Raw genomic sequence first — 57,671 nt, forward strand, 5'->3', positions numbered from 1 at the left:
TGGGGATGCGATCGCCAATCTTCCACCCGTAGGTGTTCGCCGTCTTGCGGCCGACGATGATGCCCTGGCGATCGGCGAGCGCGGCCTTCAGCTGATCGGGCGGAACTTTGAACTCCGGATACAGCTTGAAGTACTGGTCGAGGTCGGTCGCGAACACCGCGAACTGATTCGGCTTGTCCTGATAGCTGCCGCCAAACCACGTGCAGGCCACCGCGTTGGTGACGCCCGGCGTCGCGAGCACGTCCTGGACGTATGAGATCGGCATGAATTGAATGATGCTGATCTTGTTCGTGATCCAGAGTCGGTTCGCGCCGGCGAATTCGACGCCCAGGCCGAAGGCCGTCCGCACCACCATGAGCACGCCGAACAGCGCGAAGCTCACGAAGATCGCGCCGAGCGTCATCAGCGTCCGGATCTTCCGGCGCATCAAGTTGCGCCACACGAGGACGAGGTATCTCATGCCACCACTCCTTCTTCGATGAGCAAGCCCTTCTCGAGGTGGAGCGTGCGGCGGGCGCGCTCGGCGGCGCGCGGGTCGTGCGTGACCATCACGATGGTCTTGCCGTGTTCGCGATTGAGCTGGCGCAGCAGGCCCAGCACCTCTTCCGCCGATTGACGATCCAGGTCGCCGGTAGGCTCGTCGCACACCAGCAAGGCCGGGTCGGAAACAATGGCACGCGCGATCGCCACGCGTTGTTGCTGACCACCGGAAAGCTCGCTCGGCTTGTGCGAAGCACGCTCGGCCAGCCCCACCAGTTGCAACGCGATGGCGGCATTCTTGCGCCGCTGCGCCGCCGACAACTTGGTCAACAGCAACGGCAATTCGACGTTCTTCTGCGCGCTCAACATCGGCATCAAGTTATAGAACTGGAACACGAAGCCGACGTTCGATGCACGCCAACGCGCAAGTGCGCCGGCACCTAACTGGTCGATGCGATGGCCCGCCACGCTGATGCTGCCGCCGGTCGGCGTATCCAGGCCGCCAACCAGATTGAGCAACGTGGTCTTGCCCGAGCCGGACGGCCCCATCAAGGCCAGAAAATCACCCTCGGCGATGTTGAGGTTGATGTGATGCAACACCTCGACCTTCTGCCGGCCGCGTTCGTAGACCTTGGAAAGATCGCGAATCTCGATCAACGTACCCATTGCTACATCCTCCCGAGTGGAACTGTGTTGGTCGCGCATAGGGCGCTCCGTGAGTCCAGTTGCTGGTTATTGGGTTTGTACGCTTACGTTGGCGCCGTCGTGCAGATCGTCGGGCGGTGAGAGCACCACGCTGTCGCCCGCATTCACCGATGCCGGAATCAGACGCACGTCGCCCGACGGTTGCGCGGCAGGTTGCACGGTCTGCCGATGCGCCTTGCCATCCGCCACCACGAACACGCTCTCGCTACCGTCGCGCTGCACGATCGCCTTGGCCGGCACCAGCACGCCTTTCGGTGCCTGCGTGGCGACGGCCGGTTTCGCTTCCAGGAAGGACACGCGCACGCCCATGTCCGGCACGATGCGCGCATCTTTCTGCTCCATCGCCACGCGCACTTTCACCGTGGCCTTGCCGCGATCGGCCGCCGGCACGATGGCGATGACGTGCGCGGGAATACGCCAATCCGGATACGCATCCAGCACGGCTTCGGCCGACATGTTCGGCGTGACGCGGCCGATATAGGCCTCGTTGACGTCCACGTCCACTTCCAGCGAATCCATGTCGACGATGGTGCCGATGCCGGTGCGTGTGAAGCCGCCGCCCGCGGAAAACGGCGACACCACTTCGCCAACCTGTGCATCCTTGGTGGTGATCACGCCGTTGAATGGCGCGCGAATCAGGCAGTAACCGTAGTTGACCTGCGCCTCCACCACTTGCGCATCGCCAGCGGCTGCATTTCTCTGTTGCGACATCAGTTGCGCGCGCGTGCTGCTGGCCAGCGTGCGTGCTTGCTCGGCCGCTTGCTTGGATACCAAACCTTGCTTGGCGAGTGACTCGTCACGGTCCGCATCGCGCAGGTTCTGGGTCAGCTGCGCTTGATACTGGTTGACCAGCGCATGCGCCGCCTTGGCTTGTGCGACGGCCGTATCGAGCGCGGCCTTGTATTGGCTGTCATCGAGCTTGGCCAGGATCTGGCCTTCCTTCACGTGATCGCCTTCCTCGATCAACACAGCGGTCAAGGTGCCGGTGATTTGCGCGGACACCGTGGCCTGCCGGCGCGCCGTCACATAGCCGGTGGCCTGCAGCACAGCACCCGCGGAGGGGTCGCTGCTCGCTGCCACCGCTTGTGCAACGTGCACGGGTATCGGTCGATGAGAGAACCACCACCAGCCACCGCCACCGAGTGCCAGCAGCACGAGCACGGTGCCGCCGATGATCCATGGCCACGGCCCTGGCCCGCCGCCACTTCGATGTTCCTCGCGCTGGTGGCGCTCGATCTTCAATTCCTTCAGCAGATCGGTATTGCTCACGCTTTTGTCCTTGTTGTCCCCGATTCGTACACGATAGTGGCCGTGCCATGCACCTTTCCACGTGCGCTCATCAACCCTTGCCAATGACAGCTGTCATGTCTATGACGTACGGGCGGGCGCCAATTCGACAATGGCGCTGCCCGCAAAAGCTCAAGAGGGTGGCCATTTTTGCTTGCGTGCCGCTGACTTCATACCGCCTGCGGCCGGGACTGCTGACGAAACGCCGATACCTGCCATGGCCATCTTCTTGCCAGATGCATGAAGCTGCTACCCTTTTTGCCATGCGCTACGTCATCGATCCTCCTGCCATTCCCAGCCTCCCGGTCATTGGCCGCGAGGAACGTTTCCCCATCCGCCGCGTGTTCTGCATCGGCCGCAACTATGCGGAGCACGCGCGTGAAATGGGTGCCACAGTCGACACGTCCACGCCGATGTTCTTCTGCAAACCGGCCGACGCCGTGGTGACGGATGGTGCAGACGTGCCCTATCCCTCCGCCACCAGCGATCTGCACCACGAAGTGGAAATGGTGGTGGCCCTGCAGTCCGGCGGCCAGAACCTGGATGCCGCGCAGGCGCTAAAGGCGATCTTTGGCTATGGCGTAGGGCTCGACCTTACGCGCCGCGATCTGCAGGCGATCGCGAAGGCCAAGAGCCATCCATGGGACGTGGCCAAGGCGTTCGATCATTCCGCGCCGGTATCTGCCTTGCGTGTGGCAAGCGACGCCGCGCCGCATGCGCAGACGCGCATCAGTCTTACGGTAAATGGCCAACTGCGCCAGCAAGGGCAACTCGGCGAAATGGTGCATGGCGTGGCAGACATCATCGTGGCGCTGTCGACGCTGTTTGAGCTGAAACCAGGCGATCTGATTTTTACCGGCACGCCCGCCGGCGTCGCGGCATTGCAGCGGGGCGATCGGTTCCGTGCGGAATTGCAGGACATCGCGGTGCTGGAAGGCAGGATCGCTTGAACGATTCTTGCCTCACGCGCAGCACTCTCATGCATTACAGTCCACAACGCCATCCGGCGCACAACCTAGGGAGACGGCAATGAGCATGCTGCAAGAATTCAAAGAATTTGCCATGCGCGGCAACGTGCTCGACATGGCGGTAGGTGTGGTCATCGGTGCAGCGTTCGGCAAGATCGTTACCTCGCTGGTGAACGACGTGATCATGCCGCCGCTGGGCTGGGTGACTGGCGGCATCGATTTTTCCGCGATGAAAGTAGTGATCCGGCCCGCGGACAACAGCAATCCTGCGCACAAGATTCCGGAAATCGCCATTGCCTATGGCAGCTTCATCAACGCCATCCTGGCCTTCGTGATCGTGGCATTTGCGATCTTTCTGCTGATCAAGATCGTCAACAAGTTCTATACCAAGGCCGCTGCAGCGACACCGCCGGAAGTAGTGCTGTTGACGGAAATCCGCGATCTATTGAAAAACAAGCAATAGCCAATTGCCGCGTAGGCTGGGATGAAATCCCAGCATCAACGGCTGCCAGAGCTGGGATTTCATCTCAGCCTACGCGTGTTGTCTGCTCTTCTCGCCAATACATGACTTCCGGCCTAAGCGCGCGCTGATACGAGCCCCATAATGCGGGGCTCGTCACCAGGAGCCGCCCATGCAACGCCCCTCCCTCACCGTGCTCGCCGCCAGCCTGATGCTGGCCACCGGACTTGTTTGCGCCAAGGATGCGCCCACCACGATTCCCGCTGCCGCCGTGCAGACGGCCGAGCAATTGCGCGATAAAGCCATGCACGACAACACCGCCTACAAAGTGGTGGAAGGCTTGACCACGGAAGTCGGCGCACGACTGGCTGGTGGCGATAACGATCAACGTGCACGTGATTGGATGGTGGCGAAGTTCAAGGCACTGGGCTTCGACAAGGTCTACACCGAGCCGGTGACCTTTCCGCTGTGGGTGCGCCGTAGCGAGCACGGCGCCATCGTGGCGCCCTTTCCGCAACCGTTGACACTCATGGCACTCGGTTATTCGCCCGCGACGCCCAAGGGCGGGCTTACCGCGGAAGTGGTGCAGTTCCCCACGCTGGATGCCTTGAAGGCAGCTGATCCGGCCAGTGTGAAAGGCAAGATCGTCTACATCGGCGAACGCATGCAGCGGCATAAGGATGGATTGGATTACGGCCGCATCGGCTCACCGATCCGCGTGCAAGGTCCGGTAATCGCGCAGACAAAAGGCGCTGCCGGCTTTTTGTTGCGCTCTGCCGGCACCGATGCCGACAGCCGCACGCCGCATACGGGCGTAACCGGTTTTACCGATCCTACCAAGGCGATTCCTGCGGCCGCGCTATCCAATCCGGATGCCGATCAGCTTGAGCGCGTACTGGCGTATGGCAAGCCGGTCACGGTGAAGCTGGACCTCGATTGCGGCATCGAAGGCCAGTACACCGGCGCGAACGTGATCGGCGAGATCACCGGCAGCAAGTATCCCGACCAGGTCGTCGCCATCGGCGGCCATCTGGATTCGTGGGACCCGGGTACCGGCGCGATCGATGACGGCGCGGGTGTCGCCATCGCCGTCGGCGCGGCCAAGCTGATCCACGATCTGCCGCAACGTCCCGATCGCACCATTCGCGTGATTGCCTTCGCCAACGAGGAAATGGGCTTGTGGGGCGGCCGCGCGTATGCCGACAAGCATGCGTCGGAAGTGGGCAAGTTCCAGCTCGGCACCGAATCGGATTTCGGAGCCGGCCCGGTATGGCGGATGAGCGCCAGCGTGAAACCGGAAGCCCGCGGCGCGATCGCGCAGATCGCCAAGGTGTTGGCGCCGATCGGCGTGAACTATGACGTCAAGAAGCCCGGCGGCGGTGGCTCGGATCTCTCGCAGATGCATGGCAAGGGCATGGCGGCGTTGACCCTTACCCAGGACGGCACCTACTACTTCGATTGGCACCATACGGCCAACGACACGCTGGACAAGATCGATCCCAAGCAACTGGCACAGAACGTGGCGGTGTATGCCGTGTTCTCATACATGGCGGCGCAGGCGAATGGCGACTTCGGCTCGGCGTCGGGCGCGTTTGCGCATGATGGGGCGGAGGATTGAGCTGCCGGAGACGGCCTCAATTCACGTAGGCTGGGATGACAATCCCAGCTTTTATCGGCAGCGTGGTGCTGGGATTTCATCCCAGCCTGCCGTGCTCGCTGGCAAACCCAAACGTCAGCTTTCTTCATCGAGGGACGATGCCAGCTCGGCATCTCCCTCACGCTCGGCCGGTGCTTCAGCCGCGTCGAGTGCCTGCAGGTTTTCCTTCAAACGCGTCAGCACATCCATCGCCTGCGTCATTTCCTCGTAGCTGACGCCTTTGGTGCATTCGCGCCGCAGTTCGCGGGCGATGTGCTCCATGTCATCGATCACGCCGCTGGCCTGCGCGGTGGTATACAGACGCCAGGCGCGGCGATCCTTGGGATCCGGCCGCCGTTCCACGAAACCCGCCGCTTGCAGGCGGTCGATCACGCGGCCCACGGCGATCGGCTCCATTTCGAGGAAGTCGGCCAGCTCGGTCTGCCGCAGGCCCTCGCGGTGATGCAGCATCTTGGTGGCACGCCACTGGGCGCGCGTCAAACCGAATTTCACCGCACGGCGGTCAAAATGCTTGCGGAACAGCAAGGTGATGTCGTTCAGCAAGTAACCGAAGGAAATATCTTCCGTCTTTGGCATGATGCAGACGCCTAGCAAAGCAACACGTGCCCAAGCATAAGCCCAAACATGGCCCTCAGCGTTGTCACCTCCGATCTGACCCGGCTCGCTCTGGACGCCATCGTGAACGCGGCCAACCCTGCCTTGCTGGGCGGCGGGGGTGTGGATGGCGCCATTCACCGCGCAGCCGGCCCTGCCTTGCTTGAAGCTTGCAGAGCGTTGCCGCAAGTGGCGCCCGGCGTGCGTTGTCCGATCGGCGAGGCGCATATCACGCCGGCCTTCCTGCTGCCGGCGCGCTATGTGATCCACACGGTGGGACCGGTGTGGAAGGGCGGCCATCACGGCGAAGCTGAATTACTGGCGCAGTGCTATCGCTCGTCCATCGCCTTGGCGGCCCGATATGCGGTGCGCACGATTGCCTTTCCTGCGATCAGCTGCGGTGTCTATGGCTATCCGCCAGAGAAAGCGGCGCGCGTGGCAATTGCCAGCCTGCGCGAGGTGCTGCCGGACCATCCCGCCATGGAGGTGCAGCTTTGCTGCTTTGATGAGCGCATGGCGGCCATCTGGCAGGAAGCGCTGTAACGTCCGCGCGGGGATTCAATCAAGCTTGAACGGATAGAGCGGCGGCAACGGCGATTCGGTGCCGGCCTGGTTGTCCTGTTGCCAGGCAAATCCCTTGGCAAATGTCGCGGCGAGATCCATGCGCGTTTCCGCTGACACGCCGGCATATTGCTCACGCTGCAACGTTACTATCGCGGCACGCTGCTCATCCGACGCCAGCGCATCGGCGACCTGTCCCAGGTTGCGCAACCCTGGCCGCTCGGCGCGCGCCCAGGCAAGCAGGCGGCGTCCCTGGATAGCGCGATCATCACCGCGCGCGGACTCCAAAAAGGCCTGACGTAGCGTGCGTGTCGAATCGGTAGGCTCGATACGTGGCTTCGTCACCGATGCCTGCGCACGTTTGCGTTTGCTGTAGAGCCACGCGAACACCGCCGTACTCAACAACCACAACGCGATGCTGCCGAGTGCGATCCAGCGCCAAGGCGTAGGTGATGACGCAGCCGGTGCAACCTGTGCAATCGCCGGCGTGGCAGCGCTGCTTGCTACAGCGGGGGAAGTCGCCACGGCAGATGGCGATGTTGTCGCAGCGGGCGCGGGCGCGCCATTGGCCGCCAGCACGGTCAAGGTGTGCGATGGAATGCTGGCGATTTTCTTCTGCCCGCTCTGCACGTCAAACCAGGTAAGCGTGATTTCCGGAATGGTCAACGTGCCTGCGCGTTGCGGAATGATCGCGAAGCCGCGCTCGCTATGGCCGGTAAGCCATTCGCCGTCGTCGTGCGTGCTGGTCTTCGGTTGATCGGGGTAGACCGTCGCGCCATCGATGGTTGGCAGACTCAATGCTGGCAGCGCATCGCCTGACACACCTTGTGCGTCCACGCTCAGGCGCAGGTTGAGTGGCTGGCCTGCGGTGAGTTTGTTATCGCCCGGCAGACCTTGCAGGCTGAGCGTGAGCGAGCGCGCAGGCAGCCAGGTGGTCTGGCCCCAACTCGCAGGGGGCGCTTGCACGTCGATCTTTACTTCCGGCGAATCGGCCGTGACCGGCGTGGTGTTGCCGAACAAACCACCCGGATTGAAAAAGCCGCCTGGATCGTTGGGGTTGCCGCGATCCAGCATCTCGCCCTGGAATTCGATGGACGGCACGACCAGCGAGCCGGCATGGTGCGGCGTCAAGGCATAGCGGCGTTCGACGACGTGATAGCGGTGGCCGTCGCGCACGGCTTCGTAATTGATGTCATTGCCCAGCTGCTTCAACTCGGCGCCGTTGACGTCCGGATTAGGCAGGCTGCCGCCGTCGAGATCGCCCGCATAAAACAGGCGCACGGTATACAGAATCTGCTGGCCCAGGTAGACGTGATCGGCGCTTGCTTGCGCTTCCACGAAAACATCCTGGCCGGTGTGTGTACTCGCCGAGGTATCCGGCGCCTCCACGTGCAAGGTGAGCGGGTTGGTTTGGCTGCCTCCGACCGTCAGCGATGGAATCTGCAAATCGCCTTGATGCTTGGGGCGCAATGCAACGCCAATGATCAGCTCCGCGCTTTGCTTGCCGTTGATGACGCTGAGTGAACTGCTGGTGGACGTGCCAAGCACTTCGAAATCGTGATCGAGCGCGCTGAGATCTGGCGTGCTTGCCGTCATGGCATCGCTGATGCGCAAATTGAGGGTGACGGTTTCACCCAGGTGCACGTCGTTGCGATCCAGCGTGGCTTGCACGGTGGATGCCATCGCGGTCCACGGCAGCAACAAACAAAACCACAGCAGCCAACGGTGTTTCATGGCTGATCTCCTTCCACCGGTTGCGCGCCCATGCGCTCGCGGTATTCCAGTTCAAATTTTCGTCGCAGCAAGGCGCCGGGATCATCGGGCACGCGTTGCAAGTCGCGCCGCACATCGTTGGGTAGTTTCGATAGCGGATCGTCACTTTCGACAGCGCCGAGTTCATGCGCGGGCGTGGTGCCGCTTTTCTTTTGTGCGCTAGCCAAGGCTTGATTCATTTGCGCTTGCAAGCGTTGCTGCGCTTTGTCGGCTTGCGCCCGTTCGCTGCTGGACGCAGGCGCGGGAGCTGGCTTGGGGGCGTCTTGCGCTGGGGAGCTGCTCGTGTCCTGTTGCGCATCATGTTGTTGCTGGCCATCGTTGGGTGACGATTGGTTTTGGCCGTTGCTTCCCTGCTGTGCGTCCGCCTGTTGGTGCTGGCCGTTCTGGCCTTGATCCTTCTGTTGCTGTTCGCCACCTTGCTGACCAGACTGTCCGCTCTGCTGCCTCTGGCCTTGCTGCGATTGACCGGACGATTGCCCGTTCTGGCCTTGCTGGTTGTTCTGGCCGCCCTGCCCGCCCGAGTGCTGTTGTTGCGGCGAGGTTGACGATGCTTGCTGCTGCTTGCGCATCGCCTCTTCCACCAGCTTGCGGTTGGCCTGTGCATCTTGATTGTGCGGATCGAGCTGCAGTGCGCGATCGTAAGCCTTGATGGCATCCTGATAGTGACCCAGCTTGGCCAGCGCGTTGCCCAGGTTATATGGCGCATCGGCGCCTTTCGCCTGCTGCAGTGCCTGTGCGGCGGCGGCGTAGTCGCCGGCGCGATAGGCGGCCGCACCGCGCCAGGCCGGATCCTGCGCAAGCTGCTGCGCTTTGGCGGCATTGCCCTGACGCAAGGCGCTTGCGGCTTGTTGATCCGGTCGCTGCCACCAGTCACGCCAGCCGGATGCGTTGGCAGTCGTCGGCAACATCGGTAACAGGATCAACGGCAGCATCAAGACCCAGCCGCGACGGAAAGCCATGGCGGCAACCAGCAGCAGCGGCAACAGCAACCAGGGACCGCGGTCCTGCCACACGTCAGCTTCCTGCCCTTCCGCCACCGATGCGTGTTGTGGTGGACTCAGTGCCGCATGCAAGGCAGCGACATCCTGCGCGTTATCGCTCATGGACACATAGCGACCGCCGCCTGCTTCGGCAAGCGCGTGCAGGTTGGCATCGTTGCGGCGAGCGATGGCGATATTGCCCTGGTCATCGTGCACGAAGCCGCCCTCGGCACTCGAGACCGGCGCACCTTGCGTTGTGCCGACGCCCAATACAGAAACATGCACGCCAGATGACAACGCAGCACGTGCCGCGGCTTGTGCGGCCGCATCGGCATCATCCGTCACCAGTACGATCGAGCCACTGGCAAGCTTGGCGTTGTGAATCAGCTTCACGCCCTGCTGGATGGCTTGTGCAGCATCGTTGCCATCGACCGGCATCACGTCGGGCGACATTGCTTCCAACAGTGATTCCAGGCTGTGCGCATCGCTGGTCAGCGGCGCCACCACGAAGGCCTGGCCGGCATAACCGATGAGTGCGTTCAAGCCATCCTGGTTTGCCATCAATAGATCACGCACCTTGTAACGCGCGCGTTCAAGCCGGCTTGGTTGCACGTCACGCGCGAGCATGTGCTGCGACAGCGAAAGCGCCACCACCTGCGCGGCGCGATCGTTGAACAGCGGTGCGGTTACCTTGCTCCAGGTTGGTCCCGCCAGCGCCAGTACACCCAAGGTCCACCCCAGCGCGAGCAGGCCCGAAGGGGCACGCGCATGACGCATCTCGCCACCGATCAGGTGCGGCAGCAATGCCGGATCAGCCAGCCTGCTGAGCGCGCGCTGCGAGGCATTGCCGCGCGCGCCGAACCAGATCAGCAACGGCAATGCCAGCAATCCCAACAACCATAGTGGTTGCAGGAAATGGAATGGATGCAGGGCTGCGCTCATGCACCCGCTCCTTTCCAGCGCGGCCACAACAGACCCAGCAACAGGCAAATGCCAGCCAGCGCGAGGGGCACGCGAAACAGCTCATGATGCAAGCGGAATTCGCGGCCTTTTTGCGGCATGGGTTCCAGCGCATCGATGGCACGGTAGGCGTCGGCAAGCTGGTTGCCGTCCGTGGCGCGATAGAACTGGCCACCGGTTTCATGCGCGATGTAAGTGAGCATATCGGCATCAAGGTCAGCCGACGGATTGACCACGCTGTTGCCGAACAAGCCTGGCACCACCATGCGCGTGGCGCCGATACCGATGGTGTAGATGCGCACACCTGCCGCCTTGGCGGCACGCGCTGCGTCCTGCGGTGAGATGCTGCCGGAATTGTTGACGCCATCCGTCAGCAGAATCAGCACACGCGCTTGTTCCGGCAATGCCGCGAGGCGCTTCACCGCCACGGCGATCGCATCGCCGATCGCCGTTTCCGTTCCCGGTAAGCCAACCGTGGCGCTCTGCAATTGCGCGCGTACGGCATTTAAATCATACGTAAGCGGTGTGACCAGAAACGCGTGCGTGCCAAACAGCACCAAGCCAAGCTCGTCGCCACTGCGGCGGGAAATGAAATCGCCCGCAATGGCTTCCACCGCACCGAAACGGCTCAACTGCTGGCCACCCAGCACCATATCCGGTGTTTCCATGCTGCCGGAAAGGTCGACGGCAAGCATCATCGCGCGGCCACTGTGCGTTTGCGCTTGCGGCGGCCCAATGATCTGCGGCCTTGCCGCCGCGGTGAGCAGAGCAAGCCAACCCAACACCAGCAACCAGGACGCCGCGCTGCGCGTTGCCAGATGACCGCTTACGCTCCACGACAGCGATGCATGCGGCAAGCGCAGCGCCTGACCTGGCGATGCGGGTTTCACCGCGCGCCAGATCAGCCATGGCAGCGGCAACAAGACGAAGACCCAGGGCCACGCAAATTCAGGCATGGCTGCGCTCCTGCGGCTTCATACGCCGCCACGCCGCATGCAGCCAACGATGGGCCGCTTCTTCCACAGCGGATCGATTGAACTCGGCATGTGGCTGATACATCCGCGCTTCGAGCGTCATCAACGTATCGAGGGTTGCATCGTCAACCGGCACCTGTGCCAAGGCATGCCGCCATGGCTCGCCTTGCAGATGACGTGCTTCGGCGCTGTAACGCCATACGGCCCGGCGCAGAAGTTGATGCAAGGCGGTGGCGTAAGCGATGTCGTCATGTGCGTGGCGATCTGCCAATTGCCGGATCTCGAGCAGGACGCGTGCGCGCCAGATGCGTGCGCGACGTGCGCGGCGGTAAAGCAGATATCCAGTAATCAGCAACACTATTGCGACGGCCAGCACGATCCACCAACCCGGCGCAGGTGGCCACCACGAGGGATTGGGTGGCAGGTGGATATCGCGCAGAGGCAGCGGATCTTGTGGCAGCCGTGCGCTCATCGCCGTCCCCCGCCATTGCGCAGCAACGTGCTGACCGCATCCAGCGGATCGGCAGCCGTATCGATGATGCGACGGGGAATGCCGAGTGAAGCCGTCATCGCGGCGAGTCTTGCTTGTCCTTCGCCTAGGCTCTGCTGAAAGGCTTCGCGCTGATGTTCGGTTTGCAGAATCAACCGCCGACGTTCGCCATGGTGTTCCACGGGATAGCTGCCCGCCGGAGCCGACTGCAGTTCCAGTGCGTCGGCGACGATCAGCGTACGCACGGCGGTATGTCGCATCATCTCCAGCAGGCGATCGCGCGCGGCTTGATCGCTGCTTTGACCATCGCTGATCAGCAGTACCCGATTGGCGCCATGCTGAAGCTTGATCACATGCTGCAATGCCTGCGACAGCGGCTGACCTTGTCCTGACGTGACGGCATCGCATTGTGCCAACGCGCCGCATACATCCAGGGCACCACGCACACCGCCACGCGGACGTTGCAGATGGCTGCTTTCACCAAACACCATCAAGCCCACGCGCTCACCGGCCTTGGCCGCATGCCATGCAGCCAGCGCTGCGGCACGTGCAGCCTGCACCGATTTGAAGCGCACACGCGTGCCGAAACGCATGCTGGGATGTTGATCAAGCAGAATCAGCAGCTGACCTTCGCGTTCTTCCTGGAACAATTTGGTGTGCAGGCGGCCACTGCGCGCGGTCAATCGCCAATCCATGCGGCGCACATCGTCGCCTGGCTGATACGCGCGCGATTCGGCGTAATCCATGCCGCGGCCGTAGAGGCGACTGGTTTGCGTGCCCACGCGCGTGGCTCGGCTATCCTGCGGCGGCATGCGCAAACGCGTGACGCGACCGCGCAAGGCGATCAGCTCCGCCAATGAAACGCGGACGCGCCCATCGCCATCCGTCTGATTCGATACGACTGCATTCACGGCAAGGGAACGAGATCCAGCAACCGGTTGATGACCTTATCGCTGCGGATGCCTTCGGCTTCCGCTTCGTAACTGAGCAAGACGCGATGGCGCAGCACTTCATGCGCGATGGCATGCACGTCTTCCGGCAACGCGAAGTCGCGTCCACTCAGCCAGGCATGGGCGCGGGCGCAGCGATCCAACGCGATGGTGGCACGTGGGCTGGCGCCCCAGGCGATCCAGCGTTTGAGTTCCGGGCCGTATTGGCCTGCATCGCGCGTGGCGAGTACCAGCTGCGCGAGGTATTGCTCCAGTGCTGGCGCGACATGAACATCCAATACCGCTTTGCGCGCAGCAAACACATCGTCTTGCGAGACCATCGCTGTGGCCGGAACGGCTTCGCGCACTGGCCGGCTCGCCTGTTCTCTGGCTAGCCGGAGAATAGCCAACTCGGCGGCAGCATCCGGATAGCCGATGGTCACGTGCATGACGAAGCGATCGAGCTGGGCTTCGGGCAGCGCAAACGTACCCTCCTGCTCGATCGGGTTCTGCGTGGCCATCACCATGAACAACTCTGGCAGATGCCAAGTGTTGCGTCCCACGGTGATCTGCCGCTCGGCCATCGACTCCAGCAAGGCCGACTGCACTTTTGCCGGCGCACGATTGATTTCGTCGGCCAGCACGATGTTGTGGAACAGCGGGCCGCGTTCGAATTCGAAAGTACCCGACTGCGGCCGGAACACGTCCGTGCCGGTGAGGTCGGCGGGGAGCAAGTCCGGCGTGAACTGCACGCGATGGAAATCGGCCGCGATGCGATTGGCCAACGCCTTTACCGCCGTGGTCTTGGCCAGACCTGGCGCACCTTCGACCAGCAGATGGCCGTCGGCCAGCAAGGCGATCAACAAGCAATCGATAAGCCGCGGCTGGCCGATGATCTGTAGCCGCAGGTCATCGCGAAGGCGGGAAAACGCTTGTTGCAGATGCCCGGGCGTGGGGATTGGGGGCATGTCCATCCGAGAATCCTGTACTGCTTGGTGGGGCTTAAGACCACAGCGTGGTAGGAAAGTTTGGTCGCTTGTCCGTCGTAAAGCAAAAGGGGCGGCACAGCGGCCGCCCCTTCGATTTGTCTTGCAAGTCCGCGCTTATTGCAGGCTGTCGCTGAGGATGCGCGGGGTGACGAAGATCAGCAGTTCGTCCTTGTCATTCACACGCTGCGTACTGCGGAACAGGAAGCCGACCCCGGGGATATCACCCAACCACGGCACCTTGTTGATGTTGTCGGTCTTGCTGATTTCGTAGATGCCACCCAGGACCACCGTCTGGCCGTTATCCACCAACACCGAGGTGTTGAGCGAACGGGTATCGATCACCGGCACCTGACCGCTGCCTGGCACGGTGATGTAGTTGTGCAGTGAATCCTTGTTCACGTTGATCGCCAGGAACACGCGGTTGTCGGCCGTGATGGTCGGCGTGACCTTGAGCTCCAGCACCGCATCCTTGAACGCCACCGTCGCCGTTCCACTGGCGCCACCACCACCTGTGCTGTTCTGGTAGGTGACGTAGCCGATTTCCTGACCCTGGCGGATATCCGCTTCCTGCTGGTTGGCGGTGATCACGCGCGGGCTGGATACCAGCTGGCTGCGACCTTCCGCTTGCGATGCGGACAGCTCCAGATCCAGGGCGTAATTCTTGCCGAGGATGGCAGCGGCAATGGTCGACGCCGTGCCCGTGGACGGCGTGGCCGGCAAATTAACTTGCTGGTAGTTCTGCAGACCGTTGTACGTGGTGGTCGTGGTACCGCTCGTTGTCGCCGGCAGAAGACCGCTACCAAGCGACAGTGTCTGGCCGCTCGGATTGACCTGCCTACCGTTTATGCCCCACTGAACACCCAGGTCGCGCTCGAAATCATCGGTTGCGATCACAATGCGCGACTCGATCAATACCTGCTGCACCGGGCGATCCAGCTCCGAAACGATGGCGCGTATCTCAGCAGTCTTTTCCGACGTATCGTTGAGCAGCAGAGTGTTCGTACGCTGATCGAAGGTGACGCTGCCGCGCGGCGAGAGGAATCCGCGGTGTTCGTTAGCTGCGCCACTGCCACCACCACCGCCGCCCGTGCTCTGCTGAGCACCCGTCGTCAGCAACTTGGCAATATCCTGCGCCTTGCCATAGCTGATCGGAATGTACGTGGTAACCAGCGGCGCCGTATCCTGCGCCTTGAAGCGCGCATCCGCCACGCTCTGCTCGTAATCAGCCAGCTCCTTCTGCGGCGCAATCCAGATCACGTTGCCATCGCGGCGCTTGTCCAGGTCCTTGGAGCGAAGGATCACGTCCAGCGCCTGATCCCACGGCACGTTCACCAGACGCAACGTGACGCTGCCGCCCACGGTGTCGGAAGCCACCAGGTTCAGGCCCGACACATCCGCCAGCAATTGCAGCGCGGAGCGCACCGGAATGTCCTGGAAGTTGAAGGTGACGCGGCTGCCCGTGTAAACCGGTTGTGCTTCGGAAGCAGGATTGGTGTTCTTCGAATCTTGCTTCTTCGGTGTCACCTCCACCACGTACTGATTGCCAGTCTGATAGGAGGACACATCCGCGTCGCCGCTGTACGCAATGTCGATGCGCGCGCCATTCGGCGTGGACTTGGGCGAAATCGACTGCACCGGTGTCGCAAAATCCAGCACGTTCAAGCGCTGCGACTGGCTGGCCGGGAGCTGCGCATTGGTCACGTCCACGGCAATATTGCCGTTTTCGCGATGCATGTTCGCGTTGGCACCGGCGCCGGCAAAGTTGATCAGCACGCGGCCGGAACCGTTCGGACCACGCTGGAAGTCGATGTTGCTGACCGCCGGACCGTTAAGTGCCGATGGCAATGCCTTCGAGGGATCGATGGTCGCTGCGGTCGTCACCGGCTGCGATTGCGTGCCGTTGTTGACTACCAGCACGAGGCTGTTGCCTTCCACGCTCGACTTGTAGGTGGAGGCCTGCATCAGTTCGACCACGACGCGGGTGCGACCTCCGGCAGCTACGGCCGAGACACCGGTCGTGGTGCCGACGCCGATGTCCTGGTGGCGGGCCGCGTCGTTGGTGGTGTCCGGAAAGTCGATCGCGATGCGCGGCGGCGTTTCGGTCGTGAAGATGTTCGGTTGCGGCACCTGGTTGCTGTCGAAGCTCATGCGCAGCTCGACGCGGCCACCCGGCAGTGTTTTGTAGGAGATGTTCTGCAGCGTGCTGGCTGCAGCGGCACTGGCCCAGACGGCAGAGCCCAGCGCCACGATGGTGATCAGGCAACGGTGGCCCAAGTGCATGGCGCGACTCCGGACTGGTTGATTGAGATTAGTCATTGCATCAGCCCCTGTATTCCTATTTCGCCTCAAGCGCGATGCTGGCTGGACGTTCCATCCAGCCGCCATTGCCGTTGGAAACCAATTCGACCAGGTCGACGTGGTCACCGGTGATGGCGGTGACGCGGCCGTAGTTCTGGCCCAAGTATTCGTTGATATGCACGCGATGGATCACTCCGCCGGGATCTTTGACGAGTGCTTCCATGGTGGAGCCAGCACCGATCGTGCCAACCATCCTCAAGCTGTCCAGCGAGTAAGCCTCCAGCGGCTGGCGCGGCCGGCCTTCATCCGGACGCGGGCCGTTGTTCTGACTCAACTCGTCCTGGCTGGGACTGAACGGGTCGCGTTTGTCCTGATCGCTATAGGTGAAGGTTTCGAAGGTTTTGATCACCGGCAACGCAGGAATCGGGGCACCGCGCTTGGCCTTCTCCTGCGCGACCCAGTCGCGCAAGTCGGACATGCCGCGCGTGCAACCGGCCAGCATCAGCGCGGTGGCGATCATCAGCGACAGCTTCACGAGGCGAACAGGCTTCATGGCAGTCATGACTCTCATTTCTGCCCCCCGGCCTTCTTCGGCTTGCCCTCGTTCGTTTCGGAGTCTTCGAGGTAACGATAGGTCTTCACCGTGCCCTGCAAGACCAACAGCTGGTTGGCCGCCGGCTCCGAGCCCTTGGCAGGCGGATTGAGTGGTGTCAGCGATACGTCGTGCATGGTGAGGATCACCACGCGCGGCAGCGATGCCACGCCGCTGATGAAGGCGCCGAACTGGTGGTATGTGCCAATCATCTTCAGCTGGATCGGCTTTTCCGCGTAGAAGTCTTTGGGAATTTCCGTGCCTGGCTGGAACAGTTCCTGCTGCAGGCCGGCCGACAATGCCGTTTGCGACACGTCCACCAGCAGCTCAGGCATTTCCGTCTTGCTGGGCAGCTGACGCAGCAACTGGCGCAGCATGTCCTTCATTTCGTCCAACTGCTGCTGCAGGGCTTCGAGATTGACCGACTTGGCCTGCTTCTCGGAGAACTCTTTCTTCAGCTGTTCTTCCTTGTTGGCCAGCGTCTGCAGCTGGTCCTGCTGGTCGCTGATAACCACATACCAGCCAACCAGCATGATCACCAGGAACAGCAGCACCGTGAAAAACGTCTTGACCGACTTTGGCCAGCCGCCAATGTTGTTGCGATCGAGACTGCGCAGATCGTCGAGGAGTTTCATTATTTGGCCCCTCCCTTGGCTGGCGCAGTGGCCGGTTTACCCGGTGCGGGCGCCATTGCAGGGGGTGTCGTAACAGCGGGCTTGGCAGCAGCGGGTGTCGCTGCGGCGGCCGCGCTTGTGCTCGACGAAGCGGGAGCGGAACCGGTCGCGCCCTGCGCGTTGCTATCGTCCTTGGGCTTGGACAGCGCCACGGTCAGGCCGAAGCTGTACGGCATCCGCGAGGCATCGTGGCTGTTCTCGGTCTTACTGAGGTCGGCCTGGCCCATCCACGGCGACGCTTCGATGCTGCGCATGTACTCGGCCACGCTGGCGTTGGATTGCGCCACGCCGCCCAGCACCATCTGGTCGCCGCTCTGCTTGATCGAGGTCAGGCGTGCGCTGCTCGGAATGGTTTTCACCAATTCATCGAACAAGTGCACCATCTGCGAACGGTTGGCCTGCAGCTGTTCAATGATCTGCTTGCGTGCCAGCAACTGCGCACGCACTTTTTCCAGATCCTTGATCTTCTCCAGACGCGCATCGACCTGCTTGATCTGGTCCTGCATGTAGGCATTGCGATCGTTCTGGTTGTCGATGCGCATATCCATCCAGAACCACCACAGGAACATCACGCCGACGGCGATCAGGGCAGCCGCGCCCAGCTGCATGAAGAATTCGCGCTGCCGCAGTTTGCGGCGCTCGGCACGCCACGGAAGTAGGTTGATATGTGCCATCAGTCGAAACTCCTCATGGCGAGTCCGACCGCGATCATCAATGCGGGCGCGTCCTGGGTCAGCGACTGTGCCTGCACTCGATTGGAGAGCGACATGCGCGCCAGCGGGTTGGCCACCACGCAGGGCAGGCCAAGCTGCTCTTCGAGCATCGCGCTGATGCCTTCGATCGATGCGCAACCGCCGGCCAGCACCACTTGGTCAACCTTGCTGAACTCGCTGCCTGCGTAGAAAAACTGCAACAGGCGGCTGATCTGCTGTACCAGTGATTCCTTGAACGGTTGCAGCGCCTCGGTCTCGTAGGACTCCGGCAAACCACCCTTGCGCTTGGCACGACCGGCTTCCTCATAGGAAAGGCCGTAGCGGCGCATGATTTCATCGGTGAGCTGCTTGCCGCCGAATACTTGTTCGCGCGAGTAGATCGTGCGCTGGTTCTTCAGCACTGACAGCGTGGTCATGGTGGCGCCAATGTCGACCACGGCCACCAGTGCGTCACGGCCGACATTCAACTGGTCGGCGATCAGCGTGAAGGCGTTCTCCATCGCGAAGGCTTCGACGTCGACCACCTGCGCGCTAAGGCCACCGAGGTCGAGCGCCGCCACGCGCATGTCCACGTTCTCCGTGCGCGAGGCCGCCAGGAGAATGTTGTTCATTTCGGGGTTGTCGCGTACCGGCCCGAGCACCTCGAAATCGAGGCTCACTTCCTCGATCGGGTATGGGATGTACTGGTTGGCCTCGACCTGGATCTGGCCTTCCAGATCTTCTTCCGACAGCTCTGCCGGCATCGGCACGATGCGCGTGATCACCGCAGAACCGGCCACGGCCGCCGCAGCGTGCTTGACCTTGGCGCCGGAGCGCGACAGCGCGCGACGTACGGCCTCGCCCACTGCCTCGACTTCGACAATGTTCTTTTCGACCACCGCATTCGGGGGCAGCGGCTCGATCGCGTAGTGTTCCACGCGATAGCGACCTCCTGCCTGGCTAAGCTGCAGCAGCTTGACGGCGGTCGAGCTAATGTCGACGCCGACCAGCGGCGGCTTCTTGGGTGTAAAGAGCCCCACGACGATTCCCCCTTGACCCCTGGCGCTTCCGCCAGATACTGGCAGGATTGCCGGGTCATTAAATCCAAAAATTAACGCAATAGCAACGGCCTACGCGATCTTCTTCGAGACTTTTGGCGTGATGCCCTGCACATTTGGGGCAATCCGCCGGCGCCGAGATTAAGGTTTTGCTAACCCGCTGCTGATGGTCCCCATACTGCTACATCTATACTTTGGTCTGTTTTGACATAGGTCTCGGTACTGGGATGCTCTGGTTCGTTCTGCGTAGGTGGCATGATGTCCAGAAGGCCCGCAGGGTGTGGCGCGTGGTGCAGGGAAGGCTGGTTGCCTTTTCAAGCCGCGCGGCGCAGCCTGCGGGCCTTCTGGACATCACCCTTCGGGCCGTCCCTGTCTGTTCGCAGGCCTTCGGCCCATCGTCTCGACAGACAGCCAGTCTGCCTTCGCCGATAGTCCTGTGGCCTGCGAACAGACAGGGCCGGTGACACCTACGCAGAACGAACTAGAGCATCCCGAACCACATGACCCGATTTTTTAAAGCCCTGCTGCGCTGGCTGCTGATCCTGGGCTTCAGCGGACTACTAATGATCGCTGCGGCCATTGGAGTGGCCTACTGGCTGGTCTCCCCCCGCATTCCGTCCGTGGATGTGCTCAAGGACTACCACATGCAAGTTCCGCTCCGAGTGGTGACGGCGGACGGCAAGCTGATCGCCACCTTCGGTGAAACGCGCCGCATACCGGTCTCCGTCGAGCAAGTGCCTGACATGCTCAAGCACGCGGTGCTGTCAGCGGAGGATGCTGATTTCTATACACATCCGGGCGTGGACTGGCGTGGCGTGATGCGCGCCGGCCTGCACGTGGTCGCCTCCGGCGGCAACAAGACCCAGGGTGGCTCGACCATAACCCAGCAGGTGGCGCGCAACTTCTTCCTGAGTCCGGAAAAGCTCTATTCCCGCAAGCTGATCGAGATGTTCATCGCCTTGCGCATGGAGAGCACGCTCACCAAGGACCAGATCCTGGAGCTGTACCTCAACAAGATGTTCCTGGGACACCGCTCGTACGGCATCGCGGCAGCGGCGGAGTACTACTACGGCAAACGGCTGGACCAGCTCACCGTGGCGCAGTGCGCAGCCATTGCCTCCACGTTCCAGCTGCCCTCGGCAGTCAATCCGCTCACCAATACCCAGCGCCTGATCGCCCGCCGCAACTGGGTGCTGGGCCAGATGCTGGAGCACCGCTACATCAACCAGGCGCAATACGAGCAGGCCATCCATGCGCCGGACGAAGCCGCCCCGCATGAACAACCGATCCAGGTGGATGCCCCCTACCTGGCCGAGATGGCACGGTTACAAGCGCTGGACCGGCTGGGCAATGACGCACTGACCGAGGGTTACGTCGTGAAGACCACCCTGGTCAGTACTCGACAACAAGCGGCAGTGGCTGCCGTGCGCGATGGCCTGGCCATCTACGATCACCGCCACGGCTGGCGCGGACCGGAAGCCCATGAGGAACTGCCGCCGAATGCCAGCGACAGTGACTACAGCAATCTGCTTTCCAGCTTCATGGACGCGGCGGGGCTCACGCCCGGCCTGGTCATCACCTCCTCCGCTACCGAGGCCGCGGTTTTCCTGCCGAGCAAGGAGGTGATCAAGCTGGACCTGAAAGCCCTGGACTGGGCCCGCCCCTATGTCAATGAAAACCGGACGGGCGCTACTCCCACCCGCGTCGACACCGTGTTGAAACCCGGCGACATCATCCGCGTCATTCGTGATGACAAGGGCGCCTGGCAGCTGACGCAGATTCCGAAGGCGCAGGCTGCCTTGGTATCGCTCGACCCGGAAAATGGCGCGATCCAGTCGCTGGTTGGGGGCTTCAACTTCCAGCGCAGCAAGTTCAACCGCGCCGTGATGGCCGCTCGGCAACCGGGCTCGAGCTTCAAGCCCTTCATCTATTCGGCGGCGTTCGAGCGCGGCTATACGCCGGCGTCGATCATCAACGATTCACCGATCGCCCTGCCCGACCCATCACAACCGAACGGTCTGTGGACGCCGAGCAACGATGACAACAAATTTGCCGGACCGATGCGCCTGCGCGAGGCATTGATCGAATCGAAGAACCTCGTCTCGGTGCGACTGCTCGACTCGATCGGGGTGCGCTACACGCGCGATTACGTCACACGCTTCGGCTTCCCGCTCGATGCGCTGCCGAACAATCTGTCGATGGCACTGGGTACGGCCTCGGTGTCACCGTTGAGCATGGCGCGCGGCTTTGCCGTGTTCGCCAACGGCGGCTATCTGGTGACGCCGTACTTCATCAGCGAAATCGACGACCGTGATGGCAAGCCGGTCTATGTCGCCAATCCGGCACGCGCCTGCGCGGACTGCTCGGAGCGCCTGTTGCAGAACAGCCCTCCCGCACCGCCCCCGGCAAACATGCTGACCAACGGCGTATCGGCAAGCTCGTCCAACACGCCTGCGCCCGCCACCAGCGTGGCCATGGCCGGCGAAACGGCGCTGCCGGCCGACGTGCACAACAATGGCGCAGCACCGCCGGTACTGGCGCCGCACGTAATCGACATCCGCAACGATTATCTGGTCACGTCATTGATGAAGGACGTGATCCGGTCACCGATGGGCACGGGCTACGCCGCCAAAGCACTCAACCGCAATGACCTGGCCGGCAAGACCGGTTCCACCAATGACCATCGCGACGCCTGGTTCGTCGGCTTCAATGGCGATCTGTCGACAGCCGTGTGGGTCGGCTTCGATGATTTCAGTTCATTAGGCAAGGGTGAATTCGGTGCGAAAGCGGCCTTGCCGATCTGGATCGACTACATGGGCGACGTGCTCAAGGGCATCCCGGAAAAGAGCCTGCCCATGCCGCCTGGCATCACCACCATGCTGATCAATCGCGAAAACGGCCTGCCGACAGCCCAAGGCGATCCCAACGCCATGCAGGAAATTTTCAAGGTGGAAGACATCGACCGCTTGCACAACCTGGCAACGCAGCAGCAGCAACAAAACCAGGATCAACAGCAGACTAACGACATCTTCTGATTTTTTGCTGTAGGCTTGCTCCGCCCGCATATTCACGAGGGTTGCTGCATGGCACGAGGCGAGCACCATCGCATCCACGCGCAAGACCGTGTGCAGCGCAATCGGCTACGCGTCGCCCAGGAGGCGGCGCGCCTGATGAGCGAACACGGCATCCGCGACTTCCACCGCGCCAAGCGCAAGGCCGCCGAACGGCTCGGCGTGCTGGACGAGCAGGCGCTTCCCCGCAACCACGAAATCGAAGAGGCGCTGCGCGAGCATCAACGCCTGTTCCAATCAGAAAGCCAACCCAGATTACTCAGAGAGCGGCGCGAAGCCGCCATCGAAGCGATGCGGTTCCTGGAGCGCTTCGAACCACGCCTGGTTGACGCGGTACTGGAAGGCACCGCCGATGCGCATTCGGCTGTATGCCTGCACGTTTTCAGTGATGATCCCGAGGCGGTAGGCATCTACCTGCACGAGCATGGCGTGCCATTTGAAACGCAGACGCGCCGCTTGCGTATCACGCGTGACGAGCAGATCGAATTCCCAGTACTGCTGTTCGCCGCCGACAATCTTCCGTTCGACCTTACCGTGCTTCCACATAACGCCCTGCGCCAGGCACCACTCGACCGCATGGATGAAAAGCCGATGCGGCGCGCCACATTGGCATCGGTGGAGATCATGCTGGCCGAAGAGCAGGAGCAGCAAGATGATTTCGAACGCAAACTAGCCGCTGCACTCAAATAACCTCCTCAAACAAAACGCCCGGCCTGAGCCGGGCGTTTTCTTATCGAGTTTTGGACCTTTGATCAGCGCTTGTCCATCGCGGCGTAGTCGCGCTTGCCTGCCCCGACATACAACTGGCGCGGACGACCGATACGCGAACCTGGCGTTTCGTGCTGCTCGATCCAATGCGCAATCCAGCCAGCGGTACGCGCGATGGCGAACATCACGGTGAACATCTCGGTCGGAATGCCGAGCGCCTTGTAGATGATGCCGGAATAGAAGTCCACGTTCGGATACAGCTTGCGCTCGACGAAGTAATCGTCCTTCAGCGCCGCCTCTTCCAATTTCATCGCTACATCGAGCAGCGGATCGTTCACACCCATCTCGGCCAGCACCTTGTGGCACATCTCGCGGATGATCTTCGCGCGCGGATCGAAGTTCTTGTACACGCGATGGCCGAAGCCCATCAGGCGGAAGTTGTCGTTCTTGTCCTTGGCACGCTTGACTGCGTTTTCCACCTTATCCGGCGAACCGATCTCCTCGAGCATCTTCAGCACGGCCTCATTGGCGCCGCCATGTGCAGGGCCCCACAGCGCGGTGATACCGGCAGCGACTGAGGCATACGGGTTTGCACCGGTGGAACCGACCAGGCGCACGGTGGAGGTGGAAGCGTTCTGCTCATGGTCTGCGTGCAGGATGAACAGCAGATCCAGCGCTTTCGCGCACACCGGACTGAGCTCCAGCGGCTCGCTCGGCACTTCGAACATCATGTGCAGGAAGCGGTTGACGTATTCGAGATTGTTGCGCGGATAGCGGAACGGCCAGCCGATCGAATAGCGATAGCAGGCTGCAGCGATCGTCGGCATCTTCGCGATCAGGCGAATCGCAGCCAGCTGGCGATCTTCCGCGTTATCGACATCCAGATCTTCATGATAGAAGGCCGAAAGCGAAGCCACCGAAGCGGCCAGCATGGCCATCGGATGCGCGTCGTGATGGAAGCCCTGGAAAAAATTCTTGTGCGACTCATGCATCATCGTGTGATGCGTAATGTCGTTTTCGAACGAGGCGAACTGGGTCTTGTTCGGCAGCTCACCGTGCAACAGCAGGTAGGCCACTTCGAGGAAGCTCGACTTTTCCGCCAACTGCTCGATCGGATAACCGCGATACATCAGCACGCCCTGGTCACCGTCGATATAGGTGATGGCGCTCTTGGTGCTGGCCGTGCTGCCGTAACCCGGATCGTAGGTGAAGTGCCCGGTGTCCTTGTACAACGGAGCAATGTCGATGCAGGCGGGGCCAAGCGTGCCGGTGAGCAGAGGGAGCTCGCTGCTATGGCCGTTGGACTCATCAACGAGCTTGACGGATTTGGAATCGGACACGGAAACCTCCTACACATGGGTCGCCACCGGGGCGACCGCGTAACGGCAACCAGCCGGCAAGGGAAAGGCGCATCGACGTGGGGAAAGCGTCAATGCATCCCATCTATTATCGCACATCGGATTACAAACAATCCGATGACGCATGGTCCGATTGACACGCACGAAAAAACACAAGGCAGGCGCGAGGCCTGCCTTGTGCGAAATCATTTAGCCAGCCCCGCAGGGCTGTTCGCAAAGAATTACTTCTGTGCGTAACGGCGACGGAACTTGTCGACGCGACCACCGGCGTCAACAACTTTCTGCTTGCCGGTGTAGAACGGGTGCGAGTGGCTGGAGATATCCACCTTGACCAGCGGGTACTCGTTGCCGTCTTCCCACTTGATGGTTTCCTTGGCGGCAATCGTGGAGCGCGTCAGAAACGCGAACTCGGACGAAAGATCCTGGAACACCACCTGACGGTAATTCGGATGGATATCGGGCTTCATGACGGACTCAAAGCGTGCGTGAAAAGAGCGGTATTGTATCGATCATGCCGAGCTCCGGTCAAGCCGCCTGGAAAGCGCCCAAAGCCCGCTGCACCATCGCCGCGAACTTGCCCTGATCAAGCTCCATCACGACGTTGACCTGGGACTGCTGGCCCAGCCGGCCGGCCCAGTCCACCACAGTGGCGCCGCGTGTCAGGCGGCCATCCAACTCCACGCCGACACGACGGTGCTCGCTATGTTTCACCACGGAAGGGTCGACGGCCACCGCCATCGCCAGCGCATCGGCGGCAATGATGCCCCGCCTCCCGCGCTCACGGTTGGTCTCGCGAGCCACCCGAAACACGCGGCCAAAAAAATTTGCCCGATGATCACCCGCGGCCAGCCACTGATCGAACTCGTCCTCATCGAAGGCATGCCGCAGGGTGAGCTCCCAATCAACCAGGTCGAAGTCCGGGAAACCCTCGAACACCACGTGAGCGGCTTCCGGATCAAACCCGACGTTGAATTCGGCAGGCACACGGCTGGTATTGCCGCGTCCAGTGACCGCACCACCCATCACCACCAGACGCTTCACACGCTGCGGCAAGGAGGGATCCAGCCGCAGCGCCAGCGCAAGGTTGGTGAGAGGCGCCAGCGCCACCAGAGTGATGTCACCCGGACGCTCACGCGTCAGGCGAAGGATCGCCAGTGCCGCGTGCTCGTCTGAGATGATGGCTTTCGGCTGTGGAAAACCGACATCGCCGAGACCATCCTGCCCGTGCACGAAGGCCGCATCCTCCTCGGGCAAGCGCACCAGCGGTGTCGGACAGCCGGCAAACACTGGCGTGGCCGCACCCACCAGATCCACCAGCGTCCGCGCGTTGCGCGTGGTGTGCGCAAGACCCACATTGCCGGCCGCAATGCTGAGGCCGAGTACATCGGCATGCTCGTGGGCCATCAAGATGGCGAGGGCGTCGTCTACACCAGGATCGGTATCAATCAGCAGCTGCGGTTTGGTCATCGTCATGCCATCGACATTGAGCTGTACATCTTTTCCAAGCTACCTGCTTCTCAGGCGCCTGCATAGCGTGCCGCACCGCCGATCCAACGCTCGATCAGGCGCCCCGCGCGCTCAGGCTGCTGCGCCAGCATGTATTCGCCGACCTGCTGCACCGCCGGCAGCAGATGCGCGTCACGCGCCAGGTCAGCCATGCGGAAACTGAGCTGCCCGGTCTGACGCGTACCCAACACTTCACCAGGACCACGCAGCTCCAGATCCTTCTCGGCAATGCGGAAACCATCATTGGTTTCGCGCATCACCTGCAGGCGCTCGCGTGCAAGCTGCCCCAACGGCGGCTGGTAAAGCAGCACACAGTTGGAGGCGACTGCACCGCGCCCCACGCGTCCACGCAATTGATGCAATTGCGCCAGGCCAAGGCGTTCGCTGTTCTCGATCACCATCAGGCTGGCGTTGGGAACGTCCACGCCGACTTCGATGACGGTAGTGGCCACCAGTACGGACAAGTCACCCGCCTTGAATGCATCCATGACGGCCTGCTTTTCTTTTGGCTTCATGCGTCCATGGATCAAACCCACCTTGAGCTCGGCCAGCGCATGTGAAAGCTCCGCATGCGCCGCCTCCGCCGCCTGCGCACGCAGTTGCTCGGACTCCTCGATCAGTGTGCACACCCAATAGGCCTGCCGTCCTTCCAGGCAGGCGGCGCGAATGCGCTCGATGACCTCGGCACGCCGCGCATTCGAAATCGCAATGGTCTGCACCGGCGTGCGGCCTGGCGGTAATTCGTCGATGGCGGAGATATCCAGATCGGCATACGCACTCATCGCCAACGTGCGTGGAATCGGAGTAGCTGTCAGCACGAGCTGATGCGGCACCCAGTCGCCTTCCAATCCCTTGTCACGCAGCGCCAGGCGTTGCTGCACGCCAAAGCGATGCTGTTCGTCGACGATTGCCAAGCCAAGCCGCGCAAAGGCTACGCCCTCCTGCATCAATGCATGCGTGCCGATCACGATCGGCGCACCTTCAGCCACACGCTGCATCGCCTGCTGACGTATTTTGCCCTGCTGTTTGCCAGCCAGCCATTCGACGTGAATACCCAAGGGTTCCAGCCAATGACGGAAGTTGCGCAGATGCTGCTCCGCCAGCAATTCCGTGGGCGCCATCAACGCGACTTGGTAACCCGCCTCGACCGCAGCCAATGCCGCTGCGCAAGCCACCGCCGTCTTGCCGGAGCCGACGTCGCCTTGCACCAGACGGAGCATGGGACGCGGCTGCGAGATGTCCTCGGTGATTTCCTCGACCACCCGTTGCTGGGCACCCGTCAGCCGAAATGGCAAGGATGCCAGCCAACGTTGCCGCAACCGGCCATCACCGCCAAGTATCGGCGCATGACGCTGGCGCACGGCGGCACGCAAACGCTTCAAGCTCATGTGCTGGGTCAGCAGTTCTTCAAACGCGAGGCGTTGTTGTGCAGGGTGGCGCCCTTGGATCAGCTGATCCATGCGCGCATCCGGCGGCGGCCGATGCACGTATAACAACGCCTCGCGCAATGATGTCAGTCCGAATTTTGCGCACAGTTTGGGCGGAATCAGTTCCAAGTCCGCCTCGGCAGGCAATCGCTGCAGTGCCTTGTCGATCAAGGTTCCCAAACGTTTTTGCCCGAACCCTTCGGTGGTGGGATAGACCGGCGTGAGGCGCTCGTCGAGCGCGACGGGCGCATCTTCAGTCAAGCGGCGATATTGCGGATGCACCATCTCCAGGCTGCCATTGCCCTGGCGCACTTCACCGTAGCAAAGCAGACGCGCGCCCACCCGGAACTGCTCTGCCTGCGCGCGATTGAAGTGAAAAAAACGCAGCAGCAAGGTGTGCATCACCCCATCGCCGATCGCCACCTTCAATTGCGGGCGATAGCGGAAGCCTTTCTCGACCGCCTCCACCGCCCCGACCACCTGTGTGCGCATGCCGGGATGCAAATCCGCCAGCGGCGTCAGGTGCGTGCGGTCTTCATAACGCAACGGCAAGTGGAACCACAGGTCCTGCAGGCAATGCAGACCCAGCCGCGTCAGCGATTCGCGCATAGCCGGGCCGACACCGCCAAGCGCCGTGGCCGGCAGCTTGCCCGCATCATCGGTGATGGTGATGGTAGTTTGAGGTTTCGGGGCAGCCATTCCGGAAGACTAACCGAGCACACCGACGCAGCGCATTTGGACTGCCGACAAAGGCTGTCAGCAGCCTGCGTGCCTAGGGATCAGTCCAACACCATGATGACGTCCACTTCCACCTGCGCCCCCTTGGGCAGGCCGGCAACTTCGATGGTGGATCGCGCCGGATAAGGTGCCTGGAAGTATTCGTTCATGACCGCATTGACTGCCGTGAAGTTCGCCAGATCCGTCACGTAGATACCCACGCGCACGAACTGCTCGAACGAACCGCCGGCTGCTTCAGCCACGGCCTTGAGATTCTCGAACACGCGGCGTGTCTGTGTGCTGATGTCGCCTTCCACCAGCATGCCGCTGGACGGATCGAGTGGAATCTGACCAGAGAAGTACACCGTGTTGCCGGCGCGTACGGCTTGCGAGTACGGGCCGATGGCGGCGGGAGCTTTGTCGGTAGAGATGATCGTGCGGGGCATGGGGTTCATCCGTTCAAGGCGGAAACGGAAGTGTAGCGAGAGAACGACACGCTACAACGGATACCTGTACGCCCCGCTCACTACACCCGTCCGCCGCACGCGCCGGATGACCTCGGCCAGGTGCTTGCGGTTCTTCACCTCGATGGTGAACAGCAGTGTGGCGGCCGAGGTATCGCGCTCAACGTATTCCACGTTTTCGATGTTGGAATCGGCAGCGGCAATCGCGGCCGCCACGGTGGCAAGCACGCCAGGCCGATTGATCACTTCGATGCGCAGCTCGGCGCGGTAATCGCCTTGTACGTCGCGGTCCCATTCGATATCCACGCAACGCTCAGGCGTGGATTTGCGCAGCTCGGCCATGTTCGGGCATTCGGTGCGATGCACGACGATGCCCTTGCCCGGTGACAAGTAGCCTACGATTTCATCGCCCGGCAACGGATGGCAGCAATTGGCGAAGCTCAGCACGCCACGCTCGGCACCGGTGATGTGGATTTTCTCCGTCGGATGCGTGACCAGCGCGCCCCGCGCGGACGTACCCCGCGAAGTCACCAGCTGACTGGCGACCTGATCAGGCATGCGATTGCCGAGCGCAATATCGGCCAGCAGCTCTTCCAGGCGCTTGAGCTTGGACTTGTGCAGGAATTTCTCCAGCACCTCCGGCTGGATGGCGTCCAGGCTGGTGCCCAGCGCATCGAGCGCGCGATCGAGCATGCGATGACCAAAGTCGACCGCGTCTTCGTGTTGCAGATGTTTCAGGTATTGGCGAATGGCAGTGCGTGCCTTGCCTGTGACCACGAATTCCAGCCACGCCGGATTGGGTACCGCCGACGGCGCCGTGATGATCTCCACCAACTGACCTGATTCAAGTCGGGCGCGGAGCGGCAACAGCTTCTTGTCGACGCGCGCCGCCACCGCGTGATCGCCCACATCGGTATGCACGGCATACGCAAAATCCAATGCGGTGGCGTTGCGCGGCAGCGACAGGATGTCTCCACGCGGCGTGAACAAATAGGTTTCATCCGGGAACAGATCGATCTTGACGTTCTCGATGAATTCCGCCGCGGAAGGCGTGTTCGCCTGACTATCGGCCAATGCGGAAAGCCATTCGCGCGCACGCGCCTGCGCGCTGTTTGCGGGACCGCTTTCCGTCTTGTATGCCCAGTGCGCAGCGACACCACGTTCGGCGACCGAATCCATTTCCTCGGTGCGAATCTGTACTTCGATCGGCGCACCGAACGGCCCGAGCAAGACGGTGTGCAGCGACTGGTAGCCGTTGGCCTTCGGAATCGCAATGAAATCCTTGAAGCGGCGATCGACCGGCTTATACAAGGCATGCACGACGCCCAGCGCCATGTAACAACTCATCGCGCTGTCGGTCACGACGCGAAAGCCATACACATCCATCAGCTGCGCAAAGCTTTTGTGCTCATTGCGCATCTTGGAATAGATGCTCCACGGCGACTTGATCCGCCCGACCACGCGCACCGGAATGCGCTCCTCGACCAGGCGTGCGGTGAGCGCGCCTTCGATGCGGCTCATGGCTTCGCGGCGATTGCCGAGGGCTGCGCGAATACGTTCGCTGATCACGCGATAGCGATCGGGATGCAGCGCACGGAAGCCCAGGTCCTGCAGCTCGGCCTTGATCTTGTTCATGCCGAGGCGTTGTGCGATCGGCGCGTAGATTTCCAGCGTCTCGCGCGCAATGCGGCGGCGCGACTCGGCGTCTTTTGCGCCGAGCGTGCGCATGTTGTGCAGACGATCGGCCAGCTTGATCAGGATGACACGCAGGTCGCGCGCCATCGCCAGCAGCATCTTGCGGAAGCTTTCCGCGTCCGCCTCCTGGCGGCTGGAAAAGCGCATCTTGTCCAGCTTGGTGACACCGTCGACCAGCTCGGCCACCGGCTCGCCAAATTCGCCGGCCAGTTCGGTACGGGTCAGCTGCGTGTCTTCAAGCGTATCGTGCAGGATTGCAGCGATGATGGTTTCCGCATCCATGCCGAACTCGGCAAGAATGCCGGCCACGGCGATGGGATGGGTGATATAGGGCTCGCCGCTCTTGCGGGTCTGCCCTTCGTGCGCCACCGCGCCCACTTGATACGCGCGCAGCACGCGTGCGACTTGCGGCTCGGGCAGGTAGGCAAGGCGTTCTTTCAGTGCCAGCACGTAGGGCGGCAATGCGGACGTATCCGGGGAAGCTGGATGCGTGGCCGCGGTCGTCATGGAATCCCGACGCCCGTTCAGGCCGTCGCCTCGCTCAAAAGCTGGAAGAAAAAGTGGAGGCGCAACGCGTGGCTGATCAATCCGGGGTCACCGGCTCGACGTTTAATCCACTGTCGACAGCCGCCACCTTCCATCAGTCATCTCCGCCTTTGGAGAGATCGTCATCCACTTCCTGCGCCGCCCATTCCAGGGCTTCACGCTCGGCACGCTCGCGCTCGGCGCGGTCGATCTCGTCGATCGTGACCTGATCGATGCGACGATCAGCAATTTCACGCAGCGCCAACACGGTGGGCTTATCGTTGTCAGGGTTGACGGCCGGTTCGGCCCCGTTGGCGAGCTGGCGGGCGCGCTTGGTCGCCATCAGAACCAGTTCAAAACGGTTGTTGACCACCTCGAGGCAGTCTTCCACGGTAATGCGAGCCATGGGAAATCCTTGAACTATAAAAACTTATGCGGCCTTACAGTTTATCGGCCGGTTACCCGGCTGGCAACGCGAAGCGCTCGCCGCCATGCTGAACACGCTTTATCATGCCCGGCTGTCGCACGCTAGCTCGAAACAATGCTGCAACACGTGCACAATATAGAACTAGAAAGTACACATATAATCTCCCAACCTATTTGCAGCGGACTCCCCCTCGATGCCTTCCCTGCCCCGTCTTGCCGCACTAAGCCGTCTTGTACCCGCCGTCGCCATGCTGGCCTTGTTGGCCGGGTGTGCCATCGCGCCACCTCGTACCGACGATCCGCTGGAGAAGTTCAACCGCAAGAGCTACGCCTTCAACATGGCGCTGGACAGGCACGTGCTGCGTCCGGTGGCCGTGGGCTATACCAAGGTCACGCCCAAGCCGGTGCAGACCTCGGTCAGCAACTTCTTCACCAATATCAAGCTGCCGATCAGCATCGCCAACAACCTGTTGCAGGCTCGCCCGAGCGATGCCATGACGGATACCGGCCGCTTCTTGATCAATATGACGGTGGGATTGGCCGGCTTCTTCGATCCGGCCACCAAAATGCAGATCCCGATCAAGGAAACCGATTTCGGCATCACCCTGGCCCGCTGGGGCGTGCCGGAGGGCGACTACCTGATGATCCCCCTGCTTGGCCCGTCGACCTTCCGGGACGTGTGGCAGTACCCGGTGGACGGCTACCTGTTCGACCCGATCAGCTACTTCGAGCGCAATCACAAGTTTCACTGGGGCCAGTATTACATCCCCGAAGCCGTCTATTTCGTCCAGATGCGCGCCCAGCTACTCGATGCCGACAGCTTCCTGCAGTCTGCCTACGATCCCTACGCCTTCGTGCGTGATGCGTGGCGCCAGAACCGTCTGAACAAGATCTACGACGGTAACCCGCCAGCGGACGTCATGCTGAAGCTGCAACAAGGGCAAGGCTCCAACAACAAGCAAGATCAGAACTTCGATCCCGCCGAGCTATTGAAAGAGCAGCAGCAGTGGGAACAGAAGCAGAAACAGCAAAACAATTCCGGTCAGCCTTCTGGTGGCTGAGCCGGCAAGTTGAAATATCCCTCGATCCTGATCGGAGGATTTCAATCAACCAGGCACAAAAAAACGGAGCTCATCAGAGCTCCGTTTTTTTGTGCCTGGTTGTTCGTGATCGCAGAGTCTCAGTGCAACAGCGATTCCACACCGCAAACCTGCGCGAGCGCCTGCATACCTTGCGGCACGCGACGCACGCTTACCCGGCGTCCGCCTTGATCGGCCTCCGACAGGGCAGCCAGCACGCACGCCAAGCCTGCACTGTCGCAGCTATCCACACCACCGAGGTCCAGCGTATGCCGATCATGCTTGGCGAACGCGCTACGCATCGCCGTGAGCGCACTGGCCGCCGTGGCGAAGTTCAGCGTTCCGGAGACGGAGACCGTATCCGGAACGTCTGCAATCACCTGAAACTTGCCGGACTTGGTGGGAGACATCAGCCCTGACTGCCCTTGTTGCCTTTGTTTTCCTGGTCCATCTTCTGCAACGCCTTGTCACCCTGTGTTTCCAGATCGGCGATCAGCTTGTCGAGACCTTCTTTCTTGATCTCGGCGTCGACCTGGTTGCGGTAGTTGGTGATGTAGGAGATACCTTCGATGATGATGTCATACGCCTTCCACTGACCATCGGCGGTCTGGTGGAACACGAAGTTCACGGCCACCGGCTTGTTGTCGCTGGTGTTCATCTGGGTCTTGACGACGGTGTATTTCGGATTGACCTCGCCACCGGACGGCAGGACCTTTACCGTGCCCTTGGTATAGCTCAGCAAGCCTTCCGCATAGCGGTTGGTCAGTGAGCTGTAGAAAGCCTTGGCAAAGCGTGAGCGCTGCTCGGGCGTCGCCTCGCGGGCGTGCATGCCGAGCACCAGGATCGACGCCCAGTCGGTATCGAAATGCGGCAGGAAGATCTGATTGACCAGGGAGATCAGCTTGGGCTTGTTGTTCTGCAACTGCGCCTTGTGATCGGCGATCTGCGTATCAAGCTGGTGAGTGATGTCCTCGACAACGGCCTGCGGCGACGATGCGTTGGACGGCTGCGCGCTGGAAGCGCTCTGCGCGAAGGCCGGCGCGGCGATCACGACGCTGCCCAGAGCGAGGGCGGTGGCAATGGCCAGATGACGCAACATGGATGACTCCTCGTAAAGCCGGCTCAATGTTTGCCGGCAGGCTGATTGGACGAACCGTTACCGTTGCCACCGGCATTACCGCTGCCGCTGGACGAACCATTGACCAGGAACTTGCCGATGAGATCCTCCAGCTGCACGGCTGATTGGGTCAGCACCAGCTGGTCGCCTTCCTTGAGCGAATTCGGCGAGCCGCCGGGTTGGATCGCAACATACTGGCTACCGATCAAACCACTGGTGAATATGGCAGCGGCCGAATCGTCCGGAATCTGGTTGTACCGATTGTCGATGGCCATCGTGACGGTAGCGTCCAGCTTGGTCGGATCGGCCTTCACGTCGGCCACGTTGCCGATGGCCACGCCCGCCATCTTCACCGGCGCGCCTATCGTGAGCGTACCGACGTTGGTGAAGTGCGCCGTGACTTTGTAACTGCCGCCGATGGCATCGGCCGAACCGCCGCCACCGAAGAACTTGCCGAGCATTTCTTCCAGCGGCTGCGTCGACCGGGTCAACACCAGATGCGCACCATCGGCCAGATATTGCTTGCCCGCGCCGAACTGCAAGCCGACGTACTGGTCGCCCAGCAGACCGCTGGTATAGATCACGGCCGTCGAATCGACAGGAATCTGGTTGAATGTCTTGTCGATCGAGAGCTTGACGTCCGCCACGTCCTTGCCCGGCTCCAGCGTGATCGACTGCACTTGACCCACACGCACCCCTGCCACCTTCACCGGCGCACGCTCCTTCAGCTGGCCAACGTTGGTGAATTGCGCATCCACCGTGTAGCTCGCGCCTTGGTGGCTGTTCACCACCGAGGTCGTCTGCGTGGCAAGGTAAGCGAGCGCAGCGAAACCGAGCACGATGAACAGACCGGTGCCGACGGCATAGGATTTTCTCTGGCTCACGGCAAAGTCCTCAAAAAGAAGCAAATAGTCATGATGGTCACATCAGGAAAGCGGTGAGCACGAAATCCAACGCGAGAATGGCGATCGACGAGGCGACCACCGTGCGCGTGGTGGCATACGCCACGCCTTCGCTGGTCGGCGCCGTGGTGTAGCCCTGGAACACGGCAATCAGCGAGATCACCGCACCGAACACCAGGCTTTTCCAGATCAGGCCGTTGATCACGTCGTCCCACACATGCACGGTGGCAGTCATGTTCGACCAGAACGTGCCGTTGTCGACACCCAGCCAATTCACGGCAACCAGATGCCCGCCAAAAATGCTCAATCCGCAGAACACGCAGCACAGCAACGGCATAGCGATCACGCCGGCAAGAAAGCGCGGTACCGCGACATAGGCAATCGGATCCACGGCCATCATCTCCATCGCCGCGATCTGATCAGTCGCACGCATCAGGCCGATTTCAGCGGTGATCGAGGTGCCCGCGCGGCCCGCAAACAGCAATGCCGTCACCACCGGCCCGAGCTCGCGATACACCGATAGCGCCACCACCGAGCCCGTCGCGGAAGTGCCGCCGAAAATGGCCAGCACGTGATACAGCTGCAATCCCAGCACCATGCCCACGAACAATCCGCAAGTCATGATGATGGTGAGGCTCATGCCGCCGACGAACCACAACTGCCGGACCGTCTCCGTCACATGCCGCATGCTGCGCGGAATGGCGGACAAAATGCGCAACAGGAACAGGCCGCAGCGGCCGATCTGGGCCAGCGATCCGATCACGACGTTTTCGTGTCCCATTCGCGCGTTCATGCCACACCTTGCTTGAAACCGAGAGCTTCGGCGTAATCGCCAGCCGGATATTGGAATGGCACCGGACCATCCGCTTCGCCACCAAAGAACTGACTCGTCCACGGCGAGCCGCTTTCGGCAATGGTCTTGGGATCGCCCTGCGCCACCACCTTGCCATTGGCAATCAGGTAGACCACATCAGCCACCTGCTTGATCGCCTCCAGTTCGTGCGCCACCAGGACGCTGGTCAGACCCAGCGTTTCATTGAGCGTGCGGATCAACTTCAGCACTTGGTTCAGCGCGATCGGATCCAGGCCGACGAAGGGCTCGTCGTAAAGAATCAGCATGGGGTCGAACACGATCGCACGCGCCAGCGCCACGCGGCGGGCCATGCCGCCGGAAAGCTCGCTCGGCATCAACGACGCGGCGCCGCGCAAGCCTACCGCCTGCAGCTTGGTAAGCACGATGTTGCGGATCAGCACCTCGGGCAACCGGGTGTGCTGGCGCAGCGGGAACGCCACGTTCTCGAACACGTCAAAGTCGGTGAGCAGGGCGGAGTTCTGGAACAGATAACCGATGCGCTCTCGCAACTCGAACAGGGCATCGCGCGGCATCTCCGCTACGTTCCGTCCATCTACCAGCACCTGCCCCGCATCACCGCGCATCTGGCCGGTGATGTGCTTGAGCAAGGTGGTTTTGCCGGTGCCGCTGGGACCCATGATGGCGGTGACTTTGCCGCGCGGAATGTCCAGGTCCAGCTTGTCGAACACGACCTTGCCGTTGAGCACCGTGGTCAGGCCACGAATGCGCACCAGCGCGTCGTTGTCGGGTTGAGCTTGGACAGTATCGATCATGGCCAGGGGGACGGCGGGAAAGTGGAAACGTTAACTGAACTGGAGCCCTAATGCTATGCGGGCCAGTACAGTAATCCTGAGCGAATGTTCAGGTTTGGGCCAAAAGCTCGCGGATCAAGCTTTCGTGACGCTGACACTGCAGCGCACTGCGCTGGCGAACGGCCCGTACGATGGCCTGGAGGCTGTCCAGCGCGTCCTCGAACCGGTCGTTGACGATGATGTAGTCGAACTCGTGGGCATGCGCGATCTCGCCCCGGGAATTTCGCAGCCGCCGCTCGATCACTTCCGCACTGTCCGACCCGCGCCCGCGCAGCCGGCGTTCCAGCTCCGCCCGTGACGGCGGCAGGATGAACACGCTCACCACATCCGGCTTGGCCTTGCGTATCTGCGCGGCACCCTGCCAATCGATCTCAAGCAAAACGTCACGTCCTTGTTGGAGCAAATCCTGCACCGTCCTGCGCGATGTGCCGTAGAAATTGCCGTGCACTTCGGCATGTTCGAGAAAAATGCCCTCGGCAACTTCGCGTTCGAATTCCGCCCGTTCGACGAAGTAGTAGTGACGCCCGTACTGCTCGCCCGGACGCGGCGGACGCGTCGTGTGCGAGATCGACAAGGAAATGCCCGGCTCACGCTCAAGCAACGCGTTTACCAGCGTTGACTTGCCAGCACCGGACGGCGCGGCAACGATGAACAGCGTGCCGCTCCTGTCAGATGACATGGCGCGAAGCTCCCTTGCCCCCTCTCCCCTTCGGGGAGAGGGTTGGGGTGACGGGCAACGGCTTGCAGAACATCACGATGGGCAGCGCTATTTTCATTCGATGTTCTGCACCTGCTCGCGCATCTGCTCGATCAGCACTTTCAACTCCACCGCCGCATTGGTGGTGCGCGCATCGATTGACTTGGACCCGAGCGTATTCGCCTCGCGATTGAACTCCTGCATCAGGAAATCCAGGCGCCGGCCTACCGGTTCCTTCAAGCCGAGCACACGGCGCGTTTCGGCGATGTGCGTGCTCAGGCGATCGAGCTCTTCATCCACATCCGAACGCGTCACCTGCAACACCAGTTCCTGCTCGAGCCGGCCCGGATCGGCCGGTTGCTTCAGATCGGCAAGGCGCGATTCCAAACGCGTGCGCAAGGCGACGCGGATCTCCGGCATCCAGCTGCGCACATCCTTCACGATGCGCTCGATCGCGTCCAGCCGCTCGCGCAGGATGTCGCCCAGCTTGGCGCCTTCGCGTTCGCGCGTGGCGGTCAATACTTCCAAGGCACGATCAAGCACTTCCAGCAACGCCGCCTGCAGCGCTTCCTGATCCGCCTCCGCGTGCTGCAGCACGCCCGGGAAACGCAACAGCTCGGTAAATTCGATCTGCATGCGTGGGAAACGCGCTTCCATGTCCAGCGCCAGTTCGGACAAGCGGCCTACCAGTGCGCTGTCGACCTGCAGCGATTCACCGCGCGACTCGCCGCGCCGCACGATCACATCGACCTTGCCGCGCGACAAGCGACTTGCCATCCGCTCACGCAACGCGGACTCGAACACGCGCATGTCTTCCGGCAAGCGGGGGCTGAGCTCCAGATAGCGATGATTGACCGCGCGCAATTCGCACGTCAGCGCTCCCGCGGGCGTCTGGGCGTCGGCGGAAGCATAGGCAGTCATGCTGCGAATCATGGATAACCTTGGGAGTGGAAGGTGATGAAAGGCGCAATGGTAAACTGTCCCGCCTCTAGTTGCCCAAAAGAACGCCATGCCAGTGTCCCGTCCAAGCGGTCGCACCAGTGATCAGTTGCGCAAAGTCACCATCGAGCGCCACTACACCCGCCACGCCGAAGGCTCAGTGCTGATCGCGTTCGGCGATACGCGCGTGCTCTGCACCGCCAGCATCGAAGACCGCCTGCCGCCCTGGCTGCGCGGCAAAGGTGAAGGTTGGGTCACCGCCGAATACGGCATGCTGCCGCGCGCCACGTCCACCCGCACCCAGCGCGAAGCCACGCGCGGCAGCCAGGGCGGACGCACCATGGAAATCCAGCGCCTGATCGGCCGCAGCCTGCGCGCCTGCGTGGATCGCCAATCATTGGGCGAACGCGTGATCACCCTGGATTGCGACGTGCTGCAGGCCGATGGCGGCACGCGCACGGCGGCCATCACCGGCGCCTATGTCGCGCTGGTCGATGCAGTAAACACCTTGATGAAACGCGAAAACCTGCGCCGCAATCCCATCATTGGGGCGGTGGCAGCGGTATCGGTGGGCGTCTACCAGGGCATGCCGGTGCTCGACCTCGACTACAACGAAGACGCCAACTGCGACACCGACATGAATGTGGTGATGAACGACGGCGGAGGCATCATCGAAGTACAAGGCACGGCCGAAGGCCACGCGTTCCGCCGCGACGAGATGGACGCCATGCTCGACCTGGCCGAAAAGGGCATCGCCGAACTGATCGGCCTGCAGCGCGCAGCACTGGACCTGGGCTGAGTACGTTCCATGCAGCGCATCGTTCTCGCCAGCAGCAACCGCGGCAAGCTTGCCGAATTCAACACCTTGCTCGCCGACAGCCAGTTCGAAGTGATTCCGCAAGCCGAATTGGGCGTGGAAGATGTCGAGGAAACCGGCCTCACCTTTGTCGAAAACGCGCTGCTCAAGGCGCGCCATGCGTCGCAGGTCACCGGCTTGCCGGCGCTGGCGGATGATTCCGGTCTATGCGTGGCGCATCTGCGTGGCGCACCGGGCCTCTACTCCGCGCGCTACAGCGGCGGGCACGGCCATGCAGAGGCCAATAACGCGTTGTTGTTGCAGAAGCTGGATGGCGTCCCATCGCCACAGCGCAGTGCATTCTTCATCTGCGTGCTGGCGCTGCTCTGGCACGCCGAAGATCCCGCACCACTGATTGCCGAAGGCCGCTGGCACGGCCGCGTGCTGGATGCACCGCGCGGCGCACAGGGCTTCGGCTACGACCCGTTGTTTCTGCCGCACGGCCAATCATCCAGCGCTGCCGAATTGGAACCGGAAGTAAAAACCCGCCTGAGCCATCGCGGACAGGCCATGGCAAAACTGCACGCGCGTATTGCCGAACTGCATAGCTGAGATGGCGTTGATCGCACCACCGCTGTCGCTCTACGTCCACATGCCGTGGTGCGTAAAAAAATGTCCTTACTGCGATTTCAATTCGCACGGTGTGCGAGGCGAACCGCCTTACGCGCAGTACGTCGATACGCTGCTGGCGGATCTCGACGCTGATCTGCGCGATTTCGGCAGCGCGCTGCAAGACCGCCCCATCATCAGCGTGTTCTTCGGCGGCGGTACGCCCAGTTTGTTCATGCCGGGACTCATCGCCCGCTTTCTCGACGGCGCACGTTCGCGCCTGCGTTTTATGGACGACTGCGAAGTCACGCTGGAAACCAATCCCGGCACCGTTGAGCATGGACGTTTCGACGGTTATCTCGCCGCAGGCGTCAACCGCATTTCGTTCGGCATCCAGAGCTTCGATGACGCCAAGCTCAAGCGGCTCGGGCGCATCCATGCCTCGCAAGAGGCCGAAGCCGCAGTGAAATCAGCGCAGGATGCCGGCATCAGCAACATCAATCTCGATCTGATGTATGCCTTGCCGGAACAAACGCTGCCCGGCGCATTGAACGACGTGGATCGCGCGGTGGCATTGCAACCCACGCACATCTCCCACTACCAGCTCACCCTGGAACCCAACACCATCTTCGCCGCCCATCCACCGCCGCTGCCGGACGACGACGCGGCCTGGGCCATGCAGGAAGTCTGCGAAACACGCTTGGCCGCAGCGGGCTACTCCCAATATGAAGTGTCCGCCTACGCCCAACCCGGCCGGCGTTGCGAACACAACCTCAATTATTGGCGTTTCGGCGATTACCTGGGCATCGGCGCCGGCGCCCACGGCAAGATCAGCGACGCCAGTTCCGGCGACGTCTGGCGCCGCTGGAAGACCCGCCATCCCAACGCCTATCTGGAAGCCGCCGGCCAGCCGGCTCGCATCGGCGGCCACGCCGCCGTGCCGGTCGACGAGCTGCCATTCGAATACATGCTCAATGCCTTGCGCCTTATCCACGGTGTACCTGTGGACGACTTCGCCGCCCGCACCGGACTGCCGCTGGCGCGCATTGCCGAGCCCTTGGAAACCAGCCGCCGGAAAGGCTGGCTGGAAAACGATCCGCATTGCCTACGCACCACCCCTTTGGGTCAGCGCTTTCTCAATGACGTGCTAGGCGGCTTTCTGGCCTAGCCAAAAATGTGATGTAAATCACAAAACCTATGCCGCGACCCGGGAACCAGCTTACACTTGGGTCACGGGGAACTCATGGGGAATCAGGTCATGGACGTCGAGCCGAGGGTCTATCCGTCGTCTGTCGCCGGAGGTCGCCGTGCCGACCTGAGCCGGATGCCTGCGCGCACGCGCAAGCTGATCGAGACGGCTTGCACACTCTGTGATCACTGGGCAGAACCAACCTTGCGGCTATGCCTGGACCGCTTCGACAAACGCCTCTACGAACTGGCCGAACAATCGCGCAACCATCTGGAACAACAGCGCTGCTTCGACAGCAGACATTTTGTGCAGCAGGGTCGAACGGCATTCATTCAATCGTTCGCTGCCAAGTTGCGCGAGAGCTTTGAAGACATGGGCGACACGGACGACGATCCGTCGCTGCAATCACTCAGCCTGCATTCGCTGACCCTGCTCGATCGCACCGAACACGAGCTTACCGCCGCGCTCGACAAACTCGGTGCGCGCAGCGAAGCCCAAAACGGGCCCATCCTTTCCGAACTCTCCTACCGCCTCGCCGTGCTGGTGGCCGCGCCACCGCTCGAAGGCAAACAATTGCCGCTCGGACCGCAAAACATGGCGCGCATCCTGCGCATCGCCAGCGAGCCGATGAACCTGCCGCTCGAACATCGACTGCTGTTGTTCCAAGAGTTTGAAAGCAGTGTCGGGCGCACGTTGGTGTCATTGTACGAAGGCATCAATGCCAAGTTGCTGGCCGACGGCATCCTGCCGCAACTGCGGGCGTTCACCGCTGCGCGCGCCACCCATGGGCCAGCACACGCCGGCACGCCGGCTGGTGCACCTGCTGCTGCCGCAACGTCCACGGAGAGCGCCGAAAACAGCAGCGAGCCGATCGCCGTGCTGGAAACCTTGCGCGACCTGCTCTCGCGCCAGCGCATGGCGGCACCCGGCCATGCACACGCGGCCGGCGGGCGTACTGCTACATCGGAAGAATTGCAGACAGCACTAGGCGCCCTGCAACAACACATGGTGCAGGTCACCGACCGCACCAGCCGCGAGCTGCGCAGCGCACAACGCCTGCAGGAAGAACTGCTTTACCAGCTCAACCTCAACTTGCCAGCCGGCGCTGCACGCACGCAGCTGACGGCCGAACAAGGCGATACAGTGGAACTGGTGGCGATGCTGTTCGAACAGCTCGCGCAACAACTGCATCACGGCCCGGATGCACGCGCGTTGCTTGGCAATCTGCAGTTGCCCTTGCTGCGGCTGGCAGTGGCCGATCGCGACTTCTTCGATCAGCAAGAACACCCCGCACGCCAGATGCTCGGCAAACTGGCCGATACCATCGACACCTGGCTGGCCGGCCCGAACGGCGAGACCGATCAGCAATTGCTCGCCAAGCTCAGCCAGCTTGTGGATCGCGCCCAGCAGGAACCGCCCAGCGCCGGGCTCTACACCAGCCTGCTGGCGGATATCGAGCATCATCTGATGCAGCTGGTGCGCAAGTCGCAAGCGGCCGAACGGCGTCACGTGGAAGCCATGCAAGGCCGCGAGCGGTTGGAACAGGCGCGCCGGCGCGCCGATGAACTGATGGCCGAACGCTTCGCCATCGTCTCGCCGCGCGGCTTGCTGCGTACCCTGCTCGAACGCGCCTGGACGGATGTGCTGGCGCTGACGCTGTTGCGTCACGACGAACACAGCGAAACCTTCCTGCATCAGCTGTGCATTACCGACCAACTGCTTGGCCAGTTCCCGGTGCACGATCCATTGGAATTGCGCCACGAAGTGGAAACCGGCCTGCAGCAAATCGGCATGCACCAGGACGAAGCCGAGCAGGTTGCACAGCGGTTGATCAGCGCGCAAATGCCGGCGACGGTTTCGCCCTTGCCGGCTGCGTCAGAGACGCCAAGCACGACCGAGGCCGAACCGGTCATCGACGAAAAGCCTGTGCAAATTGTCGTGCCGACCATACCCCCTCCATTAGTGGAAGAAGCAAAACCGCAGCCGCCGCCGCGCATCATCGAGGTACCCAGTGCCACCGATCTTGCGATCAGGCTCAAGCAGCGCCAACGCCTGGGCGAACAACGCAATCAGGAGGGGCCGTCATCCACCCACGCGGCCGTGGTGCCGCCGCTCGGCCTGCGCGAAGCGCGCATCCACAATCACCTTCGCCAACTGCCGTTCGGCACCTGGTTCGAATTCACCGATCCCGCCACCGGCCACGCCACACAGCAAAAGCTGGCCTGGTTCTCACCGATATCGGGTAACAGCTTGTTCGTGAACCGCCGCGGACAACGCAGTGACGTGATGAACCTGCAGGAGCTGGCGCGCGCCATCGCCGAAGGCCGCGTACGCGAATTGCCGCCGCAGCAAGAAAATCTGCTCGACCGTGCCTGGCATGCACTGACCAACAATCTGCTGCGTCCCGCACCCTTGCTGCCGGAGGCACGCTCATGAATGAGCAGCGTCGCGCACCGCGCAAGCGGCCGAACTACATCGTCAACGTGACGGACATGATCACCGGCCAGACACTTGGACAGCTTGGCAACCTTTCCAGCAACGGCATGCTGCTGATCAGCCAGCACACGCCGCGCAGCGAAGCCGTCTACCAGGTAAGCCTGCCGCTACCCTCGCATGACACCACCATGCCGACCATCGAGGTGGGTATTCAGGAGCAGTGGCACGAACATGCCGCCACGCCAGGGCAGATCTGGTCCGGCTATCGAATCATTGCGATCGGCAGTGCCGATGCGGCGCAGCTGGAGCGTTGGCTGCAGCAAGTGTGATTGCGCTTCTGCGTCGTAGCCATTGAGTGCAGCGCTCGCTCGTTGTGCCGAGTTTTTCGCAAGCCATGACGATTTTTTTCCAAACATGCGCCTGGCGTGGCGCCCATGCATACCCGCGCTACACTGCGCCGAATAAGACCATTCGGAATTGAAGCATGAGCCACGATCTTGCCTCGCTGTATGCCCAACACATCACCACGCTGCGCCAACGCGCGGACAAGGCGCTGGCCTTGGGCGGCTTCGATCATCTGCTGATTGCCGCCAGCACGCCGCTGCGAAAATTCCTCGATGATCAGGATTACGCGTTCGTCGCCAGCCCGCATTTCCGCCATTGGCTGCCGCTGACCGATACGCCGGGCAGCTGGGTGGTGTACACGCCAGGCAGCAGACCTAAGCTGATCTTCGTGCAGCCGCGCGATTACTGGCACGTGGTGCCTGCAGCGCCGAGCGGCTACTGGGTGGAACACTTCGACATCACCATCGTGCGCACGAATGCCGAAGCCGTGGCGCTGCTGCCCAAAGGCCATCGCGCGGTGATCGCACCAGAATGCCCCAGCATCAATGGCGTGGAAGCCAACAATCCGGAAGCGGTCGTCAACTATCTGCACTGGCATCGCAGCTACAAGACGCCTTATGAACTGGCGTTGATGCGCGAGGCCAGCCGCATTGGCACGCGCGCGCATCATGCGGCGGAACAAGCGTTTCGCGCAGGTGAGAGCGAATTCGGCATCCAGATGGCCTACCTCGCTGCCGCCCGCCAGACCGAGGCGGAACTGCCCTACGCCAACATCGTGTGCCTCAACGAACATGGTGCCGTGCTGCACTACACGCACTTCGACCGTATGCCGCCCAAGGAGAGTCGCTCGTTTCTGATTGATGCCGGCGGCAGCAAAGCCGGGTATGCCAGCGACATCACGCGCACTTATGCGGGCAAGGGCCACGACGCATTCCAGGCTTTGATCGATAGCATGGAACGTGCACAGCAAGGTTTTGCCGCCAAGGTAAAGGCGGGACAGAGCTATCCGGAATTGCACATCCATGCCCATCACGTCATCGCTGATGTACTGCGCGAACACGGCGTGATTCGCATGAGCGCGGAAAGCGCCGTGCAGTCCGGCGTGACCTCGGCCTTTTTCCCGCACGGCCTGGGACATCCGATCGGCCTGCAGGTGCACGACGTTGCCGGTTTCCAGGCCAACGAAAGCGGCGGTTTCATTCCGCGTCCCGAAGGCCATCCCTATCTGCGCATGACGCGTGTGTTGGAACCGGGCATGGTGGTCACCATCGAACCGGGACTCTACTTCATCGACATGCTGCTTGAGGAATGGCGCGGCAAGCCGGTTGCCAGCGACATCGACTGGAACAAGGTGGATGCGTTCCGTCCTTACGGTGGCATTCGTATCGAAGATGATGTGGTGTGCACGGATGGCGAGCCGGAAAACCTCACGCGCGATGCGTTTGCGGCGCTGAGTTGACGGCACGCACAGGTCACGATGCAAAAAACGCCTCGAGTCCGATGGCCGTGTAGGTTGGGGTGCGAACCCCAACATTGTCATGCACGCGGTGGCAACGTTGGGGTTCGCACCCCAACCTACGCCGCATCCTTCCCTTACAGCTGCTGGTAATTCCGCCAGCGCGCTTGCCCGATGGCCGGGTCGGTGACGCTTGGGCCGCCGGTTTCCACATGCCCGGCAAGGCGCTGCACAAAACCATCCTCCGCATCGGCGCGCACGATCACGTCGTACCAGCCGTAACTATCGCCGAGGAACCAATGCTTCTCGACCTGCTCGCCGGGCTTGAGCATGTAGGTCAGCGACTCACCATCGTACAGATTTTCCACGGTGACATGGCAGAACGCATGGCCGTCGTTTGACAGCGCGAGCATCACGCCGCCTTCGCGTTGATAGCGCGCAGCAACCCGCAGCATGGTCTTGCGGGATGCGCTATTGCCCTTGAAGCTGCGGACAAAGCCGTTCGGTCCATGGACGTGCCGTGCATAGGCGCCCTGCACCGGCCAGCTTGCGGAAAGCGATTTCCCCGCTTCCACCGTGTAGTACCACGGGCCGCTGGATGCATCGCCCGAACGTACGTGGAAGCAGGCGCCCAGGCGCCCTTCGTTCTGGAAATCGATGCGGAATTGTCCGTTATCGCAGCAGCCGATCGCTTGCAGCGCATAGGGCAGTGTACGCGCCGGCTTTACGCCTTGTTCCTGCATGGGCAGCGCTTGGCTGGCCGGCGGCATGGGTGCGTAATCGGGATGACGCAGGGCGTCCGGTGGTGCGTACGCCTTCGTGCTCGGCAAGGCCGGCTGCGCGCCATTGGCCTTGGCGAAGTCGAACGCCGAGGTAAGGTCACCGCATACGGCGCGGCGCCATGGCGTGATGTTGGAACTTTGCACGCCGAAACGCTGTTCGATAAAACGAATGATCGAGGTGTGATCAAACACCTCCGAACACACCCAGCCACCCTTGCTCCACGGCGACACCACGATCATCGGCACGCGTGGCCCGAGGCCATACGGACCGGCGGGGTAATAAACGTTGCCGGCGAAGATTTCGTTCGCCGTCGACACGGTGGATTGCCCTTGCGTTGCCGAAGGCGGCACGCAAGGCGGCACCATGTGGTCGAAGAAGCCGTCGTTTTCATCGTAGGTGATGAACAACACGGTCTTGCTGAAGACATCAGGATTGCTGGTCAGCGCATCCAACACCTGCGAGACATACCAAGCGCCATAGTTGGCCGGCCAATTGGGATGTTCGGTATACGCTTCGGGTGCCGCGATCCACGATACCTGCGGCAACGTGTTGCCGAGCACATCGCTGCGCAATTGATCGAACAGCGTACCGCCGGCAGAAATGTTGGTGCCGGTTCGCGCACCTTGATAGAGCGGACTGCCCGGCTGTGCGTTGCGATACTGATTGAAATACAGCAACGAATTGTCGCCGTAGTTGCCGATATAGGCATTGTCGGTCCAACCCCAGGAACCGGCGGCATCCAATCCGGTGCCGGCATCTTGATAGATCTTCCAAGAGATGCCCGCCTGCTGCAGCGCTTCCGGATAGGTGGACCAGCCATAACCCGCTTCCGCATTGTCGATCACCGGGCCGCCGCCGACACCATCGTTGCCGACCCAACCCGACCACATGTAATAGCGGTTCGGGTCCGTCGGCCCCAGCACGGAACAGTGATACGCATCGCAAACGGTGAACGCATCGGCAAGCGCGTAGTGGAACGGAATGTCCTCGCGCGTAAGGTACGCCATGGTGGTAGTGCCTTTGCTGGGCACCCATTGATCGTACTGGCCCGCGTTCCACGCCACGTGCGTGCTGGTCCAGTCGTGGGCGAGATCTTCCAGAAACTGCAAACCCAGGTCCGGTGCCGTGGGATGAAACGGCAGCACGTAGCTGGAACCATCGGGCTGGTACCACACCGAATTGCCGGAGGTGAGATTGACCGGCCGCGGATCGCCAAACCCACGCACGCCTTTCAATGCGCCGAAGTAGTGATCGAAGGAGCGGTTTTCCTGCATCAGGACGACGATATGCTCGACATCCTCGATCGTGCCTTTGCGGCGGCTGGCGGGAATCTCCAGTGCACGCGCGATGCTGAGGGGAAGCGCCGAGGCCAGTGTCGTGCTGCCCAGCAACTGCAGGAATCGGCGGCGGCTCATCGAGGTCATGCTGCATTCTCTTTTCGCGCGTGAATGACGCCGCGGGATGCTGGAACGTGAAGGTTGCAGGCGTGCGACATTCGCGGGACGTCTTCGGTAGGTTGGCGGGAGATCACAAAATATCAGCAAAGCCTTGGGCATCGGTTCGCGTAGGCTGGGATGAAATCCCAGCATCACCATGCATGGCAATGCTGGGATTTCATCCCAGCCTACGATGGGCGCCTGTGACGTCTCGCTACAACTGTCCGCGTGCCGGCATCTGTTTGAGGCTCAGCGACTCGCCAGAACCGCTTCGATCTCTTCCGGTTGCTTTGGCACATCCGCCGTCAGCACTTCATGACCGTCGCGTGTCACGGCCACGTCATCCTCGATGCGAATACCGATGCCCCGCCACGCTTCCGGTACCGTCATGTCATCGGGCGCAATATAGATGCCTGGCTCAACCGTCAGCACCATGCCCGGCTCCAGCATGCGCGACTCGCCGTCGACGCGATAATCGCCTACGTCATGCACGTCCAGCCCCAGCCAATGGCTGGTCTTGGCCGGAAAAAAGCGCTTGTAACTACCTTGCAGGATGGCTTCGGTGGGATCGCCTTTGATCAACCCGAGTGCGCACAGGCCCTCGGTAATCACGTGCACGGCGACATCGTGCGCGGTGCTGTACGAACGTCCCGGCATCACCTCATCGATCGCGGCCTCTTGGGCGGTAAGCACGATTTCATAGAGCGCGCGCTGTTCGCGGCTGAATCGCCCGCTGATGGGAAAGCTGCGACTGATGTCGGAGGCATAGCATTCCAGTTCCGCGCCGGCGTCGATCAAAAGCAAATCGCCGTTCTTCAGCACCGCACGATTGGCCTGGTAGTGCATGGCACAGGCATTCACGCCGCCGGCCACGATGGGTGGAAAGGCCGCGACGGCGCCACGGCTGCGCATCATGCGCAAGAGTTCGGCTTCCACTTCGTATTCATGCCGTCCTGCGCGGGCCATGGCCATGGCGGCCAGATGCGCTTCCACGGCGATGGCCGCCGATGCACGCATCAGCTTCAACTCCGCGCGCGATTTATACAGACGCAAGTCATGCAGCAGATGGCCGAGGGCCACGAATTCCTTCGGCACCACGCCGCCGCCGCGCAATTGGCGCAAGCGTCGCATCCAGCCCAGCAACTGCGCATCGAATTGCGGTTCGCGGCCGAAGTGGCAGTAGACGCGTGCGCGTCCTTCGATCATGCCCGGCAGGATGTCGTCGATGTCATCGATGGGGAACGCATCATCCATGCCGTAATCGGCAACGGCACGCTCGGTACCGACGGATTCACCGTGCCAGCGCTCGCGTTCCGCATCGCGCTCACGGCAGAACAGCACCACTTCCCCATGTTGGCGGCCGGGCAGCAGCGCAAGCACCGCATCCGGCTCGGGAAAACCGGACAGGTAATGGAAATCCGAATCCTGCCGATAGGGCCACGCGGCATCGGCATTGCGCATGCGCTCGGGGGCGGTGGCGATCAGCACTACCGCGTCTTCCCCGGCCATTTTCATCAGCTGGCGGCGGCGCCGCGCGAATTCCTCGGGCGCGATGTTCAATGCAACGTGCCGCTGGAAGACGGATGGGGAATATGGCATTCGGTGAACAGCAGCATGGCGCCCATGCGCACGAATTCGTGCACTTCGATCAAGGCGTCCTCATCTTCTTCTTCGCTGCCGAAATCGAGCGACGAGGAAGCAATGGCGCCGAGATCGCTGAGGATCTCACGGCCCTCGTCGGACAATCGCCCGTGCGCATCCGGACCGCCCAAACCAAAGCCACTTAGAAAACCGCGGCACCAATCCACCAAGGCGTCGGCACGTTCCGGCAAGGGGCGGTCATCCGCGGGCAACAAGGGTTCGAAGCCAAGTTCAGGGTCGGCCAGCTCGTGTTCGCTTTGCCGGGCCAATTGATCCAGCGCGTCCTGATCATGCTCGGAGACACTGTCGCTACCGGCTTGGAGATGCAGGGCGCCCAGCACAGACCGCCTGCCAGGCCTGCCGTTGGATGCCAGCAAACCGCATAGGGAACCATGTAACTCACTGGCGGGGATGGACAATCGCAGGTGCGCAACGACGTCATCCAGTTCATCGTGACCGATGGGTGCGGGGGTGGCCATGGCGGTCTCCATTAACGTTCAAGCGGCAAGTTTAATGCACCCTCGTTCGCCATCGTTCGGAGCCCGCAGATTTCCTCCGACGTCCTGATATAGTTCCCGCCATGAACACACCCGACGCCGCCCAGCACGAGCTTGCCGCCCTGAGCCAGCAGCTTGATCGGCTGCTCGACCACGTGCACCGTTTGAGCGAAGAAAACCGCAGCCTGCGCCACAGCCAGGAACAACTGGCGAACGAACGCGCAAGTCTGCTGGCACGCAACGAGCAGGCGCGCAGCCGGGTCGAAGCCATGATTCAACGATTGAAGGCGCTCGAGAGCAATGGCTGACGTCATCAGCATGTCCACCAACGAACCCGTTTCGCTGCGCCTGATCGATCGCGAGTTCCTGATTGCCTGTCCGCCGGAAGAACGCGACGGCTTGCTGGAAGCCGCCAGCTTTCTCGACCGCAAGATGCGCGAGCTGCGCTCGCATGCCAAGACACCGGGTTTTGACCGCCTGGCCGTATTGGCAGCCATCAGCATCACGCATGACTACCTGCAATTGCAGAAGCGTGCCAACGATACAACTCACAGCGCGGCTGAACCTGGCATCGCCGACGGATTGGCTTCGTTGCGCCGCAAGCTTGAAGCCGCACTCGACGCGCAACTAAAATAGCCCTCGGCGTTTTCTGCGGTGTGCGCCAGCACACTCTTACATATTGCCTTGTTCCTATATACGACCCGGGACGGTTACTTAAGGCTGTTGCGCATGTCCGCCGCGTGCGGAAAGCCTCGAGGCCTTAATTTCCCTCCCACCTGATCCCATTGGATCAAGGTCGTTTGGTGGGCAGCGGCATCGCGGTTTACGCCACCTCATTCCAACCCGGATGCCATCCCGATGGCATCCGGGCAGCCGGGCCCCTGAGGAGACGCGCGACGTGGATACCGCCGCACGACGTCGTGAATTACGCCAGCGCCTGGCCGAACGCCGCCGCGCCCTTTCCCCTCCCCAGCGCATCACCGCCGCCCAAGGCCTGCGGCGCAGCCTGGAACACCTGCCCGAATACCATACGGACAAGCGCGTCGCCGGCTACTGGGCCTGCGACGGCGAATTGCCGCTCAACCTGGTCATTCCGCCGCTGGCCACGCGTGGCCAACAGTTCCTGCTGCCCTTGATCGGCCAGGACAATCTGCTGCGCTTCGCCCCCTGGTCGGCCGGCGATCCGGTTCAGCCCAACCGCTTCGGTATTCCAGAACCGGTGACGCCGCGCGAATGGTTCGCTCCTTTCCAGCTCGACCTGGTATTCGTGCCGCTGCTCGCCTTTGACCGCCACGGCAACCGCCTGGGCTACGGCGGCGGTTACTACGACCGCAGCTTCGCCTTTCTCAAGGACCAGCTGCGCCCGACCGAGCCGCTACTGGTCGGCATCGCCTACGACTTTCAGGAACTGCCGGACATAGCACCCGAGCGCTGGGATGTGTCGCTGGATTTCATTGCCACCGATCGCGAACTTATCGACTGCCGCGCGGATACACCGGGAGACCAGAGCGCATGACGTATTGGCTGATGAAATCCGAGCCGGACACCTTTTCCATCGACGACCTCAAGCGCAAGAAACGGGAAGCCTGGGATGGTGTGCGCAATTACCAGGCACGCAATTTCATGCGCGACGACATGCGCGTGGGCGATGGCGTGTTCTTCTACCACTCCAATTGCGCCGAACCGGGCATCGCCGGTCTTGCCGAAGTCGCCAGCGACGCATATCCCGATCCCAGCCAGTTTGATCCCAAGAGCAAATACTTCGATGCCGCCAGCTCGCGCGACAACCCGCGCTGGATGCTGGTGGACGTGAAGTTCGTCAAGAAGCTCAAGCGCGTCATCACGCTGGACGAGCTGAAAAATCACCCGAAGCTGGGAGGGATGACGCTGCTGCGCAAAGGCAATCGCCTGTCGGTGATGCCGGTGGATGCGGCGGAGTGGAAGTACATTCTGGGCCTGGAATAACGTCACGCCGCTCCCTTCCCTGTTTACAAGGGAGAGTTGGATCGTTCATCGCAAACGCAACGCAGCGTGCGAACGCCCTACGAATAAACGACCATGGCGACTTTCGCCCTCCAGGACAAACCATGAGTAACGAAGAAAAACGCCTAGCCGGCGAAGCCGCTATCAAATACGTCGAAGATGGCGCCATCGTCGGTGTCGGCACCGGCTCCACCGTGGCCTTCTTCATCGATGCCCTGGCCCACATCAAAGACCGCATCCAGGGCGCGGTCTCCAGCTCCGAACAATCCACCGCGCAATTGAAAAAACATGGGATTCCCGTATTCGACCTCAACGCCATCGGCCCGCTGACGCTGTATGTCGATGGCGCCGACGAATGCGATTTGCACAAGCGGCTGATCAAGGGCGGCGGCGCCGCGCTCACGCGCGAAAAAATCATTGCCGAGGCGGCGCAGAAATTCGTCTGCATCATCGACTCCAGCAAGCGCGTCAACACCCTCGGCAAATTCCCGCTGCCGATCGAAGTGATTCCGATGGCACGCAGCCTGGTCGGGCGGGAAATCGTCAAGCGTGGCGGAAATCCGGTATGGCGCGATGGCGTGGTTACCGATAACGGCAACTGGGTAATTGATGTGCTCGGATGGCAGATTGCCGATCCGGTGGCACTGGAGAGTGAGCTCAATCAGATTCCGGGGATTGTCACCGTCGGACTGTTTGCACGCCGTCCTGCTGACGTCGTGCTGATTGGCGATAAGTTGATGTGATGGCTGCTAGCTGAAGGAAATGCGTCAGTGAAGAAAGACGACGTTACACGCGATGTGGCACGCAATATCGAGCGTGCAGGTATTTATCAGATCATGCGTGCGCTGCCATGGCCGCTGAAGTTGCTGGCTATGGTAGCTGCAGTGGCATATTTGTATTGGGCTGCGCATTGAGTTGCTACCACACAGCACCATAAAAAAAGCCCCGCCAACCGGCGGGGCTTTTTCTTCTGCAGGCATTCCTACTTACTTGTTGTTACCAAACTTGTAGGTGGCCTCAATGAGGAACTCACGACCGTCGACATCGTAGTTCAAGGCGTTATACGGCTGCCCTTCTGTACCTGGATAGCTACGATCGATCGGCGGCATCTTATTGAAGACGTTGTCGATTTCGAATGTAAGCGCCAGGTTCTTGATCGGGCTGTAGCTGGCAGTAATGTTGTAGCGAATCCATGGCGCAAGCCTTCCCGCACCGGGGGTGTAGTAGTTATTGGCGATCGTGGCCAGGTAGTTCGGCGAAGCACCGTCACGAATACCATAGACCGTCACACCCCATGTCTCCATCGGCGAAAGCCAACCGATAGAACCATCGACCCTGCTCTTGAACTCGGTGCTGTAATACGGTTCACGCAGCAGATTGATGAAAGGATCATTGGGCAGCAATTGCTGCCTGTGGGTCATGATGTCACTCCAGGACGTCTTCGCACTGATGTTTCCGTATGCACCGATAGCGTGGGAATAACTCACTTCGGTGATAACTGCATTCAGATACTCACGCGCTACGTTGACCTTTGGCGTAAGGATCTGGGTAATCGGAGCCAGCAGGCCTGGTCCCAATGGCGTGCCCGTACGAATCACCTTGGCCAAGGCATCCTGGCAACTTGGTGAGTTGATATCGAAGAGACCTAAACGGCAATTGGCTTCGGTCTGAGCGAGGAAGTCGGAACTCTGTACCTGGATTTCGTTGCGGATGTTGTAGTGATAGTAATCCGACTTCAAGGCAAAGCCTTCGAAGGGCGACAACACGAAACCCAAACTAAACGTTTTGGCAATGATCGGCTGTAGCTTCGGATTACCCGACTGTTGGCCAAAGAATTGCTCAGCGCTAAGCTGCCCCGGGCAGTTGGCGATATTGCCGCCGGTGTAGCCCAGCTTTGCGCAGTTGTAATAGTCGACCACGCTGCTGTAGTAGCCGCTGGGCCCCTGAAATTCATCAGGGAGCGTGGGGGCCTTGAAAGCCGTACCGTACGTACCGCGCAGCAACAGCAAATCGCCAAACGGGCGGAATTCAACCCCGATGTTATAAGTCGGATGGCTCACGGAGCCGCCAGCGACGTTGTAACTGTCGTAACGACCGGAAAGATCCACAGTCAGCATCTTGAACAGCGGAGCATTGAACTCGACCGTGGTCGCATAGCGGGAGCGATGTCCCTCGCCTGCGACATCGGTGAAGTCATAAGTTTGCCCGCTGAGAATGCGCGGATCCGGGGAATAATCCCAGCCTTGGTTACCACCTTCGACCACCATTGCCAAACCAGCGTCACCACCGGGCAGAGAGAACAGCGACGCATTGGTGATCTGGCCCCGGAGCATGTTGTCCCAGGTCTTGGCATAAGTTTCGGTGTAGCCGGTGAATCCGCGGAACGCCGCATTGGAAACAGGCGAGAAGAAAGCCTGGTAATTGGGCGAATAGCTGGGCAGGCCGGCTCCGTACGGATCGAGGCCCAGATAGGGTCCGAGTATATTGCCGAAATAGCTATTGATTTGATTGGTCCAGCGCTGAATGGTGCGTTCCTGCAGATGATCTTCTGAGTGGTTGAACGTTACGTCGTAGCCCCAGTTCGATTGACCGAAGCTGCCCTTTCCACCCAGCGTCAGCAACCAAGAGTTTTCGACGTTGTTATCCATGATGTGCTGATAACCACCCGCCTCTTCAGGGCTGAATGCATGCTGCAGCAAAACATAGTCATCTAGCTTGGGGTCGTAGATGATGGGGCTGTTCCAAAACAGGAAATTGGAACCGGACGAGAATTTCTGTTGATCGTAGCTGTACAAAAAATTGCCGTATAACTGCAGATCATCATTTACGTCGTACGTCGCACGTGTATAAAGATTTGCCGAATTATCCTTATTGTTCTCAGTATGGTAACCGGCGCTGTATTGCGAGCCGCAATAGTCGCCGTGATTCAAGCGCGTCTGAAGCTGTTCGGTGCCACCGTACTGGCCGGCAACAGCCGAGCATCCAACACCGGGGTTCAAGGAGTTCGGACTGTAATAAGCATCCTCCAATTTTGTTTCGCTCAACACCAGGTAATCGCGTGATGCTGTAGGCGGCGTAGTGCCTTGCGTAAAGTACTGGCGAGTCAAGCTGCGATCAAAACCCCAGATCGGCTCAATGCTTTCGACCTGAACGCCAGCCATGACATTCAATTTGCCGAATGTAAAGCCATCGGCAGCATACAGGCGCCGGTCGGCACCGCCGCCGCCGGTGTGCCAACCGAAGCGCGCATCAACGACGGGGGCATCCAGCTTTTTCTTCAGCACGATATTGATAACGCCCGCGATGGCGTCCGAACCGTAGATGGATGAATTGCCGCCAGGCAGGACGTCGATGTGATCGATCATCTCGATCGGAATACTGGTCAGGCTGTTGAACGCCTCGCTGCCGTTATAGAGTGCCGGGAAGTCGCCCATCGGCAAGCCATCAATCAGGTATTTGGTATAGCTAGGATCGAGACCGAAGAAACTGATTGTTTTCGCACTCTGCGTGAAACCACCCGCGTTGTTCGGCCCTTGCACGCTACCGGTCGCAAACGTACCTGCCTGCAGCACATCGGCCACGCTGGTGAAGCCGCGATCCTTCATCTGCTGCGCCGTGATCGTAATGACCGGCTTACTGGTTTCAATGGCCGTCTGCGGAATCAGCGAGCCCGTAACGTTGACCACTTCCAACTTCTTGGCTTTCTTGCTCGTGTCGTCCGCGGATGAGCCAGGTGCGGACTGGCTGCTGGACTGAGTGTCTTGTGGCGCATTCATGGCGTCGCCAGATTGCGTGTTGCTCGCGTAAGCGCTCGCGCAACCGAACGCCAAAGCAGCCACAACGGCTACAGCAAGTTTCGATTTCAACATTGAATTCCCCTAGCTCTAATCAATTTTGTGCAGGAGACACCCCTTCCCCAGTGGAGAGGCACCCTTTCCCCAGATAACGTACCTAGCAACCATGGGCACGTACTCACACTCTCTACTTCTATCTTGCCCTCACGAACCAAAGAATCCTCCCCTAGCAGGTTCGTGCTGCAATCATGTTTACAAGAGATGTAAAACTTTCGCAAATGGCTTAGGGCATAAAGTGCCAGGAAATTTCTCAACAGGCACGCGTAGTTATGATGACTTATAAAAAATCGTCGTTTTGAAAATTTGAAGGTAGGGATTTCTCTGCTCTATCCGTCTTAATTATGTTTGACTGCGCAAACGGAATCGATACTGTCCATTCGTACAACGAGCAGGAGGACATCCTCAAAAGGTTTTCCGGAATTGCTCAAGACGATAGTGTCCGGACTCCAGCTCAAAGCAGGTGTCGGCATCGCACGCATGCAAGTGGTGCACCCACGGTGATGTCGATAGCGGCTGTCCCGATTCGGCAATCGCAGCCGGTTTGGTTGCCGGCATGCGCACTTCAGCGGTACTGCCAACGGGTATTTCTATCTTCAGCTGCAGTCCGCCTTGTTCATGGGACCAGGACACCGCCACACGGCCGTAGGGGGTCAAGGTATCTGCTTCGGCATGATCCAGCCACGCGGTAAGCGCAGGGTGGATGCCGATGCGCTGCCATCCAGGCGCCAGAGGCCGCATACCCGCGACATCTCCGAACAACCAATCGTCGATCGTGCCCAGGAAGTAATGCCCGCGCGAACGCGCGTCGAGTTTCCAGTGTTCCCACAGACTGGTCGCGCCATTCGCGCGCCAATATCCCCAGCCAGGGAAACTCGTCTGCGTGGCGACCATCCATGCCAAGTCGGCATGACCCGTGGCGGTAAGTACGGGCAGCAACAACTTGGTGCCGAGCGCACCGGTGTCCAAGTGATCATCATGCGCATGCACTGCCTGTACCAGGGCATCGGTAACGCGTGCGCGTTGCGTTGCTGGCACGAGACCAAAACCCAACGCGAGCAATTGATGGGTTTGACGGACGCCATTATCACTTTCACCGCGATAGAGACCCTTCGCGTCATCAAAGAAGCGGCGGTTGAAGGCATCGCGTACGCGCGCTGCGATGGTGTCGAAATGCTTAGCTTGATGGTCGTTGCCAAGCGTTCGCTCGATCTGCGCCATCGTATCGGCCATGCGATAGAGATAGGCGGTTGCAGCAATGTGTTTATCCTCGGGGGCATTGCCGCCATCAGCTGGTGTGCCTGGACTAACCCAATCGCCAAGTGCCGTGTCGGCGATACCGCCCAATGAGCGCATGTATTCCAGGTCGACATAGTGCGCCATGCCATCAACGTGCTCAGCCAGTACACGTCGATCATCACGCTGCCAATAAAGCGACCAAGGCACCAGCACGTAAGCGGCATGCCACGGTGGCGCACGCACATCGCCCCAACCAGGATTGGGTGCGATCAGCAGCGGCGCGCCTTCTTTATTGCGCGCATCGGCAATGTCCTGCACCCATTTGGACAGCAGGGTGTCGGCGCCCAAGTCGCGCAACATCATGTCGGCGCCAAGCATGCCATCGCCCGTCCAGCCATTCTTCTCATACATCGGCGTATCGGTCGGTATGCCGTAGAGATTATTGAGCATGGTGTTGACGGCAGCAGCGTGAATCCAATTCAGCAGTGAATTGCCGCTACTGAAATGGCCGATCACCGGCACGTACGAATGAATGACTTGCGCCGTCACCGCATCGAGCGAGGCCGCGGAGCCAGGCCAGCCATCGACCTGTACATAGCGAAATCCTTTCCAGGAAAAACGCGAATGCCAACTTTCGATGCCGCGTCCTGCCAACGTAACGCGATCGGTCTGCAAACCATGCTGGAAGTAGTGATGATCGTCGCGATCATCAACGCTGCCATCGGGCAACAATTTTTCGCCGTAATGCACAACCACCGTATCGCCCGCATATCCTTGCACGGCAAGAGTGACCCAGCCGGCAATCACACGTGGAAACGCAAATACGTAGCTACCGTTATGCAGCTTGGTGACCGCAGTGGCCTGCAAGGTCTGCACGACGCGTGCCGGTGGCTCACGTTGCGATTCAAGCACGCCTTTCGGCGCGGACAGCACCGCTGCAGCACCCCAATCATGATCATCAAAAGCAACGGTATCGAAACGAGTTTGTGCACGACGTGCGTCATAGACCTCGCCACCATAGACGTCGTCCAGCAAGGTCGGTCCATCATGAATACGCCAACCTGGACCCGTGCCTACGAACTCGCAGCGATCATCCACGTAACACAGCTTCAATAGCACACGTACGCGGGGCTCGCCATGCCATGGGGCCTTCTCCCAATGCCAGACGTCCGGGTTCGTGAGCCCGTAGAAGCCACGTCCGAGTTCAATCCCGATGGCATTGGTCCTACCCGATTGCAGCAAGGCTGTAACGTCGTGCGCGAGATACAGCACGCGCTTGTCGTAGTTGGTGAAATCCGGCGACAGCACGGTATCGCTGGCAGGGTGACCGTTGATCGACACATCGGCGTAACCACCGGCAGCAACATATAGCCGCGCCGACTTCAGTCCTGATTTCACGGCGAATACATGCCGCAGCAATGGCGCAGCCAAACTGCCGCCAGCTGGCTTGCCAATCCAGGCGGCACTCGACCATTCCAGCGATGACGGCCCGGTTTCGAACCATGAGGCAGCACTAACGTTACCCGACGAAGTCTGCGCAATGACCTTCCAGTAATAGCGACTGGACGGTGCTAGCGGTGGTCCTTCGTAGGTGATGTCGAATGAAGATGTGCTGATAACTCGACCGCTGTTCCACACATCCGGACGGTCTTCCGATAGCGCAGCCATGCTGCGCGCCACTTCGATACGGTAGGCCTCAGGCACCGTGCCGCGTGACGCATTCGTTACTACCCAGCCGAATCGTGGCGAGGCAGTCTCAATCGCCAGAGGTTGGTCCTGATGCTCGGTAGTGAGGTATTGGAGCTGCAAGGCACTCGCTGCATGCGCGGTGGAAATGCGCATGAGCAAAGCCATGGCCAGAAGACTGCCTCGGCGATATAGGCGAGTAGCCTGCAGCGTCAAGGCTAGCCATTTATTGAGATGAGTTGGTGGCAATCCAAGCATCCGTAGAGCTGTCACTCTCGCCACTCCCAGTGTTGGGAAAGCAGCATCG

52 protein-coding genes, 1 other RNA gene and 1 pseudogene are annotated in these 57,671 nt (G+C 61.0%); 20 read left to right on the top strand and 34 right to left on the bottom strand.

Translation table 11 applies throughout. From position 1 onward, the window contains the following. The 3 genes and pseudogenes from VJR68_RS01955 to VJR68_RS01965 form a co-directional block, all read right to left on the bottom strand. Positions 1-460 (bottom strand): annotated as a pseudogene (locus VJR68_RS01955) (ABC transporter permease); the annotation flags it as partial. Continuing rightward, positions 457-1,146 carry an ABC transporter ATP-binding protein gene (locus VJR68_RS01960; RefSeq protein ID WP_324145969.1) on the bottom strand — a complete coding sequence of 230 codons (690 nt, stop codon included), beginning with the start codon at positions 1,144-1,146 and terminating at the stop codon, positions 457-459. The pseudogene VJR68_RS01955 and the gene VJR68_RS01960, both read right to left, overlap by 4 nt. A gap of 66 nt (positions 1,147-1,212) precedes the next feature. After that, positions 1,213-2,454, bottom strand: a complete 1,242-nt coding sequence (locus VJR68_RS01965) for an efflux RND transporter periplasmic adaptor subunit (protein ID WP_324145864.1) — start codon at positions 2,452-2,454, stop codon at positions 1,213-1,215. Positions 2,455-2,735: 281 nt separating this feature from the next. On the opposite strand from VJR68_RS01965, the gene VJR68_RS01970 reads away from it, so the two are divergent. The 3 genes from VJR68_RS01970 to VJR68_RS01980 all read left to right on the top strand — a co-directional run bounded on the left by VJR68_RS01970 (position 2,736) and on the right by VJR68_RS01980 (position 5,518). Then, a complete protein-coding gene (locus VJR68_RS01970; protein ID WP_324145865.1) occupies positions 2,736-3,422 on the top strand; it encodes a fumarylacetoacetate hydrolase family protein in 687 nt (228 codons plus the stop codon). A 79-nt stretch (positions 3,423-3,501) separates the two neighbouring features. After that, the gene (gene mscL / locus VJR68_RS01975; RefSeq protein ID WP_324145866.1) at positions 3,502-3,903 is read left to right on the top strand and encodes a large-conductance mechanosensitive channel protein MscL; all 402 of its coding nucleotides are present in this window, start codon (positions 3,502-3,504) and stop codon (positions 3,901-3,903) included. 169 nt (positions 3,904-4,072) lie between these two features. Further along, the gene (locus VJR68_RS01980) at positions 4,073-5,518 is read left to right on the top strand and encodes a M20/M25/M40 family metallo-hydrolase (protein WP_324145867.1); all 1,446 of its coding nucleotides are present in this window, start codon (positions 4,073-4,075) and stop codon (positions 5,516-5,518) included. Positions 5,519-5,632: 114 nt separating this feature from the next. Here the strand turns inward: VJR68_RS01980 and VJR68_RS01985 are convergent, their stop codons facing one another. Beyond that, entirely contained in the window at positions 5,633-6,133 is a 501-nt protein-coding gene (locus tag VJR68_RS01985; protein WP_324145868.1) for a MarR family transcriptional regulator, read from the bottom strand. A gap of 48 nt (positions 6,134-6,181) precedes the next feature. Here VJR68_RS01985 and VJR68_RS01990 point away from each other — a divergent pair, with 48 nt between their 5' ends. Further along, complete coding sequence (locus VJR68_RS01990; protein WP_324145869.1) at positions 6,182-6,694, top strand: O-acetyl-ADP-ribose deacetylase; 513 nt, start codon at positions 6,182-6,184, stop codon at positions 6,692-6,694. Positions 6,695-6,709: 15 nt separating this feature from the next. Here the strand turns inward: VJR68_RS01990 and VJR68_RS01995 are convergent, their stop codons facing one another. From VJR68_RS01995 to VJR68_RS02045, 11 genes are all read right to left on the bottom strand, one after another. Beyond that, entirely contained in the window at positions 6,710-8,446 is a 1,737-nt protein-coding gene (locus VJR68_RS01995) for a BatD family protein (RefSeq protein ID WP_324145870.1), read from the bottom strand. Beyond that, positions 8,443-10,407, bottom strand: a complete 1,965-nt coding sequence (locus VJR68_RS02000) for a VWA domain-containing protein (RefSeq protein WP_324145871.1) — start codon at positions 10,405-10,407, stop codon at positions 8,443-8,445. Before VJR68_RS02000 ends, VJR68_RS01995 begins: the two co-directional genes overlap by 4 nt. Next, entirely contained in the window at positions 10,404-11,381 is a 978-nt protein-coding gene (locus tag VJR68_RS02005) for a VWA domain-containing protein (RefSeq protein ID WP_324145872.1), read from the bottom strand. Before VJR68_RS02005 ends, VJR68_RS02000 begins: the two co-directional genes overlap by 4 nt. Beyond that, positions 11,374-11,871, bottom strand: a complete 498-nt coding sequence (locus VJR68_RS02010) for a DUF4381 domain-containing protein (RefSeq protein WP_324145873.1) — start codon at positions 11,869-11,871, stop codon at positions 11,374-11,376. The genes VJR68_RS02005 and VJR68_RS02010 overlap by 8 nt, the downstream gene beginning before the upstream one ends. After that, on the bottom strand, positions 11,868-12,800 hold the full coding sequence (locus VJR68_RS02015; protein ID WP_324145874.1) for a DUF58 domain-containing protein: 933 nt from the start codon (positions 12,798-12,800) through the stop codon (positions 11,868-11,870). The genes VJR68_RS02010 and VJR68_RS02015 overlap by 4 nt, the downstream gene beginning before the upstream one ends. Continuing rightward, positions 12,797-13,792: a MoxR family ATPase gene (locus VJR68_RS02020; protein ID WP_324145875.1), complete on the bottom strand. Its 996-nt coding sequence runs from the start codon at positions 13,790-13,792 to the stop codon at positions 12,797-12,799. Before VJR68_RS02020 ends, VJR68_RS02015 begins: the two co-directional genes overlap by 4 nt. Before the next feature lie 129 nt (positions 13,793-13,921). Then, complete coding sequence (gene pilQ / locus VJR68_RS02025; protein WP_324145876.1) at positions 13,922-16,087, bottom strand: type IV pilus secretin PilQ; 2,166 nt, start codon at positions 16,085-16,087, stop codon at positions 13,922-13,924. A 55-nt stretch (positions 16,088-16,142) separates the two neighbouring features. After that, complete coding sequence (locus VJR68_RS02030; RefSeq protein WP_324145877.1) at positions 16,143-16,676, bottom strand: pilus assembly protein PilP; 534 nt, start codon at positions 16,674-16,676, stop codon at positions 16,143-16,145. After that, the gene (locus VJR68_RS02035) at positions 16,673-17,332 is read right to left on the bottom strand and encodes a type 4a pilus biogenesis protein PilO (protein WP_324145878.1); all 660 of its coding nucleotides are present in this window, start codon (positions 17,330-17,332) and stop codon (positions 16,673-16,675) included. The genes VJR68_RS02030 and VJR68_RS02035 overlap by 4 nt, the downstream gene beginning before the upstream one ends. Next, on the bottom strand, positions 17,332-18,045 hold the full coding sequence (locus tag VJR68_RS02040) for a PilN domain-containing protein (RefSeq protein ID WP_324145879.1): 714 nt from the start codon (positions 18,043-18,045) through the stop codon (positions 17,332-17,334). Before VJR68_RS02040 ends, VJR68_RS02035 begins: the two co-directional genes overlap by 1 nt. After that, the gene (locus VJR68_RS02045; protein WP_324145880.1) at positions 18,045-19,103 is read right to left on the bottom strand and encodes a pilus assembly protein PilM; all 1,059 of its coding nucleotides are present in this window, start codon (positions 19,101-19,103) and stop codon (positions 18,045-18,047) included. The genes VJR68_RS02040 and VJR68_RS02045 overlap by 1 nt, the downstream gene beginning before the upstream one ends. 518 nt (positions 19,104-19,621) lie before the next feature. Between VJR68_RS02045 and VJR68_RS02050 the strand changes: the two genes are divergently transcribed. Both VJR68_RS02050 and VJR68_RS02055 read left to right on the top strand, forming a co-directional pair. Beyond that, the gene (locus tag VJR68_RS02050; protein ID WP_324145881.1) at positions 19,622-22,156 is read left to right on the top strand and encodes a penicillin-binding protein 1A; all 2,535 of its coding nucleotides are present in this window, start codon (positions 19,622-19,624) and stop codon (positions 22,154-22,156) included. A gap of 48 nt (positions 22,157-22,204) precedes the next feature. Beyond that, on the top strand, positions 22,205-22,882 hold the full coding sequence (locus VJR68_RS02055) for a hypothetical protein (protein ID WP_324145882.1): 678 nt from the start codon (positions 22,205-22,207) through the stop codon (positions 22,880-22,882). Positions 22,883-22,944: 62 nt separating this feature from the next. On the opposite strand, the gene VJR68_RS02060 is transcribed toward VJR68_RS02055, so the two are convergent. The 7 genes from VJR68_RS02060 to rpoZ form a co-directional block, all read right to left on the bottom strand. Continuing rightward, positions 22,945-24,240 (bottom strand): citrate synthase, encoded by a 1,296-nt coding sequence (locus tag VJR68_RS02060; protein WP_324145883.1) that lies wholly within the window; start codon positions 24,238-24,240, stop codon positions 22,945-22,947. Positions 24,241-24,479: 239 nt separating this feature from the next. Next, entirely contained in the window at positions 24,480-24,725 is a 246-nt protein-coding gene (locus VJR68_RS02065) for a type B 50S ribosomal protein L31 (protein ID WP_324145884.1), read from the bottom strand. 58 nt (positions 24,726-24,783) lie between these two features. Then, positions 24,784-25,725, bottom strand: a complete 942-nt coding sequence (locus tag VJR68_RS02070; RefSeq protein ID WP_324145885.1) for a nucleoside hydrolase — start codon at positions 25,723-25,725, stop codon at positions 24,784-24,786. Positions 25,726-25,775: 50 nt separating this feature from the next. After that, positions 25,776-27,890: an ATP-dependent DNA helicase RecG gene (recG, locus tag VJR68_RS02075; RefSeq protein ID WP_324145886.1), complete on the bottom strand. Its 2,115-nt coding sequence runs from the start codon at positions 27,888-27,890 to the stop codon at positions 25,776-25,778. A gap of 80 nt (positions 27,891-27,970) precedes the next feature. Continuing rightward, a complete protein-coding gene (locus tag VJR68_RS02080; protein ID WP_324145887.1) occupies positions 27,971-28,354 on the bottom strand; it encodes a RidA family protein in 384 nt (127 codons plus the stop codon). Between the two features lie 51 nt (positions 28,355-28,405). Next, the gene (locus VJR68_RS02085) at positions 28,406-30,595 is read right to left on the bottom strand and encodes a RelA/SpoT family protein (protein ID WP_414647724.1); all 2,190 of its coding nucleotides are present in this window, start codon (positions 30,593-30,595) and stop codon (positions 28,406-28,408) included. Positions 30,596-30,707: 112 nt separating this feature from the next. Further along, positions 30,708-30,998 carry a DNA-directed RNA polymerase subunit omega gene (gene rpoZ, locus VJR68_RS02090; RefSeq protein WP_188793155.1) on the bottom strand — a complete coding sequence of 97 codons (291 nt, stop codon included), beginning with the start codon at positions 30,996-30,998 and terminating at the stop codon, positions 30,708-30,710. A gap of 214 nt (positions 30,999-31,212) precedes the next feature. On the opposite strand from rpoZ, the gene VJR68_RS02095 reads away from it, so the two are divergent. Then, a complete protein-coding gene (locus VJR68_RS02095) occupies positions 31,213-32,079 on the top strand; it encodes a VacJ family lipoprotein (RefSeq protein WP_324145889.1) in 867 nt (288 codons plus the stop codon). Positions 32,080-32,198: 119 nt separating this feature from the next. On the opposite strand, the gene VJR68_RS02100 is transcribed toward VJR68_RS02095, so the two are convergent. The 7 genes from VJR68_RS02100 to VJR68_RS02130 form a co-directional block, all read right to left on the bottom strand. Continuing rightward, complete coding sequence (locus VJR68_RS02100) at positions 32,199-32,507, bottom strand: STAS domain-containing protein (RefSeq protein ID WP_324145890.1); 309 nt, start codon at positions 32,505-32,507, stop codon at positions 32,199-32,201. Beyond that, entirely contained in the window at positions 32,507-33,196 is a 690-nt protein-coding gene (locus tag VJR68_RS02105; protein WP_324145891.1) for an ABC transporter substrate-binding protein, read from the bottom strand. Before VJR68_RS02105 ends, VJR68_RS02100 begins: the two co-directional genes overlap by 1 nt. Before the next feature lie 23 nt (positions 33,197-33,219). After that, positions 33,220-34,098: an outer membrane lipid asymmetry maintenance protein MlaD gene (mlaD, locus tag VJR68_RS02110; protein ID WP_324145892.1), complete on the bottom strand. Its 879-nt coding sequence runs from the start codon at positions 34,096-34,098 to the stop codon at positions 33,220-33,222. A gap of 37 nt (positions 34,099-34,135) precedes the next feature. After that, positions 34,136-34,909 (bottom strand): lipid asymmetry maintenance ABC transporter permease subunit MlaE, encoded by a 774-nt coding sequence (gene mlaE / locus VJR68_RS02115; RefSeq protein ID WP_324145893.1) that lies wholly within the window; start codon positions 34,907-34,909, stop codon positions 34,136-34,138. After that, the gene (locus VJR68_RS02120) at positions 34,906-35,742 is read right to left on the bottom strand and encodes an ABC transporter ATP-binding protein (RefSeq protein ID WP_324145894.1); all 837 of its coding nucleotides are present in this window, start codon (positions 35,740-35,742) and stop codon (positions 34,906-34,908) included. Before VJR68_RS02120 ends, mlaE begins: the two co-directional genes overlap by 4 nt. Positions 35,743-35,830: 88 nt before the next feature. Continuing rightward, positions 35,831-36,460, bottom strand: a complete 630-nt coding sequence (gmk, locus tag VJR68_RS02125) for a guanylate kinase (protein WP_324145895.1) — start codon at positions 36,458-36,460, stop codon at positions 35,831-35,833. 93 nt (positions 36,461-36,553) lie between these two features. Then, on the bottom strand, positions 36,554-37,411 hold the full coding sequence (locus tag VJR68_RS02130; protein ID WP_324145896.1) for a YicC/YloC family endoribonuclease: 858 nt from the start codon (positions 37,409-37,411) through the stop codon (positions 36,554-36,556). A gap of 76 nt (positions 37,412-37,487) precedes the next feature. Here VJR68_RS02130 and rph point away from each other — a divergent pair, with 76 nt between their 5' ends. The 6 genes from rph (at position 37,488) to pepQ (ending at position 44,251) form a co-directional block, all read left to right on the top strand. Next, on the top strand, positions 37,488-38,216 hold the full coding sequence (gene rph / locus VJR68_RS02135) for a ribonuclease PH (protein ID WP_324145897.1): 729 nt from the start codon (positions 37,488-37,490) through the stop codon (positions 38,214-38,216). 9 nt (positions 38,217-38,225) lie between these two features. After that, positions 38,226-38,825 carry an RdgB/HAM1 family non-canonical purine NTP pyrophosphatase gene (gene rdgB / locus VJR68_RS02140; protein WP_324145898.1) on the top strand — a complete coding sequence of 200 codons (600 nt, stop codon included), beginning with the start codon at positions 38,226-38,228 and terminating at the stop codon, positions 38,823-38,825. 1 nt (position 38,826) lies between these two features. Next, positions 38,827-39,990 carry a radical SAM family heme chaperone HemW gene (gene hemW, locus VJR68_RS02145; protein WP_324145899.1) on the top strand — a complete coding sequence of 388 codons (1,164 nt, stop codon included), beginning with the start codon at positions 38,827-38,829 and terminating at the stop codon, positions 39,988-39,990. Between the two features lie 90 nt (positions 39,991-40,080). Continuing rightward, positions 40,081-42,447: a DUF1631 family protein gene (locus tag VJR68_RS02150; RefSeq protein ID WP_324145900.1), complete on the top strand. Its 2,367-nt coding sequence runs from the start codon at positions 40,081-40,083 to the stop codon at positions 42,445-42,447. Beyond that, positions 42,444-42,776: a PilZ domain-containing protein gene (locus tag VJR68_RS02155; protein ID WP_324145901.1), complete on the top strand. Its 333-nt coding sequence runs from the start codon at positions 42,444-42,446 to the stop codon at positions 42,774-42,776. The genes VJR68_RS02150 and VJR68_RS02155 overlap by 4 nt, the downstream gene beginning before the upstream one ends. A gap of 155 nt (positions 42,777-42,931) precedes the next feature. Further along, the gene (pepQ, locus tag VJR68_RS02160) at positions 42,932-44,251 is read left to right on the top strand and encodes a Xaa-Pro dipeptidase (RefSeq protein ID WP_324145902.1); all 1,320 of its coding nucleotides are present in this window, start codon (positions 42,932-42,934) and stop codon (positions 44,249-44,251) included. Between the two features lie 134 nt (positions 44,252-44,385). Here the strand turns inward: pepQ and VJR68_RS02165 are convergent, their stop codons facing one another. The 3 genes from VJR68_RS02165 to VJR68_RS02175 all read right to left on the bottom strand — a co-directional run bounded on the left by VJR68_RS02165 (position 44,386) and on the right by VJR68_RS02175 (position 48,587). Beyond that, positions 44,386-46,455, bottom strand: a complete 2,070-nt coding sequence (locus tag VJR68_RS02165) for a phosphocholine-specific phospholipase C (protein WP_324145903.1) — start codon at positions 46,453-46,455, stop codon at positions 44,386-44,388. A gap of 261 nt (positions 46,456-46,716) precedes the next feature. Next, positions 46,717-48,066: an aminopeptidase P N-terminal domain-containing protein gene (locus VJR68_RS02170; RefSeq protein WP_324145904.1), complete on the bottom strand. Its 1,350-nt coding sequence runs from the start codon at positions 48,064-48,066 to the stop codon at positions 46,717-46,719. After that, entirely contained in the window at positions 48,024-48,587 is a 564-nt protein-coding gene (locus tag VJR68_RS02175) for a UPF0149 family protein (protein WP_324145905.1), read from the bottom strand. Before VJR68_RS02175 ends, VJR68_RS02170 begins: the two co-directional genes overlap by 43 nt. 101 nt (positions 48,588-48,688) lie before the next feature. Here VJR68_RS02175 and VJR68_RS02180 point away from each other — a divergent pair, with 101 nt between their 5' ends. The 7 genes from VJR68_RS02180 (at position 48,689) to VJR68_RS02210 (ending at position 51,502) form a co-directional block, all read left to right on the top strand. Then, positions 48,689-48,913: a TIGR02449 family protein gene (locus VJR68_RS02180; protein WP_324145906.1), complete on the top strand. Its 225-nt coding sequence runs from the start codon at positions 48,689-48,691 to the stop codon at positions 48,911-48,913. Beyond that, positions 48,906-49,241: a cell division protein ZapA gene (locus tag VJR68_RS02185; protein WP_324145907.1), complete on the top strand. Its 336-nt coding sequence runs from the start codon at positions 48,906-48,908 to the stop codon at positions 49,239-49,241. Before VJR68_RS02180 ends, VJR68_RS02185 begins: the two co-directional genes overlap by 8 nt. 7 nt (positions 49,242-49,248) lie before the next feature. Next, positions 49,249-49,434: non-coding RNA, 6S RNA (gene ssrS / locus VJR68_RS02190), on the top strand. Between the two features lie 69 nt (positions 49,435-49,503). Then, entirely contained in the window at positions 49,504-50,121 is a 618-nt protein-coding gene (locus tag VJR68_RS02195; protein WP_324145908.1) for a 5-formyltetrahydrofolate cyclo-ligase, read from the top strand. Next, positions 50,118-50,570, top strand: coding sequence for an EVE domain-containing protein (locus tag VJR68_RS02200; protein WP_324145909.1), 453 nt, complete (start codon positions 50,118-50,120; stop codon positions 50,568-50,570). Before VJR68_RS02195 ends, VJR68_RS02200 begins: the two co-directional genes overlap by 4 nt. Before the next feature lie 122 nt (positions 50,571-50,692). Beyond that, positions 50,693-51,331 carry a ribose-5-phosphate isomerase RpiA gene (gene rpiA, locus VJR68_RS02205; RefSeq protein ID WP_324145910.1) on the top strand — a complete coding sequence of 213 codons (639 nt, stop codon included), beginning with the start codon at positions 50,693-50,695 and terminating at the stop codon, positions 51,329-51,331. 27 nt (positions 51,332-51,358) lie between these two features. Beyond that, positions 51,359-51,502 carry a hypothetical protein gene (locus VJR68_RS02210; RefSeq protein WP_324145911.1) on the top strand — a complete coding sequence of 48 codons (144 nt, stop codon included), beginning with the start codon at positions 51,359-51,361 and terminating at the stop codon, positions 51,500-51,502. A gap of 72 nt (positions 51,503-51,574) precedes the next feature. Here VJR68_RS02210 and VJR68_RS02215 read toward each other — a convergent pair whose 3' ends face one another. Both VJR68_RS02215 and VJR68_RS02220 read right to left on the bottom strand, forming a co-directional pair. After that, positions 51,575-54,457, bottom strand: a complete 2,883-nt coding sequence (locus tag VJR68_RS02215) for a TonB-dependent receptor domain-containing protein (protein ID WP_324145912.1) — start codon at positions 54,455-54,457, stop codon at positions 51,575-51,577. A gap of 387 nt (positions 54,458-54,844) precedes the next feature. After that, positions 54,845-57,532, bottom strand: a complete 2,688-nt coding sequence (locus VJR68_RS02220; protein ID WP_324145913.1) for a family 78 glycoside hydrolase catalytic domain — start codon at positions 57,530-57,532, stop codon at positions 54,845-54,847. Positions 57,533-57,671: the final 139 nt, after the last annotated feature.

The organism is Dyella sp., assembly GCF_035277725.1.
Classification (GTDB): Bacteria; Pseudomonadota; Gammaproteobacteria; order Xanthomonadales; family Rhodanobacteraceae; genus Dyella_B.

Excerpts from the sequence above, each read along its gene's own strand:
- VJR68_RS01990 (WP_324145869.1), top strand. The coding sequence starts at position 6,182 with ATGGCCCTCAGCGTTGTCACCTCCGATCTGACCCGGCTCGCTCTGGAC.
- VJR68_RS02080 (WP_324145887.1), bottom strand. The coding sequence starts at position 28,354 with ATGCCCCGCACGATCATCTCTACCGACAAAGCTCCCGCCGCCATCGGC.
- VJR68_RS02180 (WP_324145906.1), top strand. The coding sequence starts at position 48,689 with ATGAACACACCCGACGCCGCCCAGCACGAGCTTGCCGCCCTGAGCCAG.
- VJR68_RS02120 (WP_324145894.1), bottom strand. The coding sequence starts at position 35,742 with ATGATCGATACTGTCCAAGCTCAACCCGACAACGACGCGCTGGTGCGC.
- rph (WP_324145897.1), top strand. The coding sequence starts at position 37,488 with ATGCCAGTGTCCCGTCCAAGCGGTCGCACCAGTGATCAGTTGCGCAAA.
- VJR68_RS02070 (WP_324145885.1), bottom strand. The coding sequence starts at position 25,725 with ATGACCAAACCGCAGCTGCTGATTGATACCGATCCTGGTGTAGACGAC.
- VJR68_RS02100 (WP_324145890.1), bottom strand. The coding sequence starts at position 32,507 with ATGTCTCCCACCAAGTCCGGCAAGTTTCAGGTGATTGCAGACGTTCCG.
- VJR68_RS01980 (WP_324145867.1), top strand. The coding sequence starts at position 4,073 with ATGCAACGCCCCTCCCTCACCGTGCTCGCCGCCAGCCTGATGCTGGCC.
- VJR68_RS02050 (WP_324145881.1), top strand. The coding sequence starts at position 19,622 with ATGACCCGATTTTTTAAAGCCCTGCTGCGCTGGCTGCTGATCCTGGGC.
- VJR68_RS02020 (WP_324145875.1), bottom strand. The coding sequence starts at position 13,792 with ATGGACATGCCCCCAATCCCCACGCCCGGGCATCTGCAACAAGCGTTT.
- VJR68_RS01970 (WP_324145865.1), top strand. The coding sequence starts at position 2,736 with ATGCGCTACGTCATCGATCCTCCTGCCATTCCCAGCCTCCCGGTCATT.
- VJR68_RS02155 (WP_324145901.1), top strand. The coding sequence starts at position 42,444 with ATGAATGAGCAGCGTCGCGCACCGCGCAAGCGGCCGAACTACATCGTC.
- VJR68_RS02200 (WP_324145909.1), top strand. The coding sequence starts at position 50,118 with ATGACGTATTGGCTGATGAAATCCGAGCCGGACACCTTTTCCATCGAC.
- gmk (WP_324145895.1), bottom strand. The coding sequence starts at position 36,460 with ATGTCATCTGACAGGAGCGGCACGCTGTTCATCGTTGCCGCGCCGTCC.
- VJR68_RS02165 (WP_324145903.1), bottom strand. The coding sequence starts at position 46,455 with ATGACCTCGATGAGCCGCCGCCGATTCCTGCAGTTGCTGGGCAGCACG.
- mlaE (WP_324145893.1), bottom strand. The coding sequence starts at position 34,909 with ATGAACGCGCGAATGGGACACGAAAACGTCGTGATCGGATCGCTGGCC.
- VJR68_RS02220 (WP_324145913.1), bottom strand. The coding sequence starts at position 57,532 with ATGGCTTTGCTCATGCGCATTTCCACCGCGCATGCAGCGAGTGCCTTG.
- VJR68_RS01960 (WP_324145969.1), bottom strand. The coding sequence starts at position 1,146 with ATGGGTACGTTGATCGAGATTCGCGATCTTTCCAAGGTCTACGAACGC.
- rpiA (WP_324145910.1), top strand. The coding sequence starts at position 50,693 with ATGAGTAACGAAGAAAAACGCCTAGCCGGCGAAGCCGCTATCAAATAC.
- VJR68_RS02035 (WP_324145878.1), bottom strand. The coding sequence starts at position 17,332 with ATGAAACTCCTCGACGATCTGCGCAGTCTCGATCGCAACAACATTGGC.
- VJR68_RS02040 (WP_324145879.1), bottom strand. The coding sequence starts at position 18,045 with ATGGCACATATCAACCTACTTCCGTGGCGTGCCGAGCGCCGCAAACTG.
- VJR68_RS02065 (WP_324145884.1), bottom strand. The coding sequence starts at position 24,725 with ATGAAGCCCGATATCCATCCGAATTACCGTCAGGTGGTGTTCCAGGAT.
- VJR68_RS02185 (WP_324145907.1), top strand. The coding sequence starts at position 48,906 with ATGGCTGACGTCATCAGCATGTCCACCAACGAACCCGTTTCGCTGCGC.
- rdgB (WP_324145898.1), top strand. The coding sequence starts at position 38,226 with ATGCAGCGCATCGTTCTCGCCAGCAGCAACCGCGGCAAGCTTGCCGAA.
- VJR68_RS01985 (WP_324145868.1), bottom strand. The coding sequence starts at position 6,133 with ATGCCAAAGACGGAAGATATTTCCTTCGGTTACTTGCTGAACGACATC.
- pilQ (WP_324145876.1), bottom strand. The coding sequence starts at position 16,087 with ATGCACTTGGGCCACCGTTGCCTGATCACCATCGTGGCGCTGGGCTCT.
- VJR68_RS02130 (WP_324145896.1), bottom strand. The coding sequence starts at position 37,411 with ATGATTCGCAGCATGACTGCCTATGCTTCCGCCGACGCCCAGACGCCC.
- VJR68_RS02095 (WP_324145889.1), top strand. The coding sequence starts at position 31,213 with ATGCCTTCCCTGCCCCGTCTTGCCGCACTAAGCCGTCTTGTACCCGCC.
- VJR68_RS02175 (WP_324145905.1), bottom strand. The coding sequence starts at position 48,587 with ATGGCCACCCCCGCACCCATCGGTCACGATGAACTGGATGACGTCGTT.
- mscL (WP_324145866.1), top strand. The coding sequence starts at position 3,502 with ATGAGCATGCTGCAAGAATTCAAAGAATTTGCCATGCGCGGCAACGTG.
- VJR68_RS02150 (WP_324145900.1), top strand. The coding sequence starts at position 40,081 with ATGGACGTCGAGCCGAGGGTCTATCCGTCGTCTGTCGCCGGAGGTCGC.
- VJR68_RS02010 (WP_324145873.1), bottom strand. The coding sequence starts at position 11,871 with ATGAGCGCACGGCTGCCACAAGATCCGCTGCCTCTGCGCGATATCCAC.
- VJR68_RS02005 (WP_324145872.1), bottom strand. The coding sequence starts at position 11,381 with ATGCCTGAATTTGCGTGGCCCTGGGTCTTCGTCTTGTTGCCGCTGCCA.
- VJR68_RS02030 (WP_324145877.1), bottom strand. The coding sequence starts at position 16,676 with ATGAGAGTCATGACTGCCATGAAGCCTGTTCGCCTCGTGAAGCTGTCG.
- VJR68_RS02055 (WP_324145882.1), top strand. The coding sequence starts at position 22,205 with ATGGCACGAGGCGAGCACCATCGCATCCACGCGCAAGACCGTGTGCAG.
- VJR68_RS01995 (WP_324145870.1), bottom strand. The coding sequence starts at position 8,446 with ATGAAACACCGTTGGCTGCTGTGGTTTTGTTTGTTGCTGCCGTGGACC.
- VJR68_RS02000 (WP_324145871.1), bottom strand. The coding sequence starts at position 10,407 with ATGAGCGCAGCCCTGCATCCATTCCATTTCCTGCAACCACTATGGTTG.
- recG (WP_324145886.1), bottom strand. The coding sequence starts at position 27,890 with ATGGCTGCCCCGAAACCTCAAACTACCATCACCATCACCGATGATGCG.
- rpoZ (WP_188793155.1), bottom strand. The coding sequence starts at position 30,998 with ATGGCTCGCATTACCGTGGAAGACTGCCTCGAGGTGGTCAACAACCGT.
- VJR68_RS02215 (WP_324145912.1), bottom strand. The coding sequence starts at position 54,457 with ATGTTGAAATCGAAACTTGCTGTAGCCGTTGTGGCTGCTTTGGCGTTC.
- VJR68_RS02105 (WP_324145891.1), bottom strand. The coding sequence starts at position 33,196 with ATGTTGCGTCATCTGGCCATTGCCACCGCCCTCGCTCTGGGCAGCGTC.
- VJR68_RS02170 (WP_324145904.1), bottom strand. The coding sequence starts at position 48,066 with ATGCCATATTCCCCATCCGTCTTCCAGCGGCACGTTGCATTGAACATC.
- hemW (WP_324145899.1), top strand. The coding sequence starts at position 38,827 with ATGGCGTTGATCGCACCACCGCTGTCGCTCTACGTCCACATGCCGTGG.
- pepQ (WP_324145902.1), top strand. The coding sequence starts at position 42,932 with ATGAGCCACGATCTTGCCTCGCTGTATGCCCAACACATCACCACGCTG.